The 55,150-nt window shown below is 73.0% G+C and carries 57 protein-coding genes and 1 pseudogene (1 of these 58 cut by a window edge); 30 read left to right on the top strand and 28 right to left on the bottom strand.

The window, feature by feature from the left end:
• The 3 genes in view from IE200_RS17085 to IE200_RS17075 are tightly spaced (at most 48 nt apart) and all read right to left on the bottom strand, a layout consistent with a single transcriptional unit that may run on beyond the window.
• A protein-coding gene (locus tag IE200_RS17085) for a DEAD/DEAH box helicase (protein WP_229856715.1) crosses the window boundary here: on the bottom strand, positions 1–2,200 show its 5' portion. The gene continues 614 nt to the left of window position 1, outside the view; only the first 2,200 of its 2,814 coding nucleotides appear in the window; it begins with the start codon at positions 2,198–2,200; its stop codon lies off the left edge, out of view.
• Positions 2,201–2,203: 3 nt separating this feature from the next.
• Positions 2,204–2,857 (bottom strand): endonuclease/exonuclease/phosphatase family protein, encoded by a 654-nt coding sequence (locus tag IE200_RS17080; RefSeq protein ID WP_191280691.1) that lies wholly within the window; start codon positions 2,855–2,857, stop codon positions 2,204–2,206.
• Positions 2,858–2,905: 48 nt separating this feature from the next.
• Positions 2,906–3,274, bottom strand: a complete 369-nt coding sequence (locus IE200_RS17075; RefSeq protein ID WP_191280690.1) for a hypothetical protein — start codon at positions 3,272–3,274, stop codon at positions 2,906–2,908.
• 381 nt (positions 3,275–3,655) lie between these two features.
• On the opposite strand from IE200_RS17075, the gene IE200_RS17070 reads away from it, so the two are divergent.
• A complete protein-coding gene (locus tag IE200_RS17070; protein WP_191280689.1) occupies positions 3,656–4,879 on the top strand; it encodes an HNH endonuclease signature motif containing protein in 1,224 nt (407 codons plus the stop codon).
• 197 nt (positions 4,880–5,076) lie between these two features.
• On the opposite strand, the gene IE200_RS17065 is transcribed toward IE200_RS17070, so the two are convergent.
• Entirely contained in the window at positions 5,077–5,556 is a 480-nt protein-coding gene (locus IE200_RS17065; protein ID WP_191280688.1) for a hypothetical protein, read from the bottom strand.
• Between the two features lie 250 nt (positions 5,557–5,806).
• Here IE200_RS17065 and IE200_RS17060 point away from each other — a divergent pair, with 250 nt between their 5' ends.
• From IE200_RS17060 to IE200_RS17040, 5 genes and pseudogenes are all read left to right on the top strand, one after another.
• Positions 5,807–6,256 carry an AfsR/SARP family transcriptional regulator gene (locus tag IE200_RS17060; RefSeq protein WP_191280687.1) on the top strand — a complete coding sequence of 150 codons (450 nt, stop codon included), beginning with the start codon at positions 5,807–5,809 and terminating at the stop codon, positions 6,254–6,256.
• 15 nt (positions 6,257–6,271) lie between these two features.
• Positions 6,272–6,514: pseudogene (locus IE200_RS21230) on the top strand (BTAD domain-containing putative transcriptional regulator); the annotation flags it as partial.
• Between the two features lie 91 nt (positions 6,515–6,605).
• Positions 6,606–7,694: an AAA family ATPase gene (locus IE200_RS17050; protein ID WP_229856713.1), complete on the top strand. Its 1,089-nt coding sequence runs from the start codon at positions 6,606–6,608 to the stop codon at positions 7,692–7,694.
• Positions 7,695–7,696: 2 nt separating this feature from the next.
• Positions 7,697–9,055 (top strand): FAD-binding oxidoreductase, encoded by a 1,359-nt coding sequence (locus tag IE200_RS17045; protein WP_191280716.1) that lies wholly within the window; start codon positions 7,697–7,699, stop codon positions 9,053–9,055.
• A gap of 93 nt (positions 9,056–9,148) precedes the next feature.
• A complete protein-coding gene (locus tag IE200_RS17040; protein WP_191280685.1) occupies positions 9,149–10,516 on the top strand; it encodes an FAD-binding oxidoreductase in 1,368 nt (455 codons plus the stop codon).
• A gap of 83 nt (positions 10,517–10,599) precedes the next feature.
• Here IE200_RS17040 and IE200_RS17035 read toward each other — a convergent pair whose 3' ends face one another.
• The 4 genes from IE200_RS17035 to IE200_RS17020 form a co-directional block, all read right to left on the bottom strand.
• On the bottom strand, positions 10,600–10,923 hold the full coding sequence (locus tag IE200_RS17035) for a hypothetical protein (protein WP_191280684.1): 324 nt from the start codon (positions 10,921–10,923) through the stop codon (positions 10,600–10,602).
• 14 nt (positions 10,924–10,937) lie between these two features.
• The gene (locus IE200_RS17030) at positions 10,938–12,251 is read right to left on the bottom strand and encodes a hypothetical protein (RefSeq protein ID WP_191280683.1); all 1,314 of its coding nucleotides are present in this window, start codon (positions 12,249–12,251) and stop codon (positions 10,938–10,940) included.
• A gap of 71 nt (positions 12,252–12,322) precedes the next feature.
• Complete coding sequence (locus IE200_RS17025; RefSeq protein WP_191280682.1) at positions 12,323–12,712, bottom strand: DUF2237 family protein; 390 nt, start codon at positions 12,710–12,712, stop codon at positions 12,323–12,325.
• Between the two features lie 50 nt (positions 12,713–12,762).
• Positions 12,763–13,356: a hypothetical protein gene (locus IE200_RS17020; RefSeq protein ID WP_191280681.1), complete on the bottom strand. Its 594-nt coding sequence runs from the start codon at positions 13,354–13,356 to the stop codon at positions 12,763–12,765.
• Between the two features lie 359 nt (positions 13,357–13,715).
• On the opposite strand from IE200_RS17020, the gene IE200_RS17015 reads away from it, so the two are divergent.
• On the top strand, positions 13,716–14,939 hold the full coding sequence (locus IE200_RS17015; RefSeq protein ID WP_191280680.1) for an HNH endonuclease signature motif containing protein: 1,224 nt from the start codon (positions 13,716–13,718) through the stop codon (positions 14,937–14,939).
• A 75-nt stretch (positions 14,940–15,014) separates the two neighbouring features.
• Here IE200_RS17015 and IE200_RS17010 read toward each other — a convergent pair whose 3' ends face one another.
• The gene (locus IE200_RS17010) at positions 15,015–15,608 is read right to left on the bottom strand and encodes a hypothetical protein (protein WP_191280679.1); all 594 of its coding nucleotides are present in this window, start codon (positions 15,606–15,608) and stop codon (positions 15,015–15,017) included.
• 181 nt (positions 15,609–15,789) lie between these two features.
• Between IE200_RS17010 and IE200_RS17005 the strand changes: the two genes are divergently transcribed.
• The 3 genes from IE200_RS17005 to IE200_RS16995 all read left to right on the top strand — a co-directional run bounded on the left by IE200_RS17005 (position 15,790) and on the right by IE200_RS16995 (position 19,080).
• Positions 15,790–17,049, top strand: a complete 1,260-nt coding sequence (locus IE200_RS17005) for a T3SS (YopN, CesT) and YbjN peptide-binding chaperone 1 (RefSeq protein ID WP_191280678.1) — start codon at positions 15,790–15,792, stop codon at positions 17,047–17,049.
• Positions 17,050–17,095: 46 nt separating this feature from the next.
• Complete coding sequence (locus IE200_RS17000) at positions 17,096–18,745, top strand: nuclease-related domain-containing DEAD/DEAH box helicase (RefSeq protein ID WP_191280677.1); 1,650 nt, start codon at positions 17,096–17,098, stop codon at positions 18,743–18,745.
• 146 nt (positions 18,746–18,891) lie between these two features.
• Complete coding sequence (locus tag IE200_RS16995) at positions 18,892–19,080, top strand: DUF1918 domain-containing protein (RefSeq protein WP_191280676.1); 189 nt, start codon at positions 18,892–18,894, stop codon at positions 19,078–19,080.
• Position 19,081: 1 nt separating this feature from the next.
• On the opposite strand, the gene IE200_RS16990 is transcribed toward IE200_RS16995, so the two are convergent.
• Positions 19,082–19,489, bottom strand: a complete 408-nt coding sequence (locus IE200_RS16990) for a hypothetical protein (RefSeq protein WP_191280675.1) — start codon at positions 19,487–19,489, stop codon at positions 19,082–19,084.
• 119 nt (positions 19,490–19,608) lie between these two features.
• Here IE200_RS16990 and IE200_RS16985 point away from each other — a divergent pair, with 119 nt between their 5' ends.
• Entirely contained in the window at positions 19,609–20,778 is a 1,170-nt protein-coding gene (locus IE200_RS16985; protein WP_191280674.1) for a hypothetical protein, read from the top strand.
• A 52-nt stretch (positions 20,779–20,830) separates the two neighbouring features.
• On the opposite strand, the gene IE200_RS16980 is transcribed toward IE200_RS16985, so the two are convergent.
• The 4 genes from IE200_RS16980 to IE200_RS16965 form a co-directional block, all read right to left on the bottom strand.
• A complete protein-coding gene (locus IE200_RS16980) occupies positions 20,831–21,022 on the bottom strand; it encodes a hypothetical protein (protein ID WP_191280673.1) in 192 nt (63 codons plus the stop codon).
• Positions 21,015–21,818 (bottom strand): phosphatase PAP2 family protein, encoded by an 804-nt coding sequence (locus tag IE200_RS16975; RefSeq protein ID WP_191280672.1) that lies wholly within the window; start codon positions 21,816–21,818, stop codon positions 21,015–21,017. Before IE200_RS16975 ends, IE200_RS16980 begins: the two co-directional genes overlap by 8 nt.
• Entirely contained in the window at positions 21,815–22,720 is a 906-nt protein-coding gene (locus tag IE200_RS16970; protein WP_191280671.1) for a 2-oxo acid dehydrogenase subunit E2, read from the bottom strand. Before IE200_RS16970 ends, IE200_RS16975 begins: the two co-directional genes overlap by 4 nt.
• A 117-nt stretch (positions 22,721–22,837) precedes the next feature.
• Entirely contained in the window at positions 22,838–23,665 is an 828-nt protein-coding gene (locus IE200_RS16965; RefSeq protein ID WP_191280670.1) for an oxidoreductase, read from the bottom strand.
• A 140-nt stretch (positions 23,666–23,805) separates the two neighbouring features.
• Between IE200_RS16965 and IE200_RS16960 the strand changes: the two genes are divergently transcribed.
• The 7 genes from IE200_RS16960 (at position 23,806) to IE200_RS16930 (ending at position 29,423) form a co-directional block, all read left to right on the top strand.
• Complete coding sequence (locus IE200_RS16960) at positions 23,806–24,747, top strand: ABC transporter ATP-binding protein (protein WP_191280669.1); 942 nt, start codon at positions 23,806–23,808, stop codon at positions 24,745–24,747.
• A gap of 10 nt (positions 24,748–24,757) precedes the next feature.
• Entirely contained in the window at positions 24,758–25,933 is a 1,176-nt protein-coding gene (locus tag IE200_RS16955) for an ABC transporter permease (protein ID WP_191280668.1), read from the top strand.
• Positions 25,930–27,093 (top strand): ABC transporter permease, encoded by a 1,164-nt coding sequence (locus IE200_RS16950; protein WP_191280667.1) that lies wholly within the window; start codon positions 25,930–25,932, stop codon positions 27,091–27,093. Before IE200_RS16955 ends, IE200_RS16950 begins: the two co-directional genes overlap by 4 nt.
• 62 nt (positions 27,094–27,155) lie before the next feature.
• A complete protein-coding gene (locus IE200_RS16945; protein ID WP_191280666.1) occupies positions 27,156–27,395 on the top strand; it encodes a hypothetical protein in 240 nt (79 codons plus the stop codon).
• Positions 27,396–27,399: 4 nt separating this feature from the next.
• Positions 27,400–27,672, top strand: coding sequence for a hypothetical protein (locus IE200_RS16940; protein ID WP_229856712.1), 273 nt, complete (start codon positions 27,400–27,402; stop codon positions 27,670–27,672).
• The gene (locus tag IE200_RS16935; protein WP_191280665.1) at positions 27,672–27,893 is read left to right on the top strand and encodes a hypothetical protein; all 222 of its coding nucleotides are present in this window, start codon (positions 27,672–27,674) and stop codon (positions 27,891–27,893) included. Before IE200_RS16940 ends, IE200_RS16935 begins: the two co-directional genes overlap by 1 nt.
• Positions 27,894–27,944: 51 nt before the next feature.
• Positions 27,945–29,423: a cryptochrome/photolyase family protein gene (locus IE200_RS16930; protein WP_191280664.1), complete on the top strand. Its 1,479-nt coding sequence runs from the start codon at positions 27,945–27,947 to the stop codon at positions 29,421–29,423.
• Positions 29,424–29,621: 198 nt separating this feature from the next.
• Here the strand turns inward: IE200_RS16930 and IE200_RS16925 are convergent, their stop codons facing one another.
• Positions 29,622–30,353 (bottom strand): matrixin family metalloprotease, encoded by a 732-nt coding sequence (locus IE200_RS16925; protein ID WP_191280663.1) that lies wholly within the window; start codon positions 30,351–30,353, stop codon positions 29,622–29,624.
• Between the two features lie 114 nt (positions 30,354–30,467).
• Here IE200_RS16925 and IE200_RS16920 point away from each other — a divergent pair, with 114 nt between their 5' ends.
• A complete protein-coding gene (locus IE200_RS16920; RefSeq protein ID WP_191280662.1) occupies positions 30,468–31,220 on the top strand; it encodes an MOSC domain-containing protein in 753 nt (250 codons plus the stop codon).
• Here IE200_RS16920 and IE200_RS16915 read toward each other — a convergent pair.
• The 3 genes from IE200_RS16915 to IE200_RS16905 all read right to left on the bottom strand — a co-directional run bounded on the left by IE200_RS16915 (position 31,210) and on the right by IE200_RS16905 (position 32,224).
• The gene (locus tag IE200_RS16915) at positions 31,210–31,509 is read right to left on the bottom strand and encodes a WXG100 family type VII secretion target (protein WP_191280661.1); all 300 of its coding nucleotides are present in this window, start codon (positions 31,507–31,509) and stop codon (positions 31,210–31,212) included. The genes IE200_RS16920 and IE200_RS16915 overlap by 11 nt on opposite strands.
• Entirely contained in the window at positions 31,506–31,835 is a 330-nt protein-coding gene (locus IE200_RS16910; RefSeq protein ID WP_191280660.1) for a WXG100 family type VII secretion target, read from the bottom strand. Before IE200_RS16910 ends, IE200_RS16915 begins: the two co-directional genes overlap by 4 nt.
• Positions 31,836–31,903: 68 nt before the next feature.
• A complete protein-coding gene (locus tag IE200_RS16905; RefSeq protein WP_191280659.1) occupies positions 31,904–32,224 on the bottom strand; it encodes a WXG100 family type VII secretion target in 321 nt (106 codons plus the stop codon).
• Between the two features lie 138 nt (positions 32,225–32,362).
• Between IE200_RS16905 and IE200_RS16900 the strand changes: the two genes are divergently transcribed.
• Both IE200_RS16900 and IE200_RS16895 read left to right on the top strand, forming a co-directional pair.
• Complete coding sequence (locus IE200_RS16900) at positions 32,363–33,730, top strand: GntP family permease (RefSeq protein WP_229856710.1); 1,368 nt, start codon at positions 32,363–32,365, stop codon at positions 33,728–33,730.
• The gene (locus tag IE200_RS16895) at positions 33,727–34,239 is read left to right on the top strand and encodes a gluconokinase (protein ID WP_191280657.1); all 513 of its coding nucleotides are present in this window, start codon (positions 33,727–33,729) and stop codon (positions 34,237–34,239) included. Before IE200_RS16900 ends, IE200_RS16895 begins: the two co-directional genes overlap by 4 nt.
• 33 nt (positions 34,240–34,272) lie before the next feature.
• Here IE200_RS16895 and IE200_RS16890 read toward each other — a convergent pair whose 3' ends face one another.
• Positions 34,273–35,841 carry a bifunctional NAD(P)/FAD-dependent oxidoreductase/class I SAM-dependent methyltransferase gene (locus IE200_RS16890; RefSeq protein WP_191280656.1) on the bottom strand — a complete coding sequence of 523 codons (1,569 nt, stop codon included), beginning with the start codon at positions 35,839–35,841 and terminating at the stop codon, positions 34,273–34,275.
• A gap of 68 nt (positions 35,842–35,909) precedes the next feature.
• On the opposite strand from IE200_RS16890, the gene IE200_RS16885 reads away from it, so the two are divergent.
• Both IE200_RS16885 and IE200_RS16880 read left to right on the top strand, forming a co-directional pair.
• On the top strand, positions 35,910–36,473 hold the full coding sequence (locus IE200_RS16885) for a helix-turn-helix domain-containing protein (RefSeq protein WP_191280655.1): 564 nt from the start codon (positions 35,910–35,912) through the stop codon (positions 36,471–36,473).
• Between the two features lie 35 nt (positions 36,474–36,508).
• On the top strand, positions 36,509–36,721 hold the full coding sequence (locus IE200_RS16880) for a hypervirulence associated TUDOR domain-containing protein (RefSeq protein WP_191280654.1): 213 nt from the start codon (positions 36,509–36,511) through the stop codon (positions 36,719–36,721).
• A 10-nt stretch (positions 36,722–36,731) separates the two neighbouring features.
• Here IE200_RS16880 and IE200_RS16875 read toward each other — a convergent pair whose 3' ends face one another.
• From IE200_RS16875 to IE200_RS16850, 6 genes are all read right to left on the bottom strand, one after another.
• On the bottom strand, positions 36,732–38,057 hold the full coding sequence (locus tag IE200_RS16875) for a glycoside hydrolase family 26 protein (RefSeq protein ID WP_191280653.1): 1,326 nt from the start codon (positions 38,055–38,057) through the stop codon (positions 36,732–36,734).
• Positions 38,036–38,470, bottom strand: a complete 435-nt coding sequence (locus IE200_RS16870) for an ATP-binding protein (protein ID WP_191280652.1) — start codon at positions 38,468–38,470, stop codon at positions 38,036–38,038. The genes IE200_RS16875 and IE200_RS16870 overlap by 22 nt, the downstream gene beginning before the upstream one ends.
• The gene (locus IE200_RS16865) at positions 38,463–38,798 is read right to left on the bottom strand and encodes an STAS domain-containing protein (RefSeq protein WP_191280651.1); all 336 of its coding nucleotides are present in this window, start codon (positions 38,796–38,798) and stop codon (positions 38,463–38,465) included. Before IE200_RS16865 ends, IE200_RS16870 begins: the two co-directional genes overlap by 8 nt.
• Positions 38,795–40,801 carry a glycosyltransferase gene (locus IE200_RS16860; protein WP_191280650.1) on the bottom strand — a complete coding sequence of 669 codons (2,007 nt, stop codon included), beginning with the start codon at positions 40,799–40,801 and terminating at the stop codon, positions 38,795–38,797. The genes IE200_RS16865 and IE200_RS16860 overlap by 4 nt, the downstream gene beginning before the upstream one ends.
• On the bottom strand, positions 40,798–42,018 hold the full coding sequence (locus IE200_RS16855) for a PP2C family protein-serine/threonine phosphatase (protein WP_191280649.1): 1,221 nt from the start codon (positions 42,016–42,018) through the stop codon (positions 40,798–40,800). Before IE200_RS16855 ends, IE200_RS16860 begins: the two co-directional genes overlap by 4 nt.
• A 119-nt stretch (positions 42,019–42,137) precedes the next feature.
• Positions 42,138–43,316, bottom strand: coding sequence for an endonuclease (locus IE200_RS16850; RefSeq protein WP_191280648.1), 1,179 nt, complete (start codon positions 43,314–43,316; stop codon positions 42,138–42,140).
• Positions 43,317–43,633: 317 nt separating this feature from the next.
• Here IE200_RS16850 and IE200_RS16845 point away from each other — a divergent pair, with 317 nt between their 5' ends.
• The 5 genes from IE200_RS16845 to IE200_RS16825 are packed head-to-tail and all read left to right on the top strand — an operon-like array spanning position 43,634 to position 49,206.
• Positions 43,634–46,993, top strand: a complete 3,360-nt coding sequence (locus tag IE200_RS16845; protein ID WP_191280647.1) for a sensor histidine kinase — start codon at positions 43,634–43,636, stop codon at positions 46,991–46,993.
• Positions 46,990–47,427 carry a roadblock/LC7 domain-containing protein gene (locus IE200_RS16840; RefSeq protein ID WP_191280646.1) on the top strand — a complete coding sequence of 146 codons (438 nt, stop codon included), beginning with the start codon at positions 46,990–46,992 and terminating at the stop codon, positions 47,425–47,427. The genes IE200_RS16845 and IE200_RS16840 overlap by 4 nt, the downstream gene beginning before the upstream one ends.
• Positions 47,428–47,440: 13 nt before the next feature.
• The gene (locus tag IE200_RS16835) at positions 47,441–47,809 is read left to right on the top strand and encodes a DUF742 domain-containing protein (protein ID WP_191280645.1); all 369 of its coding nucleotides are present in this window, start codon (positions 47,441–47,443) and stop codon (positions 47,807–47,809) included.
• On the top strand, positions 47,790–48,386 hold the full coding sequence (locus IE200_RS16830) for a GTP-binding protein (protein ID WP_056906137.1): 597 nt from the start codon (positions 47,790–47,792) through the stop codon (positions 48,384–48,386). Before IE200_RS16835 ends, IE200_RS16830 begins: the two co-directional genes overlap by 20 nt.
• Positions 48,387–48,390: 4 nt before the next feature.
• Positions 48,391–49,206, top strand: coding sequence for an ABC transporter substrate-binding protein (locus IE200_RS16825; RefSeq protein ID WP_191280644.1), 816 nt, complete (start codon positions 48,391–48,393; stop codon positions 49,204–49,206).
• A gap of 130 nt (positions 49,207–49,336) precedes the next feature.
• Here IE200_RS16825 and IE200_RS16820 read toward each other — a convergent pair whose 3' ends face one another.
• Both IE200_RS16820 and IE200_RS16815 read right to left on the bottom strand, forming a co-directional pair.
• Positions 49,337–50,506 carry a calcium:proton antiporter gene (locus tag IE200_RS16820; protein WP_191280643.1) on the bottom strand — a complete coding sequence of 390 codons (1,170 nt, stop codon included), beginning with the start codon at positions 50,504–50,506 and terminating at the stop codon, positions 49,337–49,339.
• A gap of 36 nt (positions 50,507–50,542) precedes the next feature.
• The gene (locus tag IE200_RS16815) at positions 50,543–51,547 is read right to left on the bottom strand and encodes a GTP pyrophosphokinase (RefSeq protein ID WP_191280642.1); all 1,005 of its coding nucleotides are present in this window, start codon (positions 51,545–51,547) and stop codon (positions 50,543–50,545) included.
• Between the two features lie 102 nt (positions 51,548–51,649).
• On the opposite strand from IE200_RS16815, the gene IE200_RS16810 reads away from it, so the two are divergent.
• Positions 51,650–52,210, top strand: a complete 561-nt coding sequence (locus IE200_RS16810; protein WP_191280641.1) for a hypothetical protein — start codon at positions 51,650–51,652, stop codon at positions 52,208–52,210.
• Positions 52,211–52,223: 13 nt separating this feature from the next.
• Here the strand turns inward: IE200_RS16810 and IE200_RS16805 are convergent, their stop codons facing one another.
• On the bottom strand, positions 52,224–53,639 hold the full coding sequence (locus tag IE200_RS16805) for a phosphodiester glycosidase family protein (protein ID WP_191280640.1): 1,416 nt from the start codon (positions 53,637–53,639) through the stop codon (positions 52,224–52,226).
• A gap of 103 nt (positions 53,640–53,742) precedes the next feature.
• On the opposite strand from IE200_RS16805, the gene IE200_RS16800 reads away from it, so the two are divergent.
• Positions 53,743–54,969 carry a site-specific DNA-methyltransferase gene (locus IE200_RS16800; protein ID WP_229856708.1) on the top strand — a complete coding sequence of 409 codons (1,227 nt, stop codon included), beginning with the start codon at positions 53,743–53,745 and terminating at the stop codon, positions 54,967–54,969.
• The last annotated feature ends 181 nt before the right edge of the window (positions 54,970–55,150 follow it).

Below are 55,150 nucleotides of genomic sequence, written 5' to 3'. Positions count from 1 at the left end.
CAACCGCCCACGGCCCAACGAAGGTGGTCGCGCCGCCGACGCCGGCTGTCCCCGCGGCCAGCGCCAGCGGCGTACGCCAGCTCGTCGCCGGCACCGGGCTGTCGGTGGTCATCCCGTCCGAAGCCAGCCGCCACGTCGGCGGGGCAGGCGTCAGCGCCACGACCTCGTCCGGCGGCACGACCACGGGCGAAGTGGCAGGCCTGACGCGCAGCGCTGTCAGGGTGACGTCTTCGTAGGGTTCGCCGACCGCCCACGCCTCGCGGATGGCGTCGCGGTCGGCGGCAGCGACGAGCATGCGGGCGTTGAGCGCGTCGAAGGACGCGACCGGCGGTGGCGCGTACGGGGAGAAGGACGCTTCGATATGGGCGACCCCGTCGACGATGTCGCCGTCGGCGTCCACGCCGTGGAAGCCCTGGTGCTTGCGCACCAGCCGGAACCAGTCGTTGTCGCCCTTGAGGTGAGCCTCCGAGACGCACACGACCGTCCAGTTGGTGGCGACCTTGTCCGGCCAGGTCGGGTCGGTGCGCAGCGCCCGGCCGCGCGTCTGGACGACAGCCGTCAGGGTGGTCGCGGTGGTCAGGTCGATGAGGGTGGAGACGCCGCGGGCGTTCCACCCCTCGCCGAGGAGGCCGCGGGTGCCGACGAGGACCTGGGTCCGGCCGGCCTCGAAGAACGCGGTGACGTGGCCGACCCAGGTGCGCGAGGTCCACCCGGACGTGCACGTCGAGACAGCACCGGCGCCGGCCTCGATGACCAGCTTCGCGGCCAGGTCGAGGTCGCGGTCGGCGACGAAGGCGACGAGATCGCGCAGCGTCGCTTCCGACGCGGCGACGACGGACCCGGTGACCAGCATCGGGTGGAGGAGGGCGGTGTCAGGGTCGGCCAGCAGGGCATCCAGCGCCGCGAGCGCCGAGCCGGCCTCGGCGTCGAGGACCCCGGCGAGGGTGACCGGCACGGTCGCGGACGCGCGCTCGTGGTCGCACAGCACCAGCGCCCGGGTCCGCTCGCCGATGGCGGCGTGCTCGGCAGCGATGATTTGCGCGGCCGCCCCGGGCTTGGCGTATGACCGGGCCAGCACGCGCTCGACGGTGGAGCGCCCACGGCGTACGCCGCGGCGGGTCCACTGGTAGCCCACGGACGGCAGCGCGGCCTTTACCACCGCGAGCACCTCGGCGTCGGCCGGGTTGTCGGACTCGGCGACGTGGTGGAGCAGCCAGTCCCCGAGGAGCCGGACCCAGTCCTCGGCCGACGGCGCGTGCCGGTGCTCCTCGCGCAGCCGGGCGCCGACGGGCAGGGCGAGCAGGCCCGCGTGGTGCATGCGCAGGGCGGAGTCGCAGAGGTCGGGCTCCCGCTCGGCGAGCGCAGCCCAGGTTGTCGTGGCAGGGACCGGCTCGACGAACCGGGCGGTGAGCCACTCGTAGAACCCGACCGACCCGAAGCCCGGGGTGGTGAGCAGGGTGGTGAGCTCGGTGAAGCGCAGCGCCTCGCTGGTGAGCCAGTCCTCCTCGGTCGGGGTGGGGGTGGTCAGCCAGACGAGCTCGTCGAACGGCGCGAGGTGCCCCTCCTTGACCACCGCCGGCACCGAGACGCGGTAGCGGATGGACCCGAAGAGCTGGTCGACGAGGGCGCGCTGCTCGCCGGCGAGGCTCTCGGGCGGGGTGGCGGTGAGCGCCAGGACGTGGGCGCGGTCGACTGCTTCGAGCAGCTCGGCGAGCAGGCGCCCCCACACCTCGAGCAGGTGGTGGCACTCGTCGAGGACGAGCACCAGGCGAGGCTCTGCGCGGATCCGGTCGAAGAGGGCGACGCCGTTGGGGTGGAGCCGGTCGACGACCGTGGTCGTGGAGTCGTCGTCGTCCGCGGCCTCGGAGTCGAAAACGGCCAGGGACTGGTAGGTCAGGCAGGTCAGCGGGCTGGCGAGGGACTTGTCGTCACTAGCGTCGAGCCCCAACGTCTGGGCCTCGGCGATCCACTGCGACTGGATGGCGGTGTTGGGGGCGAGCACGACGGCCCGCGTGTCGGGGTGTGCCCGGAGCTCGGCGGCGACGGCCTCCAGGCCGACGCGCGTCTTGCCCGCTCCGGGCGGCAGGACGACCCAGGCCCGCGGGTGTTCCGCGTCGTCCCAGGCGCCGGCGAGTGCCGCGAGCGCCTCCCGCTGGTGGATGCGCAGCGGGGGCACGGTGAGCGTGTGCGGGTCGGGCACCGCTCATGCCTCCTGAGCGTCGACGACGTACGCGTCATGGTCGGACAGGCGCCTGCCGTCGCTCTCCGCGACGATCCGCCGCGCGGTCGCGGACCAACCGGCAGGTACGGCGACGTGGTCGATGCTGAGCAGGCCGTCGATGGCGTGCGGCAGCTCGGTCGTCGGCACGACCAGACCGAGCTCGTCGAGGGCAGCCGTGACCGAGGCTCGGCCGGCCTTCGAGCCCGCGTACTCCTTGCCGAGCAGCGCGTGGTTCCAGTCGCCGCCCCACACCACGGACGGAGCGGCGCGCAGCCGCAGGGTCAGCTCGTCCACCGCGTTCTGCGTCCTGCCGGCGTGACGCTCGCCAACCCACACCGGACCCGATCGGGCGGCTCGCCACGGCAGCACCGAGCTGACGTATGTCGTCGCACCGACCTGCGCCGCCACGCTCGCCCGGTGCGGGTCAGGACTCGAGGCCATCGGCACGCGGCTGGCGACCGCTGCCCAGCGCCGGCGCGCTGCCATCGTTGCGGCTGAGAGGTGCATCGCGAAGCCGGGCAGGCTCGTCCGCTCGTCGACCTCCGTCAGCAGCCAGACGTCGCAGTCAGCCTCGAGGAGCACGTTCCGGTGGTCGTCCGACCACCGGCCGGCGAGGTTCCAGGTCCCGATGCGCACGGCCGCATCCTGCCGGACGGATCAGCCGGCTCGACCACGTGTGTGCCGTCAATCCCGCTCCCAGGGCGCCTCGTCGCCCATCTTCGCGTAGTACTTCGCGAGGTGGCTCTTGACGCGATCGACGTCCTTCGACGGCAGGTCCACGCCACCGCGCCCGCCGACCATGACGTTGCCCGCGGCCATCACCCCGCGCGGCACCGCGCGCAGCCGGCCGTCGACGACGTCGGCGATCAACAGCTTGTAGGCGGTGAAGTTGTCCTTCTTGTCCGCGTCGTACCAGACGTGGGCTTCGCGGTACTTCTCGTTGGGTTCGTCCTCGGCGCCGGCCCACTCGCGCACCCGCTTCTCGGCGGCGTCGCCGTCCCAGTCGTGGTCGCGGTCGGCGAGGGGCAGGTCCTGGAAGCTCGTCACAGCCATGGCTCCACGGTCCCCCTGTCCGCGCCGGTGGACCACCCCCACAGAGGCGGGAGCGAGTGGGGTGTGGGTCTCGTGATGGGACTTCGTCCCTCCTCGACCGGCGGAGTGGCCAGCGTCAGTCCACAGCCCCGAAATTGTGATGGTCCGATCGGCCGAACAGGTGTACGATAAGTGCAGCACGCCGATCCGGAAAGGGTCTCGTCTGAGGCGACGGGGATCTGGGGGTCGGGACAGTCATCCATAGAACCCGTCCTGGTGCTGGCGGGGTGCCGTCGACAAGGCGAGCTCTCGGGTGGCGACCGTGGCGAATGGGCCGGCACGTCTCACCGCATCACCCCGGAACAGGGTGGGTGTCCGTGACGCGTGCCGAGGAGGTGGCCCATGCATCCGATCATCGAGTGTGCCGCTGACATCTCCGCGGCGTTGAAGGCTGCTCGCGGCGTGGAGCCGGCGTTCATGGGCATCGCGGAGAAGGAGTCCGCGCTGGTCGCGCTGGCCGAGGCCCGCTCGCAGCTGGATGCGCTGACGGCTCGGGTGCTGGCTGCCTCGGACGACGTGGGCGAGGCGCATGGGCTGCGTGACGTGGCGGCGTGGCTGGCGGTGCAGACGCGTACGACGCGGCGCGAGGCACGCCGTGACCTGGCGTTGGGCCGGGCGTTGGAGGCGCACCCGGGCGTGGCGTCGGCGTTGTCCTCCGGGGCGTTGCGGACCGAGCAGGCGCGAGCGGTGGTCGAGGCGGTCGACGCGCTCCCGGTACGTGTCGAGGCCGAGACGCGGTGGCGGGCGGAGAACACGTTGCTGGCGCTCGCGCGCGAGCACGATGCGCGTGAGCTGAAGCAGATCGGGAAACGCATCCTGGACCTGGTCGCCCCCGAGGTCGGGGAGTGCCACGAGGCGGCGGTGCTGGCGGGTGAGGAGGCACGCGCCGACGCGGGCGTGGAGCTGGTCCTGGTCGACGACGGCGCGGGCCGGTGCCATGGTCGGTTCGTCGTGCCCTCGCACGTGGGGAAGATCCTCACGCGCCACCTGCTGGCGCTGGCGAACCCGGCGCGTCACACCGAGGCCGAGCTCAGGGGCGAGGCCGGCGGCTGGAAGCCGTTGCGGCGCAGGTTGGGTGAGGCGCTGGTGGAGTACGTCGAGCGCTACCCCGAGGACCACACCCCGCAGACCGCGGGCGTCAACGCCACCGTGGTGGTGACCATGACGCTGGAGCAGCTGCTCGCGGACAACGTCACGGCTCTGCTGGACGACGGCACGCGCATGTCCGCGGGCCAGGCGCGTCGGCTGGCGTGCGAGGCAGGGATCATCCCCGTGGTCCTCGGCACCGAGTCCCAGGTCCTCGACCTGGGACGGACGCGGCGGTTGTTCACCAAGGCCCAGCGCATCGCGCTCGGTCTGCGCGACGGCGGCTGCACCGCCACGGGCTGCGAGACCTCGGCGTCCGGCTGTCATGCCCACCACGACGACCCCTGGTCACGTGGCGGGCTGACCGACCTGGCCAACGGGCGACTGCTCTGCCCACGACATCACCGCCTGGCCCACGACTCCCGCTACGCGAAGACCACCCACGCCGACAACAAGGTCACCTTCGCCAGACGGACGTAGGCCGACCGGATCGCGACCCGGGCGTCAGGCGCCCAACGCCTCGAGCCCGTGGTAGACGGCGAACGCCGGCCTCGCGCTCCCTTCGCTCAAACTTCCGCTCCGACGTCCACGTCGATCCGCTCTCGCGCCAGGTCGGGGGGAACGGCCCGGGGCAGGGCCCTTCGTCCCACGGGGAGGGGCCATGTCGCCGGGAGCACTCAGGAGTCGTACGCCTCCACGGTGGCGCGCCCCTGGGTGGCCAGGATCAGCAAGATCCAGCCGTCGGTGCCGCGCAGCCTGCGGGTGGTGGCATCAGTCACGACGTAGCGGCCGACGAACCGGTGCGTCACCACGTAGGTGGCGTCGGTGAACTCTCCGCACACCTCGCCGACCGCGTCGAGCCGCAGGAAGCGCTTCTCGGAGGTCACGTCGAGGGTGCCGGCGGCGGGCTCGCACGAGCCGGGTGCCGGCAACGACCCGTCGTCGGCGGCCAGCGTGGCGACGTACGTGCCGTCGAACGGCTTGCCGGTCACCGAGCCGGCGAGGTGGGCGGTGCCCGCGGCGTCGACCGCGTGCGTGCCGAGGTCGGCGCCCCGCAGGTCGACCAGCGGTTTGGTTGCGGCGACGGCGGGGGAGGCCGCCGCGGTCACTGCGAGAGCGGCGACGGTCAGGGTGAGGCTCTGGGCGATGCGGTTCATCGGTGTGCTCCTGGGTGTTGGGTCGAGGACCCGACCGTGCCCCGGGTGGCTTGACGGCGACTTGGGGGTGGCTTGATGGGGTCTCGATACGCCCGCTCGTCCCTCGCGGGCTACTCGACCAGCGAGCAGTGCCCTCCTCGACCAGCGAGCGGTGCCCCCCTCGACCAGCAGCGGGCGCGTGCCCGAAATCGGGGCAGCGCTCGGCCTCGGGACGTCCTACTCTCGACGAAGGCCCTACGCGAGGAATGGGGTGGACGGACAGCCGGATCTCGAGCTCCACGTGCTCGGCGAGCTCACGGCCACGCGGGACGGCGTGGCCGTGGATCTCGGCGGGCGCCGTCAGCGTGCCGTGCTGGCGGCGCTGGCGATGCAGCGTGGGCAGGTGGTGCCGGCCGACCACCTCGTCGAGTGCGTCTGGGGCGACCACCCGCCGGCCAACGCGACCGGCGCGCTGCAGGCGTACGTCAGTCACCTGCGTCGACGGCTCGAGCCTGACGCGGCCGCCCGCCAGCGCGCGGGTGTGATCGCCCGGGCGGGGCCGGGCTACGTGCTCCGGCTCCCGGGGGATGCGGTCGACGCGTGGGCCTTCGAGGCGGCGGTCGAGGCGGCCGCGGGCCAGGCGCCGGGGGACGCGGTCTGCACGCTGGAGGCCGCGCTGCGATCGTGGCGCGGTCCGGCGTACGCCGACTATGCCGGGTAGGCGTGGGCCGAGGTCGAGGTCGCCCGGCTCACCGAGCTGCGCGGGCTCGCCCGCGAGCGGCTGCTCGCGACGCGGCTCGAGCTCGGCGAGGCCCCGCTCGTCATCGGCGACCTCGAGGCGCTGGTCAAGGAGGACCCGCTGCGCGAGGAGCGCTGGCGGCTCCTGACCCTTGCGCTCTACCGGGCGCACCGCCAGGCCGCCGCCCTCGAAGCGCTGAGAAGAGCGCGGGCGGTGCTCGCCGAGGAGCTGGGCGTGGACCCCGGGTCCGGCGCTGCGCGCGCTGGAGGCGGAGGTGCTCGCCCAGTCACCGGACCTCGACGGTCCCAGGCCGGCACTGAGCACCGCTCCGGTGGCGCTCGTCCCGAGGCCCCGTACGCCCGACGGGCTCGTCGACCGGGACCGCGAGTTGGCGCTCCTCCGCACCCGGCTCGACGAGCTCGCCGACGGCACGTCCGGCTGCCTGCTCGTCGAGGGCCCTGCCGGTATCGGCAAGACCCGCCTGCTCGACGAGGTCCGCACGCTCGCCGTCGCCGCCGGCGTGTGGGTGCGGTCGGCGCGCAGCAGCGCGCTCGAGCAGGACTTCGCGTGGGGCGTGGTGCGTCAGCTGTTCGGCACGGGCGCCGAGGACGCGTTGGGCCACGACGAGCGCTTCGCCGTGCTGCGCGGGCTCTGCGAGCTGACGACACAGCTCGCCGAGGAGGCGCCGTTCGTGCTCTGCGTCGACGACGTCCAGCGGTGCGACGAGGCGTCGCTGCAGTTCCTCGCCTACCTGGTCAGGCGGCTCGAGGGTCTCCCGGTGCTGGTGGTCCTGGCAATGCGCACCGGCGAGCCGAACCGGGCCGACGACCTCGCCGAGCTGGTCGCCGACGAGACGCTGACCGTCGTACGCCCCGCGCCGCTCACCGAGGAGGGCACCGCCGCGTTGGTGGCCGACCGGCTCGGTCCGGGCGCGGACACGTTCGTGGCCACCTGCCACCGGATGACCTCCGGCAACCCGCTGCTTCTGCGCCAGCTGCTGCGCGCCCTCGCCGACCAGGGCATCCCGCCGGACGCGGCGCACGTCGACACCGTCCGCGCGGTCGGCTCGCGGGCGATCGCCTCGCTCGTCACGCTGCGCCTGCGCCGGATGCCCGCCGGCGTGACGACGGTCGCCCGCGCTGTCGCGATGCTCGGGCCGACGGCCGACCTGTTGAGCGTCGCCGACCTCGCGCAGCTCCCCGAGGAGGACGTCGCGGCGGCCCTCGACCTCCTGGCCCGCAGCGAGATCCTCCTCGACGGCCACCCGCTCGACTTCGTGAACCCTTTGGTGCGCGACGCCATCCACGCCGACGTCCCCACGGGCGAGCGCGCCCTGCTCGTCGAGCGGCTGAACCGGCGGCTCAAGTCATCCTCAAGTCGCACCGACCATGCTGGATCGCCCACAGGAGTGAGGCGGTGACGATGCACCACGCGGAGGCGTTGCGCGGGCTGGCCGGCGGTGCCGTGCACCTGCCCGGCGACCCCCTCTACGACGAGGCGCGGATGCCGTGGAACCTCCAGGTCGACGAGCGCCCGGCGGCAGTCGCCTATCCGGCCGACCCGCAGGAGGTCGCGCTGGTCGTCAAGGCCGCCGCTGCGGCGGGGCTCCGGGTCGCGCCGCAGGGCACGGGCCACGGCGCCCCGCCGCTCGCGGGCCGGCTCGGCGACGCCGTCCTGCTGCGCACCTCGGCGATGACCGGCCTGCGCGTCGACGCCGCCACCCGTACGGCCCGGGCCGACGCTGGCGTCCTGTGGGGTGACGTGGTCTCCCGCGCCGGCAAGGTCGGCCTCGCCGGGATGCACATGTCCAGCCCGGGGGTGGGCGTGGTCGGCTCGTCGCTCGGCGGGGGAGTGAGCTGGTACGCCCGGCAGCACGGCCTGCAGTGCAGCGCCATCACGGCGGTCGAGCTGGTGCTCGCAGACGGCACGTTCGTACGCGCCACCGAGGCCCACGACACCGACCTGCTCTGGGCGGCGCGCGGGGGCAGCGGCGGCTTCGGGGTGGTCACGTCACTGGAGTTCGACCTGCTGCCGGTGCGCACGGCGTACGCCGGGATGCTCGCGTGGGACTGGACCCACGCCCGGCGCGTGCTCACCGCCTGGGGCGAGTGGACCGCGGACGCGCCCGAGTCGGTGACGAGCGTGGCCCGGATCTTCCAGGTGCCCGAGAGCGAGTGGCTGCCGGCGCAGCTCAGCGGTCGCAAGCTGGTGATGATCGACGCGGTCGCGCTCGGCGACGCCGATGCGGGGGCGCGCTCCATCGCGGCGCTGCGCGCGCTGAAGCCCGAGATCGACACCTTCACGCAGATGTCCGCACCCGACATCGCCCACCTGCAGCTCGACCCGCAGGAGCCCACCGCGGTCTACGCCAACAGCGTGCTGGTCAACGGCCTGCCGGCGGACGCGGTCGACGCCCTGGTCGACGCCGCCGGTCCCGGGTCGGGCAGCGACCTGCTCTTCGTCGAGCTGCGCCAGCTCGGCGGCGCACTGGCGCGGCCCTCGCGCCGCGCCGGCGCGATGGACCACCTCGACGGCTCCTTCCTCGTGCTCGGCGTCGGCCTCGACGTGGGCACCGGCTGGAGCGCCGTACGCGCCGACGCCCTGCGGATCCTCGACTCGCTCGCGCCCTGGACCTCCAGCGCGGCGTACCTCTCGATGGCCTACGAGGCCGCCGCGCGGCGCGGCTGGTCGGCGGAGTCGTACGACCGCTTGCTGCGGATCCGTCGTGCGGCGGACCCGCAGGGAGTGTTCGTGGGGCCTCAAGCACCCCAGAACGACTGATTCCGCCGGTCGGGCTCAAGTCGGGTCCAAGTGCACCGCAAGTGCACCGGTGCACCTTCGAGTGGTCAACGACGACACCACACGGAGGAAAGCATGACCATCGCACAGACCAGCCCCGCAGCCGTACCGTTCGCGGAGCTGGACGCGCTCACCATCGGCACCCTCGCAGTGCCCGGCGAGAAGAAGTACGACGCCCTCGTCTCGCCGTGGAACCTCGCCGTCCCGGTGCGGCCCGCGGCCGTCCTCGCGGCACACGACGCCCAGGACGTCGTCGAAGCCGTGCAGTTCGCGGCCCGCCACGGCCTCCGCGTCACCCCGCAGGCCACCGGCCACGGCCCGATGGCCGACCTGACCACCGAGCTGCTGGTCACCACCCAGGAGCTCGACGAGGTCGTCATCCACCCCGAGGAGGGCTGGGCCCGCGCCGGAGCCGGGGTGAAGTGGCTGAAGGTCGTCGAGGCCGCCGCGCCGTACGGTCTGGCGCCGCTCTCGGGTTCGATCACCGACGTCGGCATCGTCGGCTACACCACCGGCGGCGGGCTCGGGCCGATGGCCCGCACCTACGGCCTCGCCATCGACCGGGTGCGCGCCATCGAGGTCGTCACCGGCGACGGCGTGCTCCGGCGGGCCACGCCGACCGAGCACCCGGACCTGTTCTTCGCCCTGCGCGGTGCGAAGGGGATGCTCGGGATCGTCACGGCGATCGAGTTCGACCTGGTGCAGCAGCCGCGGTTCTACGGCGGCTCGCTGTGGTTCGACGGCGCGGACGCGCCGGGTGTCATCGACGCCTGGCGGGACTGGTCGGCGGAGCTGCCCGAGGCCGGCACCACGTCCTTCGCGCTCCTCCAGCTGCCCGAGATGGAGGGGGTGCCGCCGATGCTCGCCGGCCGGCTGACGCTGTCGGTGCGCTACGTGTGGACCGGGTCCGCCGAGGAGGGCGAGCGCTGGTTCGCCGCGATGCGGGCGGCCGCGCCCGTGATCCTCGACCACGTGGCCGACAAGCCCTACACGGCGATCGACTCGGTGCACACCGACCCGCTCGACCCGACCCCGGCCTTCGAGGCCGGCCACGTGCTGGCCGACTTCCCGGCCGAGGCGGCCGACGCGCTGCTCGCGTTGACGGGACCGGGGCTCGCGTCACCGCAGATCCTGGTGGAGGTGCGCCAGCTCGGCGGCGCGTACGCCCGGGCAGGCGAGCACCCGAGCGCCTTCGCCTCACGCGACGCGGCGTACTCGCTGCTGATCGTGGGCATCGCCGAGATCCCGGGCGTGGAGGACCACGCCGCCGCGATCCTCGACGCGATGGCGCCCTGGGTGGGTGGTCACCGGCTGCCGAACTTCACCTTCACGCCCGAGGAGTACGTCGACGCGTACGACGAGGTGACGCTCGCACGGCTGCGGCGCACCCGGCGGACGTACGACCCGGACGGCGTGCTGATGATCGGCGGTGTCCTGGCCTGAGCCCTGCGACCCGCGGCCCTCCTGGTTGGTGGGGGCCGCGGGTCGTGGCGTAGCGGCTTGCCATCTGGGTGCACCACGCCAGCTCAGCGTTCGGCGAAAGACGCCTCTGCTCCTACGAGCGCGAGCAGGGGTCTATTCGCCGGTGCTTCAGGATCCCCGTCGAGCTCGATGGGAGTACCGGGCTCGGCTGCGCGGGCCGTTGCAGTGTCGATGGGCCACGGCACCCATACGAGTTGAAGGTCAGGATGCCGCTCGACGAACGTGTCGTACGCCTTTCGGCAGATGCCCGCGAACGCCGGGTCAGAGCGGTCCAGACCCAGGCCAGCGAGCGACCAGGCGAACATGTAGAGGGGCAGCACGCCGTCGAAGTCGTACTCCTCCTGCACCTCGTCGAGGAGGCGGTCCACGAGCGAGCGGTCAGTCATAGGAGTGGGTTCCCTTCGAGGGGGATCTTCACCTTGGTGCCGTTCTGCGAGACGACGACGTACGGACCGCTGGTCAACGCGTCGGGCCGCGTGTCGCCGTAGCCGTCCATGATCCTGATCTGGCGATCGTAGTGGTCCGGATCCTTGAAGCGGACGCCGTCGCCACGCGCACTGCTCGATGATGGCCAGCCACGCAGGAGTCGGCCCAAGTCCTCAGCGGGCATGCCTCGCAGGTCGTGCGGGTCGAAGATCCTGGGGTCTGCGATCGTTTCCGCGATCCTTGCCAGCCGCGCTCTTTGGTTCGTACGCCAGCCCAGCGGGTGCACCATCTCCCCGCGCTCATCCCGCACCGGGGCCTGGACGAAGCGATCGAACCCCTCCCGAGCCCGCGCGAGCTGGTCCTCCGCTGCCCGCAGCCGAGCTGCCCCAGTCGCGACGACCGCGCGCAGCGAGGTGAGCAGGGCGTGGAATCGCGGGGCCTGGGCACGGATGCGCGCGAGCGCCGCGGCCGCCTTCACGCCACCGCCGAGTCCACCGGTGATGCCGGCGACGATCGCGGTGATGGCGACCTCCTCGACGACCATCTGGCCGATCTCGGTGAGCAGGGCGCGCGTGCGGGTGCGCGTGCCCTCGACGCCTCCGGCGTAGTCCTCGCACGCGTCGGCGAGCGCGAGCAGCTGGTCGGCGGTGTCCTCGACCAGCGAACGGAGATCGGCGATCGCCGCGAGCGCGAGCGGGATCTCGGGGGAGACCTGGTGCTCGAGCAGGCGCGTGACGACGTCGAGGTGGGCGGTGAGGTCGGCCACCGACCCGCTCGTACGCCGCCACGCCGAGGCTGCGTCACGGAGCAGGCCGACGTCGGCGCCGGGCCACACGAAGCCCTCGACCTGGTCGAGGATCCACGCGTGGATCTCGCCGAGCCCGGTGGCGACCGAGCCGCCCAGACTGGACGGCGGGGGTGCGGGGGATACGCGGACGAACGAGTCCTCGTCGAGCCTGCGACCTGTGTAGGCGTTGGTCCTGCCCGCGGCGGCCGCCTCGGCGCGGTCATGGTTGCGACCGCTGGCGTCGACGAGCCGTCCGAGCCCGACCAGGGCGTGGGTCAGGTCGGCCAGCGTGGCCACCGCTTCGCGTGCGGCAGGGTCGTACGCCGCGGCGAAGTCGCTGCTGGTGGCGTCGTCGCCCGCCATCCCGGCGTACGCCGCGAGCTTGCCGGCGAGCGACTCAGTGAGCAGCGCCGCCACGTGGTTGGCCGTCCGGCAGGCGTCGGCCGCCTCGGCGTAGCCGCCGCACTCGACACTGATCCGCACCCGTCCACCTTCACGAACCGGACCGCGGTGGCGACACCCCCGCGACCGGATCTGTGGACAACCGGGTCAGCTCAGCGCAGCCCGCTCAGGTCCGGTGGCACGTCGACCGAGTGCGCCCGCAGCACCTCGAGCGGCACGACGTCGAGCGCACGCTCCGACGTCGCCGACAGCACGACCGGCGCGGCCACCCCCGCCTCGTACGCCTGCAGCCAGCGGACGGCGACCACGCACCACCGGTCGCCCGGGACGAGACCCGGGAAGTGCCACTCCGGGCGCGGGGTGGAGAGGTCGTTGCCCACCGAGCGCTGGTGGGCGAGGAACTCCTCGGTCATCACCGCGCACACGGCGTGCAGGCCGACGTCCTGCGGGCCGACGGTGCAGGTGCCGTCGCGGTGGAACCCGGTGACGGGATCCGTGCCGCAGGGGTCGAGCTCGCCGCCGAGGACGTTGCGTTCGGTCATGGGGTGATCATCGCGCGTGTGTCCGAGGAAGAGGTCGGCGTGGGCGGCCCTCAGCGGCGAGACGGGTCGGCTGCGCCGTCGAGCGGCCCCATCGCCGAGTCGCGGATCAGTCGGGCGACGAGCTTTTGTCCCGACGAGATGGCGTCGCTGAGCCGCTCGTGCGCGACGTCGTGCCTCTCGGCCTCCAGCGCCCACTTGGCCGCCGCCATGCCCTGGAGGAGCGAGTCGTTGATCTCGACGGCCTGCCGGTGGAGGACGTCGCGCTTGGCCTGCTCGACGCGGGCCTGCTCGGCACGTCGCAGCCGGTCGGAGGCGTCGCCGAGGAGCAGCCCGACGAGCAGGATCGGCACCATCCGCGTCGACCAGCCGAGCACGGTGAGGTCCACGTCGGCCACCAGCACCCACAGCGCGAGCAGCACGAGCGCGGCCGCCGAGGCAAGCATCCCGGCAACGCGGCCCCAGGCGAGGGCGGCGAGGCTGACCGGCACGACGTAGAACACCGTGATGGCTACCGAGGAGTCGTTGCCCAGGGCGAACCGGACCACAGTGATCGACACGAACAGCGCGAGTACCCCGGCCAGCGCCAGTCCCCTCCGTCGGCTGAACCAGGGCACGTACGCCGCGGGGGTCGAGGTCAGGGCCATCGGGACAGTCTGGCTTCCTCGGTCACAGGAGGACAGGGCCATTCGTCCCGCTGTCGGCCCCAAGGTCCGGAGCCCGCGGGCGATCATGGCGGCTCGACCACAGTCGACACAGGGGTTGCGAGGGCGTTCGAACAGGTGTACGATAAGTTCTCATCAAGCACGCCGGTCCGGAACGGATCCCGTCTGAGGCGACGGGGATCCCGGGATCGGGGCAGTCACCCATAGAACCCGTCCTGGTGCTGGCGGGGCGCCGTTGGTCCGGCTCTCGGGTGGCGACCTGGCAATGGGTCCGGCACGTCTCACCGCACCACCCCGGGAACGGGGTGGGTGTCCGTGACGCGCGCCGAGGAGGTGGCCCAGTGCATCCGATCATCGACTGTCTGTGCGACATCGCGTCCGCGCTCAAGGTTGCCCACGGGGTGGAGCCGGCGTTCATGCGCACCGCGGAGAAGGAGTCCGCGCTGGTCGCGTTGGCCGAGGCGCGCTCGCAGCTGGACGCGTTGGCGGCCCGGGTGCTCGCCGCGTCCGATGACGTGGGCGAGGCGTACGGTCTGCGTGACGCGGCGGCGTGGCTGGCGGTCGAGACGCGTACGACCCGGCACGAGGCGCGCCGCGACCTCGCGTTGGGGCGCGCGATGGAGACGCACCCGGCGGTGGCCTCGGCGTTGTCCGCCGGCGCGCTGCGGACCGAGCAGGCGCGGGTCGTGGCTGAGGCGGTGGACGCGCTGCCGGTCCACGTCGAGGAGGAGACGCGGTGGCGGGCCGAGGGCACGCTGCTGGAGCTCGCCCGCGAGCACGACGCCCGCGACCTGAGGCAGATCGGCAAGCGGATCCTCGACGTGGTCGCGCCCGAGGTGGGGGAGTCCCACGAGGCGAGTGTGCTGGCGGCCGAGGAGGCGCGTGCCGACGCGACCGTGGAGCTGGTGCTGGTCGACGACGGCGAGGGTCGCTGCCAGGGCCGGTTCGTGGCGCCCTCGCATGTTGGTGCGATGTTCAAGCGGCACCTGCTCGCGCTGGCCAACCCCGCACGCCACACCGAGGCCGACCTGCGCGACGAGACGGGCGACTTCAAGCCGCTGCGCCGCCGGTTGGGGGAGGCGTTCGTGGAGTACGTCGAGCGCTACCCGACCGACGCCACCCCGCAGACCGCCGGCGTCAACGCGACCGTGGTGGTGACCATGACGCTCGAGCAGCTCCTCGCGGAGTCCGGGACCGCGCTGCTCGACGACGGCTCGCGCATGACGGCGGGGCAGGCGCGCCGGCTCGCGTGCGAGGCGGGGATCGTCCCGGTGGTGCTGGGCTCGAAGTCGCAGCCGCTCGACCAGGGTCGCGCGGCGCGGCTGTTCACCAAGGCGCAGCGCATCGCCCTCGGCCTGCGCGACGGTGGCTGCACCGCACGCGGGTGCGAGACCACGGCCTCGGGGTGCCATGCCCACCACGACGACCCGTGGTCACGCGGCGGCCTCACCGACCTCGCCAACGGCCGACTGCTGTGCCCCCGACACCACCGCCTCGCGCACGACTCCCGCTACGCCAGGACGATCCACGCCGACAACAAGGTCACCTTCGCCAGGCGGACGTAGGCCGACCCGATGGATCGGTGACGTGGGGTGGTCCCGGGGCTCCCGAGCGCCCCGGTGCATCCACGGTGGATGTGCTCAGCGGGACTCGAACCAGGGGTGGTGCAGGTCGTAGAACTGCGCGCCCGCCATGGCGTAGTCGAGGTCCGCGCGCACCTCCGGCGGCGGCTCGACCTGCTCGCCCTGGCGTGCTGCGTCCTCGCTGGTGAACGCGACGGTCTCGGTGAAGGTGCCGTCCGGCTCGATGGCGAGGGTGCCGCCGATGATCTCGGGCCGCATCCGGTGCAGCGAGTCGGTGTCGGTCGTCATCATCGTCCTGAGCCGGTCGGGGTCGTCGGCCCTGCCCCGGATGACCTGGACGAAGCCCGCCTGGTCGGACCCGCCGTCCATCAGGAGGGTGACGTCGTCGCAGTCGTGGAACTCGACGGGTCCGTCGAAGAGCTCCATCATGCGGGCGGCCCAGGCGTCCTGCTCGGGCCGGCCGGAGTTGGCCATCGCGGCGTCCCGCGACTCGAATCGGACGACGCCCACGAACGTGTCGTCGTCGGTGAACCCGTAGGTCCCTCCGAGCCAACCCGGTGCTCCCGGGCCGAGCTCGTTGCGCCACGTGTCCAGGTGCTCGTGGAGCTCCTGCTGGCGCGTGCACGTGCCTTGGATGATCTGGATGAACACGCTGCTCCTCCTCGGTGTCGACACCCACCTCTCGGGATTGGGGGGTGGGAGGGCAGTCCTCGAATCTACGCCCGTGCGGCGCCGGTCGACAGGGGCAGCGCGACGGTCGCCGGAGCTGTCTGGACCGCCTCGGGCGGGCGACACGGACCGATTGTCGGTGGTGGTCCCTAGGGTCGTCGTCGTGGGGATCGCGGGGGCGGTCCGGTCAGGGGTCGAGGGCATGGACGACGGCATGGATGACGAGCTCGAGCGTCGGTGGGACGACGCGGTCGAGACGGCGTGGCGCGGGTTCCGGCAGCGGCTGGCCGACAGGCTCGCCGAGCTGGAGCGCGGGGGCCTCGTCATGATCGACACGGGTCCCCACGAGGACGCGGCGTGGTGCCAGGTCCTGGTGGCGGACGGCCGTCTCGAGGTGGACGCGATGCGAGGCGCCGAGACGGGGCTCTCGGTGGAGCTCGGTGCCCGCGAGGTCGACCGCGCGGCCGTGATGGTGGTCGAGGCGCTGCGGGAGACGTACGGCGTGGTGCACCCGGCCTTCCTCGACGTCGACGGCCTCGAGACCGACGGCACTCGGTCCGACGGCACTCGGTCCGACGGGGCCGTACGCCCGCTGCCGTCCGCGCCGCCGGCGCCGCAGGGCGAGAAGCGCGACCTCGACCGGCCGGTCGCGCCGTCCTCGGTCGAGGACGTGCGCGCGGTCATCGACCTCGCCGTCGCCGACCTCTACGACGAGGCGCCGGAGTGGGACGAGGACGGCGACCTCCCGCTGCCCACCGACGACCGGCTCGTCTGGGTGACGGTCCACAAGGACGCCCCGCGCGTGCTGCTGTCCTGCCTGCTGGTCGACGACGTCGCCGACGAGCAGGCCGCTCTGGTGGAGGTCAACCGGCTCAACCGCACCGAGTTCGGCCTCACGTTCTCCCTCACCGAGCAGCGGATCAGCGTCACCCGCGAGCTCGGCCTCGGGGCAGCCGTGCCCGCGGCCGTGCGCGGCGAGGTCAACCGCCTGCTCTCGCAGGTCGACGGCTGGGCGCGCGACCTCGGCGAGCGCCTACGCACCGCGCCCGAGCCCCCGCCCGAGCGGCAGGGCAGCCGCTTCGAGACGGCGTACGCCGTGATGGCCGAGCTCGAGCGCGACGAGCGCGGCTCGGTCGGGCCGGCGACGATGGTCCGGATCTTCGGCAACGACACCGGCCTGCTGCTCAAGGCGATCCGCATCACCGAGCGGCGTCGCCGCGACGCGCGGACGCGGGCCCGGGAGGCCCGCGACCAGAAGCAGCGGACCCGCGAGAAGGTCGCCCGCGCACGACACGACTACCTCCGCGACCTCACCGCCCGGATGCGCGCCGGGCTGCGGCTGATGGTCGACGCGCCGGTGCGCAAGGTGCAGGTCGACCAGCTCGCGCTGTTCGACGAGGACGAGGCGGGGACCGGCCGGTGACGGCGTTCGGCGGACGCGCGACCGCGCGCGGTGGTGGGGTGGTCACATGCCGCGCCTGATCCCGGAGAGCCCGACCTTCGCCACGACGTCCGAGCAGGCCGTGTGGGAGCGGCTGCGCGACGGCCTCGGCGACGACGACGTCCTCATCGCCAACCTGCGGCTCACCGACGAGCTCAAGGACCACGAGGTCGACCTCGTCGTGCTGATGCCCGACGTCGGGGTCGTGGCGCTGGAGGTCAAGGGCGGCAGCGTGTGGTGGGACGACGGGTGGCGCATCATGCGCCGGGGCCGCGAGGCGATCATCCACCCGGTCGACCAGGCCCGTGACGGCAAGTACGCCCTGCGGTCCTACGTCGAGCGCGACGAGCGGTGGGGCAGCCGTACGCGGGTCGCGTGGGCGCACGCCGTCGTCACGCCCTACTCCGAGTTCGGGTCCGACTTCTCGCTGCCCGACCTGCCGCGCTGGGCGCTGCACGACAAGGACGACCAGGACCACCTCGTCGGCCGGCTCCGGCAGAACGCCCAGCGGATGACCCACGGCCAGCGGGTCGCGACCTTCGACGACGTCGACGAGATCGCCGAGATCCTCACCGGTCGCCTGCCCACGACGTACGACCTCCGGGCGGAGGCCGACGAGCGCGCCGACGTCGCCGACCGGCTCACCCTCGAGCAGGCCACGATCCTGCGCGTCACCCGGCTGCTCCACCGCGTCGAGGTGCGTGGCGGCGCCGGCAGCGGCAAGACCGTCCTCGCGCTCCAGCAGGCCAAGGAGCTCACCCGCGGCAGCCAGGAGCGCAAGTCCCAGCGTGTCGCGCTGCTCTGCTACTCCATCGGCCTGGCTGAGCACCTCCGCCGCGAGGTCGCGACGTGGCCCCGCAACCACCGGCCCGCGTTCGTCGGCACCTTTCACGCCTTCGGCCAGCAGTGGGGCGCGTCCGACGGTGACCGTACGGACAGCGACTTCTGGGAGGAGCGGCTGCCGGCCGAGATGGCCGAGCTGGCGGGCGCGCTGCCCGACGGGCACAGGTACGACGCGGTCATCGTCGACGAGGCGCAGGACTTCGCCGACTCGTGGTGGACGCCGGTGCTGCGCGCCTTGCGCGACGAGGGGGAGGGCGGGCTCTACGTCTACTCCGACGAGAACCAGCGGATCTTCGCGCGCTTCGGCCGTCCGCCGGTCGCGCTCGTCCCGCTCGTCCTCGACCACAACCTCCGCAACACCCGCCAGATCCACGAGTCGTTCGGTCCGCTCGCGCCGAGCCGGATGTACTCCCGCGGCGGCGACGGGCCGGCCGTACGGTTCGTCGACGCAGGCGGCGAGGACCCGCTCGGCGTCGCCGACGACGAGGTGGACCGCCTCCTCGACGCCGGCTGGGACCCGCAGCACGTCGCGCTGCTCACGACCGGGCACCGGCACCCCATCCAGGTCGAGCGCACCGACTTCCACGACCAGGACGGCTACTGGCGCACCTACTGGGACGACGAGGTCTTCTACGGCCACGTGCTCGGGTGCAAGGGCCTCGAGCGCCGGGCCGTCGTGCTCTGCCTCAACGAGGACGGGTCGCGCGACCGGGCGCGGGAGAGGCTCTACGTCGGGATGTCCCGCGCGACCGACGAGCTGGTCGTGGTCGGTGACCCTGCGACCGTACGCCGGGTGGCGGGCGACGACGTGGCGCGCAGGCTCGGCATCGGGTGAGCGGTCCCGTGACCGGTCGCCGCCTGCCGAGCACCCGACCCTTGCCCGCCGCACCCGCCGGGCGCACAGTGGGCACCCGACCCTTGCCCGCCGCACCCGCCGGGCGCACAGTGGGAGGGACGACGGTGCTGAGCAGGAGGTGCGTCATGCGAGCGGAGGTGGGCGACAGCCTGGTCGCCGAGAGCAACAAGGTGGACACGCGCCCGAGGCAGGGCGAGATCCTCGAGGTGCGGGGCGAGGACGGCGCGCCGCCGTACCTGGTGCGGTGGAGCGACGGGCACGAGGGGCTGGTCTTCCCGGGCGGCGACGCGCACGTGGTGCCGAGGGGCTACTGACCTAGCGGATGCCGACGACGTCGGCCGGGATCGGGCGCACTGCACCACGGGTGGCGAGGTGGACCACCTCGCACGGGACCCCGGCGCGGCGGGCTGCGGCGTACAGGCTCCGTGCCCAGGCGCGGTCGTTGTCGGTGATGACGCCCTTGCCGGGCCGAGACCGCAGGAACGCGACGCGGAGGCCCGGCGCGACGTCGCGTTCGAGCCCGAGGAGGATCTCCGTGAGACCGTCGACGTGCGCCGCGTCGGGCGGGTCCTCGGCCTCCGAGATCTCGGTCAGGTGGGGCAGAGGGCGGTCGTCGACGACGAGCATCATCCAGACGCTGTGGCCGCCGAAGCTCCACGGCCCCATGAGCTCGCGCCACGCGTGCTCCACCTGCGTCTGGGTGGTCAGGACTGGTTCGAACATGGCCCTGACCCTGCCCGCGCCGGCGTCGCCTGGCGAACGGCTCTCCACAGGCAGGCAGTTGTCCACAGGTCCCGCCCGGCTGCTTGTGGCGGCGGTCCGTACGGTCCTTGGGTGGAGGCATGTCTCGGAACCCCACTGCCGGCTTTCGCCGCCTGCCCCGTGTCGCCGACCGGATGACCGCAGCCCACCACGACCTCGTCGCCCAGTCCCTCGCCGCCGAGCGCTCCGGGGATGCCGCCCGCGCGCTCGAGCTGCACGCCTCGGTGCCGGCGCTCGACCTGCGCAGCCGGCACCACGTGCTCCTGGCCCAGCTCGCCGCGCTCGGCGACGAGCTCCCCGGCTGGGTGTGGGCGCGCTGGGCCGCCTACCAGGTCCAGCGCTGCGAGGACCTCGCCACCGAGACGGGGACGGTGCAGCGACTCGCTCTCGCCTTCGCCCTGGACAACTTCCACGACGACCGGCTCGCCGACTGCCACGCCGACGGGGGTGACCCGATGAGGGTGGCGGCCCGGGTGGCGGGGGAGTCCTGGCTGTTCCAGCAGCTCCTCGTCCACGAGATGGGCGGGCTCGAGCGCTTCGTGGACGAGCTCGCCACGGGCCGCCTCGCCGAGCACGCGGAGCTGGCACGGTCCTGGACAGGTGCACGGCTCAGCGGCTACCAGGTCGGGGCGAGCCTGCCCGATGGTCGCCTGCGCGTGCACGACCCGGCCGCCGACGCGTGGACCGAGGTGCTCGACCTCGGCGCCCGGACCCTCGCCGACGAGGCCGGCTGGGTGCTGGGCCGGCTCGTGCCGAGCGGTGTCGACGACCTCCTGATGTTCGACACCGCGCCGGTCGCCGTTCCCGAGCGGGTGGCCCGGGACGTGGCCGCGGCGCCGGAGCCGTGGCAACGGATCAAGGACGCCCTCGACGCGGGCGAGCTCGTGGAGCGTCGCTTCCTGCGCGCCGACCTCGAGCTGACCACCGACGTGCTCAGCATCGACCTGCTCAGGATCGGTACGCCGCCCGCCGACCTCGAGCGCGTGACCGCCCAGCTCAGGTCGGGTCGCGACGAGATCCCACGCGCCGCCTTCCGTGTCCTGCGTCGAGCGGTCGACGGCGACGTCCTGCAGTCCGACGCCGCGCACGTCGCCGCGGCGATCCTGCAGCCGGGCGCACGGAAGGACGCCCGGCGGATGCTCGTCCGGGACGGCTCGTACGGCGCGTGGGCGCGGTGGGCGGAGCTGGTGCACCCACCCGCGCGCGGGCTGCTCCTCGACCTCGCGGAGGCGAGCCGGGCGGCCGGGTGAGCATGCCGGTGCCGACGAGGCAGACGTACGGGGCGCTCAGGCGCTCAGGCGCTCAGGCGCCGAGCGCGTCGAGCCCGTCGTAGACCGCGAACGCCGGCCAGACGATCCCCTCGAGGATCGCCAGCACGTGCTGCCAGAAGCCGTCGGCCTGCATCCAGAAGTAGACCCAGGCCCCGAACATGCCGATGCCGTAGATGGCGTTGCCGGCCTGCCCGGAGCCGCCCGCGCTCCTGCGGTCAGCCATGACCGTCTCCCTCCGCTCGATGCTCACTCCCGACGCCGACGTTAGGCGTGGCGACGGGGGCGTCCCAGAGTCGTTCGGCCCGTGCCGCGGGCGAACGTGCCTCGATCCACCCCGCCACCACGACACCGACCACGCCGAGCAGGACGCCCGCCGGCAGGTCGAGCACCCAGTGGTTGGCGGTGGCGAGCACGACCCAGCACATCGCGACGGGGTGCAGGACGCACCACGCGCGCACCCACGGCGAGCGGGTGAGCCGCCAGAGGACCACCGAGACGACGACGAGGTAGCCGACGTGGAAGCTGGGCATCGCGGCGAGCTCGTTGGCGATGCCGACCGGCCGCGCAGCGTCAGCGACCAGGCTGGCGTCGACGGTGTCGGTGAACCCGAGGCCTGCCAGGCGGGGTGGGGCGAGCGGGTAGAGCGCGTAGACCGGCAGCCCGAGGATGCCGCCCGCGACGAGGGCGTTGCGCAGGCGCGCGTAGTCGCGCGGGAAGCGGGCGAACAGCACCACGAGCGCACCGGCCAGGACCGGTAGGTAGCCCCAGACGTAGAACCACGACGCCACGGGCTCCAGCCAGTCCGCCGAGGCCAGGCCGCGCTGCGCGGCTCGCTCCCAGTCGAGGTGCAGCGCCTGCTGGAGCCGGTCGAGGTCGTGCGCGTGGTCGACCGCGCGGTCCAGGTCGTCCAGCGTGAGCCGCCGGACCGCGACGTCGGCGAGCACCGCGACCCCCACCACGCCGAGTTCGACCAGCGCGCCGATCGCCCCCGGGCCGCGGCTCAGGAGCAGGGAGGTCATCGCGGCGGCCAGACCGGGACGAGCTGCTCGACGGTCAGCGACGGGTCCCCCAGCAGCTCCGGCTCGGCGACGAGCCGCCGGATCACCTCGGCGGTGCGCGCGAAGTAGAACCCGTCGGCCGCCCGCTCGTCGAGCGTGTAGACCACGTCGAGGCACTGGCGCGCCACGACCGCGCCGGAGGAGTCCACCACGGGCTGCGGCGCCACCCGCCCGATGGAGACGAAGGCGCTCGCGGTCCCCGTCTCGTAGAGGTGGTGGAACGGCGGGTCGATGCCGATCGAGCCGGCGTGCACGACGTAGACGCTGGTGTAGAGCGGGATCGCCTCGACCAGCGCGCGCGGCACGAGGTCGTGGTAGTCGAGCCAGCGCAGCCCGGCGGCGACACCGGACAGCACCGGCCGGGGGGCGGAGGCGAAGAGGTCGACCAGGCGGTCGTCGGCGCCGCGCTCGACGGCGGCCCGCTCACGCCGTACGAGGTCGGCCACGCGGCCTCGTACGTCGTCGACCGACTCCGTGCCGGTCAGCACCACCCGGGCCTCGGACTCCTCCGCCTCGTCGGTGAGGCCCTGCTTGACCACGAAGGAGATCGAGATGTCGCGGTGCTCGAAGGTGCGGCGCCCGGCGACGAACCGGTTGGTCTGCGGCCGGAGCCTCATCGTGCGCGCGATCGCGGTGAGGAAGACGTGGAACAGCGTCACCTGCTCGCTGCGGGGCCGACCGGTGTTGGTCTCCTCGAGCCAGGCGAGCAGGCCGTCGACCTCGATGCGCTGCTGGAAGTAGACGATCGACTCGGCGCGGGTGCGCATCAGGTGCGGGATGACGCGGCGCAGGGGCGGCAGGTCGCGGACGTACGTCCCGTCCGAGCGACGCGGCACCGGCACGAGGCGACGGGAGCGCGGCATCTGGCCCTCCTCTGCGAAGCCCGGCCGACGGGCCGGTGTCCTGCTCCCATCAGACCCCGGACGCGCGACGGGCGCCACGTCCGAGGGACCCGAGCCGAAGGACCTTGGTCCCGCGCCTCAGCGCGTCCCGTACGTCCGGCTCACGACCTCGTCGAAGACCCGGTCCGGCAGCAGGTCGCGCGACGTCGTGATCGTCCGCGCGCCCCGACCGACGGGGTAGCGGGCGGCCGGCCGCTTCGCGAGCGCCGCCTTGACGATCTTGTCGGCCACCTCCTCGGGCGTCGAGGCGCGCGACGGCTCGTCGAAGCGCTCCATCACCGCGTGCGCCTGGCGGGCGTACGACGCGTAGGCGCCGTCGCCGGAGCGCTCGAGCAGCGAGTCGCGGGCGATCTCGTTCCACTCGGTGCGGATCGGTCCGGGCTCGACGAGCACGACCTTGATCCCGAAGGGCCGCAGCTCCATGCGCAGGCTGTCGCTGAAGCCCTCCACGGCGAACTTGGTCGCGTGGTACCACGCGCCGAACGGCTCGTAGAACTTCCCGCCGATCGAGGAGATGTTGATGATCCGGCCGCTGGTGCGCGCCCGCATGTGGGGGGTGACGAGCTGGACCAGTCGGGCCAGACCGAAGACGTTGACCTCGAACTGACGTCGCGCCTCGTCGATCGGCACGTCCTCGACCGCACCGTAGGACCCGTAGCCGGCGTTGTTGACCAGGACGTCGACGCGCCCCTGCTCTGCGATGATCCGCTCGATCCCGGCGACCATCGACGCGTCGTCGGTGACGTCCATCGCAAACGTGTGCACGCCTTCGGCCGCGAGCCGGGACATCCGGTCGACGCGTCGGGCCACGGCGTACACCGTGAAGCCCTTCGCGAGCAGGGCGCGGGCGGTGGCCTCGCCGATGCCGGAGGATCCACCGGTGACGAGGGCGACAGGTTGGGTCATGGGTGCGAGCGTAGCCAGCGGTGTCCCGGGGACTCAGGCTGAGCCGATCGGTGACGGACGGACCTCGGCACCCGTGACGTTCGTCCCTGACACATGCCTCGCGGGCCCCCTAGCGTGAGGGCGACGCGGAAGGGACACAGATGACCGACGACGTGCTGGTGGTGGACTCGCTGGTCCGCCGGTTCGGCGACCTGACGGCGGTGGACGGGGTGTCGTTCCGCATCGCGCCGGGGGAGACGTACGGACTGCTGGGGCCCAACGGGGCGGGGAAGACGACGACGATCTCCATGGTCGCGGGCCTCATCGCCGCGGACGAAGGGACGGTCACGGTGGCCGGCCAGCCGATGACGCCGCGCACGACCGGGCCCAAGCGCCACCTCGGCCTGGTGCCGCAGGAGCTCGCGATCTATCCCGACCTGACCGGCCGGGAGAACCTCGCCCTCTTCGGCCGGCTCCAGGGCCTGCGCGGGGCCGCGCTGCGGGGCCGGGTCGAGGAGGTGCTGTCGCTCATCGGGCTGGCCGACCGCGCCAAGGACCGCAGCAAGGAGTACAGCGGCGGGATGAAGCGTCGCCTCAACATCGGCATCGGCCTGCTCAACCGACCCACCCTGCTGATCCTCGACGAGCCCACGGTGGGCGTCGACCCGCAGTCGCGCCACGCGATCCTCGAGTCGGTCGAGGCGCTGTCGGGCGAGGGGATGGCGGTGCTCTACACGACGCACTACATGGAGGAGGCCGAGCGGCTCTGCGACCGCATCGGCATCATCGACTCCGGCCGGCTGCAGGCCGAGGGGACCCGCGACGAGCTGGTGCGGCTGATCGGTGGCGTCGACACGATCCGGCTCGGCGGCACCGGCGACCTCGCGGGCGCGGCGGACGAGCTGCGCCGGATCCCCGGCGTCGAGCGGGTGGAGACCGAGCGCCGCTCGGCCGTCCTCACCGTCAAGGACGCGCCCGCGCTGGTCGCGCAGGTGGTGGGGACGGCGGCCGCGCACGGCGTGACGCTCGCCGACGTGGAGATATCGCGGCCCGACCTCGAGTCGGTGTTCCTGCACCTGACCGGCAAGGGCCTGAGGGACTAGGGGAGGACCCGTGCGCCAGCTCCTCGTCCTCACCGGCTCCGACCTGTTGCAGCGGGCCCGGGACACGTCGTTGTTCATCTTCGCGCTGGTCGTCCCGCTGGCGCTGATGTCGGTCTTCAACCTCGTCTTCGGCAGCATCGAGCAGCTCGAGCTCGAGCCGGTCACGGTCGCCGTCAGCGCGCCGGCGGACGACGACATGGCCGGCGTGCTCGTCGAGGTCGTGCGCGGGCTGAAGGGCCAGGCAGGGCTTGACGTCACCGTCGACGAGGTCGACGCCGGCACCGCCCGGGACCGGATCGACGACGGTGATGCAGCGCTCGCGCTGCTCGTGCCCGACGGTTTCGGGCAGGCCGCCCGGATGGGGGAGCCCACGAGCGTCGAGGCGTTGCGCGGGGACGAGGCCGGCATCGAGGCCGACGTCGTGCTGTCCGTGGTCGACGGAGTGCTCGAGCAGATCGGGGCCGGAGCCGTGACCGCGCGTGCCGGACTGGCCGAGGGGGTGCCGCCCCAGGAGCTCGCCGACCTCGTTGGTGCCGCGACCTCGGGCGGGCCTGCGTACACGCTCGAGCAGGGGCGGGCCTCCGACGAGCAGCTCGACTACGGGTCGTCACTGGTGGCCGGACAGGCGGGCCTCTTCCTCCTCTTCACCGTCGGCTTCGGCGTCAGCGGGCTGCTGCTGGAGCGCGAGAACGGGACGCTGGCGCGGCTGCGGTCGATGCCGATCCCGGGGTGGGTGGTCGTGGCGTCCAAGGCGCTGGTCAGCTTCGTGCTCGGGGTGGTGGCGACCGCGGTGCTGCTCACCGTGGGCGGCTGGCTCTTCGGTGCCGAGTTCGGCTCGCTGCCCGCCGTGGCAGTGCTGGTGATGTGCGCATCGGCGGCCGCGACGTCGGTGATGTTCCTGATCGTGCGGGTCGCCCGGACCAGTGAGCAGGCCGGCATCGCGACGTCGATCGTCGCCCTCGTGCTCGGCATCGGCGGTGGGGCGTTCTTCCCCGTCAGCGCCACCGGCTCCCTCTCCGCGCTGCTGGACCTCAACCCGGTGTCGGCGCTGCTACGGGGGCTCGGCACGACCTCCGGCGGTGGCGGGCTGGGGGACATCGGGGTCCCGGTGCTGGTCATGCTCGGCTTCGCCGTGGTGATGGCGTCGGTGTCCCGGTTGGTGCCGGACCGAGGGGTGCTGGCATGAGGAACGCGCTGACCATCGCCGGCGTCGAGCTGCGGCTCTTCCTGCGCGACCGGTCCAACCTGTTCTTCGTCTTCGTCTTCCCGCTGCTGCTGGTCCTGATGATCGGCCTCCAGTTCGGGGAGGGTGCCACGACGGGCCGGGTCGCGGTGAGCGGTGGCGACAGCGCGCTGGCCACCGGGATCGTGCGGGAGCTGGAGACCGACGACGTCCGGGTCAGCCGGCCCGCCTGGGACGACGCCCTCGAGCTGCTGGCCCGTGGTCGGCTCGACGTCGCGGTCCGCGTCGATGACGCCGCCGCCACCGCCCACGACGACGGCGGACCCGTACGGCTGGAGATGGTGCGCGGCTCCGCCGCCAACGCCCAGGTCGTCGAGCAGGACGTCCGCTCGGCCGTCGACGTGCTGCGGGCGCGGCGCGGGCAGGAGAGGGCGCTGGAGGCGTACGGGGTGGTGGCCGACCGCGTCGACGACGCCCTCTCGCAGGCGGCCCGGGCGACCAGCGTGCCGGTGCTGGAGGTGAGGTACGTCGACGAGCTGAGCAAGGAGTTCGAGGGGCTCGGCCAGTTCGACCTCGGCGCCTCGGGGCAGCTGCTGCTGTTCGTCTTCCTGGCCTGCCTGACCGGCTCGGCGACGCTCATCCAGGCCCGGCGCCTCGGAGTGGTCGCCCGGGTCCTCGCCGGACCGGTGTCGGCCGGCCAGCTCGTCGCCGGCGAGATGGTGGGCCGGTGGGCGATCGGCGTCTTCCAGGGCGGCTACATCATGCTGGCCTCGAGCGTGCTCTTCGGCGTCGGCTGGGGGTCGCTGTGGCTCTCCCTGCTGGTGCTGGTGATCTTCAGCCTGGTGGCGGCGGGCACCGCGATCCTCCTCGGCACGCTCCTCGGGACCGAGGGTGCGGCGAGCGGCGCCGGGGTGGGACTGGGGTTGGTGCTCGCCGCGCTCGGCGGGTGCATGGTGCCGCTGGAGATCTTCCCCGACACGATGCGCGCGATCTCGCGGATCACCCCGCACGCCTGGGCGTACGAGGCGTTCGCCGACATCCAGCGCCGCGACGGCGACTTCCTCGACGTGCTGCCGCAGCTCGGGGTGCTGGCGGCGATGGCGCTGGCCCTCGCGGCGCTCGGCGGGTGGGCGCTGCGGCGCAGCCTGGCACGGGCGATGTGAGGGCACGTGCACACACCCGGAAGGACGTTGTCCCCCCGTGCGTGCTGGCTAGCGTGGAACGCATGACTGACGAGGCGAAGCAGGCAGCGATCGAGGCCGCACAGCGAGTGGTGGACGAGGTGTCGTCCTGGCAGTACAGCGCCGAGGACAGCACGATCGCCCAGCAGCTCGACGAGGGCCTGGCCAAGGCGCAGGTGTCGCTCAGCGACGACGAGCGCACCCGCATCCTGGCCGAGATCGACGGCCTGAAGGACGAGAAGTCGTCGGCGCCGCAGGTCAGGTCCGCCGCACCGGTGGAGTGACCCGATGGACGTGCGAGGCGTGCTGACCGAGGGCTTCGGTCGCATCACCGAGCTCTACGCCGACGCGGTCGACGGGCTCGACGAGGAGACCCTGCACCACCGGCCGGGCGGCACCGGCAACCCGATCGGGTGGCTGCCAGCGGTGGGACCCGCCCGTCACCGCCGGCGTACGCCTGGTCAGCATCCAGGGCGACTGCCTCCAGCACCTCGGGCAGGCGGCGTACGTACGGGGCCTCGGGTCGCGCATCTGAGCCGCGAGGTTCATACTGATGGGTGATGACCACTCCGAGCGGCCGACGGCCCAAGCACCTCTCCAGCAGTCCCTTCAAGCCCGCGGCCGAGCCCGTGGTCGAGGTCTTCGAGGTCGGTGACCGGGTCACCCACGACCTCTACGGCCTCGGGCAGGTGAGTCACGTCGACAGCCACGCGGTGACCGTGGACTTCGGCGCCAAGCTCGTCCGCATCGCGCACCCGTTCCCCAAGCTGCACCACCTCTGAGCCGCCTCGCAGGTCGCCGGCCGAGTTCGCCGGCCTGCCTAGGCTGGCCGCATGACAACGCGCTGGCTGTTCGGCGACCAGCTCGGCCCGCACTTCGCCGACGACCACCGCGGACCGCTGCTGATGGTCGAGTCGACCGGGGTGTTCCGCCGTCGGCGGTTCCACCGCGCGAAGGCGCACCTCGTGCTCAGCGCGATGCGGCACCGCGCCGCCGGGCTCGGCGACCGGCTGACCTACGTGCAGGCGCCGACGTACGCCGAGGCGCTGCGCGAGCACGGCGGGGCTGATGTCGAGGTCGTGCACCCCACGTCGTACGCCGCCCTGGGTCTGGTCGAGCGGCTCGGCTGCACGGTGCTGCCGCCGCGCGGCTTCGCGACCCCGCGCGAGGACTTCGAGCGGTGGGCGGAGGGGCGGCGCGGCAAGCGGCTGCTGATGGAGGACTTCTACCGGCGGGCGCGGCAGGCGCACGGCGTGCTGCTCGACGGCGGGGAGCCCGCCGGCGGGCAGTGGAACTTCGACCACGAGAACCGCCAGCCCCCGCCCAGGGGTGCCGAGACCCTCGGGGTCACCGAGCCGTGGTGGCCGACGGAGGACGACGTCGACGCGCAGGTGCGCGAGGACCTCGATCGGTGGGAGCGCGACGGCGAGGTGTCGTTCATCGGCCGGGACGGTCCGCGGCTCTTCCCCGCGACCCGGCGCGAGGCACTGGCCGCGCTCGACCACTTCGTCGAGCACCGGCTCCCCGACTTCGGCGCCCACGAGGACGCGATCCTCGAGGGCGATCCCTGGATGGCGCACAGCATGATCAGCGCCCCGATGAACCTCGGTCTGCTCGACCCGCTCGAGGTCGTCGAGCGCGCGGAGGAGGTCTACCGCAGCGGTGCCGCCCCCATCGCGAGCGTCGAGGGCTTCGTCCGCCAGGTGATCGGGTGGCGCGACTACGTGTGGCACGTCTACTGGCACATGGGCGAGGGCTACCGCCGGGAGAACTCGCTGGCTGCGCGCCAGCGGGTCCCGCAGTGGTTCGCCGAGCTGGACGCCGCGGCGACCGACGCGCGCTGCCTGTCGCACACGCTCGACCAGGTCGCCCAGCACGGCTGGGTGCACCACATCCCGCGCCTGATGGTCCTGGGGTCGTACGCCCTGCAGCGCGGCTGGGCGCCGACGCAGGTCACCGACTGGTTCCACCGGGCGTTCGTCGACGGCTACGACTGGGTGATGGTGCCCAACATCGTCGGCATGTCGCAGCACGCCGACGGCGGCCGGATGATGACGAAGCCCTACACCTCCGGCGGGGCCTACATCGACAAGATGAGCGACCACTGCGGCTCGTGCCGCTTCGACCCCAAGGTGCGCGTCGGCGACGACGCGTGCCCGTTCACCGCCGGCTACTGGTGGTTCCTCGACCGCCACCGCGACACCTTCGAGGGCAACCATCGGATGTCCCGCGCGGTGAAGGGGCTCGATCGGCTCAAGGACCTCGAGGCCCTCGTCGAGCAGGAGGACGCGCGCGGCAACCGGGCGCCCTGAGCGCGGTGCACCATGAAGGCAGTTCGCGGCTCGCGGCGGCCGACCGAGCGTGCCACCGGGAGCCTGACGCTCGAACTGCCTTCACAGTGCGCGCAGGCAGCTCGGCGTTCGTGCCAGCCGCCAGCGAGCGTGGCCGACGCGGGCGGCGGTTCGAACTGCCTATGTCGGTCATGCGTACGGGTTCGTCCCTCGCCTGGTTCAACCGCAGGGGAGCGAGCCGAGCCGGGCGAGGCCCTCGCGGTCGCCGGGCCCGAGCTCGACCTGCCCGGTGTTGTCGGCGTACATCAGCTCCATCGGCTCGCTGACGTGGCCGAGGCCGACGACGTGCGCGACCTCGTGGAGCACGATCGCCTCCATCACCCGCGGCTGCTCGGCGACGGCGGTGGGGGTGAACGCCTCGACGTCGAGCACGACGCTGCCGCTGACGAGCTCCAGCCGCCCGGACCCGTCGCGCTGGGCGACCGCGCCGCCGACACCAGCGACCTGGCCGGCGAGGTCGGGGTACTCGGCCTGGTCGCCCCAGCCGATGACCACCGGGTCGGGGCGGCCGAAGAGCCTGACGCCCCCGGGGAACGGCCGCTCGTCGGTGTCACCCTCGTCGGTGAAGGCCAGACCGGTCGCCGCGCTGGCCCGGCGGATCGCCTCGGTCACGAGCGCGCGCCCGCCGGGTGGCTCGCCCGCGGGGTTCACCCGGTAGCGGATCTCCTGGCACGGGTCCCAGCCGACCGGGTCGTCGCTGTCCGGCTGGGTCATCGCCCAGCTGTACGCCCCGCCCGCCCGTACGACCGCGGGCGCGGGCAGCGGTCGCTCCGCGCCCAGGCCGATCGCACCGCGGACGGGATCGAGCTGCTCCGCGGGGTGCCACGCGACGACCGCCGCGAGCATCGCGGCGGTGGCGACGAGAGCCAAGCGGGTCGAGGAGCGGGACACCACGCCAGTGTGGCGGGTGGGTGGGGGAGTGAGCGCAAATTTTCACTCACGCATCGAAGCGACAGGTGCTCCGGACCACGGGCCGCGCGTGGAAGCGCGTGGAAGCATGGGGTCATGCCTGCCGCCCTCGCCGCACGCCGGGCCGGGTACGCCCCGGTGAAGGGGATGCGGCACCTCGCGCTCGACCACGTGGTCCTCGACGAGCAAGGTGCGGTGGGTGACCGCGCCTGGTGCCTGGTCGACGTCGAAGGAGCGCGCGTGCTGCGGACCGTGCAGCACCCGTCGCTGATCAGCGTCGTCGCGCGCACACGCGGCGACGAGCTCGAGCTGACGCTGCCGACCGGCGAGACCGTCGGCGCCCCCGCCCGGGAGAGCGGCCGGAGCATCACGTGTGACTACTGGGGCAGGTCGGTCGGACTCGCGCTGACGGACGGCCCGCACGCCGAGCTGCTGTCCGGCTTCCTCGGCAGGCCCGTACGCCTCGCTGCCGCCCCGCGCGGCGGCGTCGTGTTCGCGGACCCGCTCACGATCGTCGGCACGGCATCGCTGCGCGCGCTCGGGGCGGAGGCAGGTGAGGAGCTGGAGACCGCCGCGCGGTTCCGGGCCACCCTCGTCGTCGAGACCGACGAACCCCACGTCGAGGACACGTGGCTCGGGCAGGAGGTGGTCGTCGGCGACGCGATGCTCCGGGTCGGCGGCCCGGTCCCCAGGTGCGCCGTCATCGACCACCATCCGCTGTCGGGAGTGAAGGACCTCCGGTTGCTCCGCGCGCTGGTGCGCCGGCGGCCCACGAACCGGGCGGGCGAGCCGGTGTTCGGGGTCTACGCCACGTGCGTGCGACCCGGCCGGGTGGACGTCACGCGCTGACCCGGCGCCAGAGCGCGACGTTGGCCTCGGCGGCGGCCGAGTAGTGGCTGTCAGCGGTGGCGACGATCGCGCGCATGGTGGCCAGCGCCGTCACCATCTCGGCGCACTCGTCGCGCCACGGGTCGTGGGCCGCCTGCTGTGCCGCGCTCGCCGACCCCACCCAGTCGTGCTGCACCTGCGCCTGCAGGTCGTCGATGTAGCCGGCGAGCGAGAGGACCTCGCGTTGGCAGGTGCCGAGGTCGGCGACCGCGGCCCGCAGCTCGGCGAGGTCGACGTCGAAGGCGGTCATCCCAGACGCCCCTCGAGGTGGGCCGCGACGGTGCGCGAGCGCTGCGAGACCTCGTCGTCCGCCGCCACGAGGTCGCTGCGGGCCGCCGCCAGCCCGGTCACGGCCGCGCCGAGGTCGTCGACGACGGAGGCGGCGGCCGAGCTCCAGGTCTCCCACTGGGAGCCGAACGCGGTGGCGGCCTCTCCGTGCCACGCCGCGAGCACCCGCTCCACCGTGGCCTCCGCCGCTCGTCGCCGGTCGTCGAGCTCGGCCAGGCGGTCGCCGATCGCGGCGGTGGCGGCCGCGTGGGCGTGTGGGTCGAGGCGGACGGTTCCCGAGGTCGTCATGCGTCGATGGTGGCCGCTCGGGAGCCCGCGCGACACCCACCAGCCTGATCTGTGGAGAACTCCGCGGGTCACCAGCCACGGTGGTCGGGCTGGCGCGGGACGACGACCTCCGCGCGGACCTCGACGAGCTCCTCGCGGGCGAGGTCGAGCGCTCCGAGGAGGGCCGACAGCGAGTCGATGACGTCGTTGGCGGCGCTGTCCCAGTCCTGCCACCCCGACTGCTGGTGCAGGGCGGCGCCGCCCTGCCACGAGGCGAGGAGCGCGTCGACGCTGCGCTCCGCGACCCGTCGCCGGGCATCGACGTCGGCGAGCCGGTTGGCCAGGCGTGCGGCCGCCGTGGCGCCGCGGCGGTCGTACGGGTCGTGGCGCAGGTGGCCCGAGAGGATCATGGCTCGACCTTCACCCGAGGACCGGGCTCGCCGACAGACCCTTGACGGGATCTGTGGAGAACCGCGAGGTGACCTTCCGCCGCCGCAGGGGCCTAGGGTGGGTGTCCAACCCGTCTCGGAGGTAACACCGTGGATCCCATGACCCCCGTCCACGGCGCCGGCACGCTCCTGGTGATCGCGGCCCTCGCCGTCGCCGTGCTGCTGGTGCTGATCATCGCGCTGCGGATGCATGCCTTCGTGGCGCTCGTGCTCGTCAGCATGGCCACCGCGATCGTGGCCGGCGTCCCCGTCGCGGACGTGCCGGCGGTCGCGGTCGGAGCGTTCGGCTCGACGCTCGGGCAGGTCGCCCTGCTGGTCGGGCTGGGCGTGATGATCGGGCGGATCCTGGAGGTGACCGGCGGCGCCCAGGTCCTGGCCGACACGCTGATCAGCCGCTTCGGCGAGAAGCGCGCCCCGCTCGCGCTCGGCATCGCCGCCCTGCTGTTCGGGCTGCCGATCTTCTTCGACGCCGGCCTCGTCGTGTTCCTGCCGATCATCTTCTCGGTCGCCAAGCGCTTCGGCGGCTCGGTGCTGATGTACGCGCTGCCCACCGCCGGTGCCTTCGCGTCCATGCACGCGATCGTCCCGCCGCACCCCGGGCCGGTCACCGCCGCCACCGAGATCGGTGCGAGCATCGGCCTGACGCTGGTCATCGGCGTCGTCGCGGCGGTCGTCGCCTGGGTCGTCGGTGTGTACGCCGTGACGATCGGCTGGCTCGGCAAGATCCACGTCCCCGTCGACGACACGGTCCTCACCGGTGGTCGCGGCGTCGACGAGGGCGACCGTCCGGCCTTCGCGCACGTCCTGGCGATCCTGCTGCTGCCGCTGGTCCTGATCAGCCTCAACACCGTCCTGACGACCCTGCGGGCCAACGAGACCATCGCCGCCGAGGGCGGGCTCGTCGACGCGCTCGTGTTCGTCGGCCAGACTCCCGTCGCGCTGCTCATCGCGCTGCTGGTCGCGACCTACACCCTGGCGGTGCGCCACCACTCGCGCGCCGAGGTCGAGGACCTCCTCAACGACGCCCTCGGCCCGATCTGCGCGATCATCCTCATCACGGGCGCGGGTGGCATGTTCGGCGGCGTGCTGCGCTACAGCGGCATCGGCGCCGCGCTGTCGGACTCGCTCGCCGACCTGGGCCTGCCGCTGATCGTGTCGGCCTTCGTCATCGCCACCATCCTGCGCGTCGCGCAGGGCTCCGCGACGGTCGCGCTCACCACGACCGCCGGGCTGCTGTCGGCCGCCGTGGTCGACGCCGACCCGTCGTCGGTCCAGCTCGTCGCCCTCGTGCTGGCGATCGCCGCCGGCGCGACGGTGCTGTCCCACGTCAACGACTCGGGGTTCTGGCTGGTGAGCAGGTTCTTCGGGATGGACGTGAAGACCACGCTGAGGACGTGGACGGTGATGGAGACGACCCTCGGCGTGAGCATCTTCGTGCTGGCGCTCGGGCTCTGGGCCGTCGGATGACCGCTCCCCGGCCGCTCCACCTGGTGTTCATGGGCGTCTCCGGATCGGGGAAGTCGACCGTGGCCCGTGCGGTGCAGCAGCGGCTGGGCTGGGAGATGGCCGAGGGCGACGACTTCCACCCGCCCGAGAACGTCGCGAAGATGAGCCAGGGCACCCCGCTCACCGACGCCGACCGGTGGGGGTGGCTGGAGTCCCTGGCCGACTGGACCGCGGAGCGCGACGCCCGCGACGAGCCGACGGTCCTCGCGTGCAGCGCGCTGCGACGGGCCTACCGCGACGTGCTGCGCCGCGGTGGCGAGGGCACGTTCTTCGTCCACTGCACCGGTGACAAGCACATGCTCCTGGAGCGGATGAACGCCCGCGACCACTTCATGCCGCCGAGCCTGCTGGAGTCTCAGCTCGACACGCTGGAGCCGCTGGCGCCGGACGAGGCCGGGATGGACGTCGACCCCGCCCTGCCCGTGGACCGGCTCGCGGCGATGGTGCTGGCCCGGCTCGGGCTCGGCTGACCGCGCACCCCGCGGCCAGCGTCACGGCCGGCCTCACGTACGGCGTCGCGCCCGCAGCACCGTGTCGGCGACGGCCACCTCCTCGCCGGACCCCGGGTGGGCCTGCACGCGCGGGCGCGACTCGCACACCTCGACGACGAAGTCCTCCGGCAGGGCCGGCACCAGGTCCTCGGCGGTGTGCATGAACGCGTGGTGGCCGTGCCGCAGCCCGCTGTGCACGTCCTCCGGCGCATGACCGACGACCAGCAGGGTGCCCCCCGGCGCGACCGCGGAGGCGAGCCGGCGTACGACGTCGGGCATCCCACCGCCGGGCAGGTGGAAGAAGTGGGACGTGACGAGGTCCCAGGTCTCCCCGGCGGGGTCGAAGGAGCGTACGTCGAGGCGCCGGGTCTCGACGCGCTCGCCCACCCCGGCCTCCGCGGCGTGCTCGGCGACCCGCGCGAGGGCGGCGTCCGCGAAGTCGACGGCCGTGACCCGCCAGCCCTGCGAGGCCAGCCAGATCGCGTCGCCGCCCTCGCCGCACCCGACGTCCAGCGCACGACCGGGGGACAGCGACGGTGCCTCGGCCGCGAGCTGGACGTTGACCCGCCCGCTCCACACGCGCTCGCCGGAGTAGCGTTCCTCCCACGCCGGCCGCTCGAAGAAGCCGTCGTGCAGGTCCCGCACCGCGCGGGTGGCGTCGGCCGAAGCCAGCTCGGCGTTGATCCACGCGCCGACGCGGGTGCCGTGGGCGGCCGAGGCCACCAGGATCATCGAGACGTCGGTCGCGTTGCCGGCCGCGAAGACCCCGGGCACCGAGGTCGCGCCCGTCGGCTCGACGTCGAGCACCGAGCCGAGGACCAGGCCGTGCATCTCGAACGGCTTCGGCTCGATGCCCAGCGGGCCGAGGAAGTCGGCGCGGACGTGGGGCTGCGAGGCCACCACGACGGCGTCGCGCTCGAGGACCGAGCCGTCGGCGAGCCGCAGGCCGACGAGGGTCCCACCGTCGGCGACGACCTCCCGCGGGGTGCCGTGGGCGAAGCGGACGCCGATCGCGCCGAGCCGCTCCGTCTCCTCCTCGGGGAGGGCGACGCCGTCGTGCACGACCACCACGACGTCGTCCGACAGCTGGCGGAACAGCAGCGCCTGGTGCGCGGCCAGCGGCGAGGTCGCGAGGACGGCGATCCGCTGGTCGCGCACCTCCCAGCCGTGGCAGTAGGGGCAGTGCAGCACGTCGGTGCCCCAGCGCTCGGCGAGCCCGGGGACGTCGGGCAGGTCGTCGACGACGCCGCCGGTGACCAGGACGCGCCGGGCACCGAAGCGCCGGCCGCCCGCGGTCGTGACGAGGAAGTCGTCGACCGCGCCGGACAGGCCGACGACCCGGTCGGCCACCACCTCGACGCCGTACTGCGCCACCTCGCGGCGACCGGCCTCGAGCAGCTCGCGCGGGGCGATGCCCTCGCGGCCGAGGTAGTTGTGGGCGTGGGCGGCAGGTGCGTTGCGCGGCTCGCCGGCGTCGATCACCAGCACCGAGCGCCGCGACCGGCCCAGCGCCATCGCCCCGCTCAGGCCGGCGGCACCGCCGCCGACCACCACCACGTCGAAGGTCCTCATCTCGTCCATGTCGTCGATGGTGCAGGTCCCTTCGCAGTATTGACAAACATCCTTGCCAGAATGGCAAACTCTTCCGCATGGACGACGACGACGTGCTGCGCGGGGTCGGCCCGCGGCTGCGCCAGCTCCGGCTCGAGCGCGAGGCCACGCTGACCGACCTCGCCGAGGAGACCGGCATCTCGGTCAGCACGCTGTCCCGGCTGGAGTCCGGGCAGCGCCGGCCCACCCTGGAGCTGCTGCTGCCGCTCGCCCGGGCCCACCGGGTGGCTCTCGACGAGCTCGTCGACGCCCCCGAGACCGGGGACCCGCGCATCCGCTCCAAGCCGGTCGTGCGCCACGGGCGGACGTTCCTCCCCCTCACCCGCCGACCCGGCGGCCTGCAGGCGTTCAAGATGGTGATGCCGGTCGACGGTGCGCAGCCGTCGCTGAAGACGCACGAGGGCTACGAGTGGCTCTACGTCCTCAGCGGCCGGGTCCGCCTCGTCGTCGGCGCGCGCGACCTGACCCTCGAGCCGGGGGAGGTGGCCGAGTTCGACACCCGTACGCCGCACTGGGTCGGCAACCCCGGGCCCACGCCGGCCGAGGTGCTGGCGATCTTCGGGCCGCAGGGCGAGCGGATGCACGTCCGCTCCCAGGGGTGAGCCACGGCGCGGCGGACGCGTGCCACCGTGACCCCATGACGATCCGTACGGGCACGAGCGTGAAGTGGAAGTGGGGCTCCTCCTGGGCCGAGGGCACCGTCAGCGAGGTGCACCACGAGGAGGTCTCACGCACCACCAAGGGCGAGAAGGTGACCCGCAAGGGCAGCGACGACGACCCGGCCTACGTCATCGAGCAGGAGGACGGCACCACCGTGCTCAAGCTGCAGAGCGAGGTCGAGCGCGCCTGACCCCGCGGGGTCACCGCTGCGTGCGCCGCCGGGCGAGACGGAGCGCCAGCCAGCCGAGGGCGAGGACCGCCAGCCCGACGGGCACCCAGGCGGGGAGCGCCTCGGTGGGTCCGCCGTCGTCCGGTGAGGAGTCGCCCGCAGGGGCGTCCTTCGCCGCCTCGTGGGACGGACGCACCACCTCGGTCACCGGCCCGAGCCGTACGTCGGACGAGGCCAGGTCCCGGCGCAGCGCCCGGGCCATGGCCGGGGTGTGGGTCGCCCTCCAGTCCGCGACCTCGTCGTCGATCTCGGCCTCGGGCCGGGTGAGCTCGAGCCAGCTGATCGCGCCGATGGCCGGGCGGGACGTCGTGCTGGCGAGGACCTGGCGCCACCAGGCCTGCTTGAGGGCCCGCTCGGGGCGACCGCGGTCGTTCGCGGTGTTGTAGAGCGCCGACGTCTCCACGAGCATCGGCCGGGCCCTGCTCGCCCAGCGGTCGTGGAACGACCGACGCTGCCGGCGCACCCCGTAGCCGAACCGGTCGTCGAGCCGCGCCTCGAGCTCGCCGGGGGCGGGCGCCGCGTTGTTGCCGAAGTCCTGGCGGTCGCCGTAGTGGTAGAGCGACAGCCCCACCCAGTCGACGTAGGCCTCGCCGGGGAAGTAGGGCGCGTACGGGTCGTCGCCGTCGTCCACGCTGCCGTCGCCGTCGGTGTCGAGGACCCGGGCGATCCGCCGGCCGGCCGCGTCGACCGCTCCGTAGGACCGTCCGAACGGGTAGCCCGCGCCGTAGGCGGGCGACCAGACCATCTCGGCGTGGTCCCCGGCTGCATCGTGCACCGCGTCGGCCACCGTGCGGAAGGCTGCGACGTAGCGGTCGGGCTGCTGGCCCCAGATGGTCCACGACCCGTTCATCTCGGGCGCGAAGCGGACCAGGAAGTGGCTGTCGAGGCGCTCGTGCAGGTCGGCGAGGTCGTCGGCGAGCACGCCGGCGTCCTGCCGGCCGAGCTCGGTGAGCGCCACCTGCGGCTCGAGCGTCAGCAGGGGTACGGCGCCCTGGGTCGCCGCCGCCTCGGCGAACTGCGCGAGGTAGCGGCGGTCGTCCTCGCCGAGCGGGTAGCGCACCCGCTGGGCGTAGAGCGACGGCGTCTCCCCGAGCCGGTCGGCGTAGTCGGCGGGGAGGTCCCGCTCCCAGTCCAGCCCGGGACCGAACCACGGCTGGCCCGGGGCGGGCGCCGGCGCGGCGTCGCCCCCGTGGTGCGCGGTCGCCGTCGCGCCGGTCCCGGACAGCGCCGGCGTGGCCGCGGCGAGGCTCAGGGCGAGCGTGAGGGCGGCACCGATCAGCCGGCGGCCCGACGGCACACGAGCCTCCAGTGGTTGCACCCGTCGACGCGGTCGTAGGTGAGCTCGTCGACGGCGGCGACGGCCAGCGCGAGACCGCGTCCGGAGGTGGCGTCCTCGTCGGGCATGGTCACCGCGCCGAGGTCGAGCGCGGCCGGGAGGCCGTTGTCGGACAGCCGGGCCTCGAGGAGCTCGCGGGTCAGCCGCAGCTCGACGGTGAGCAGCCGGCCACGGACGTCGGCGTCGAGCGCGAAGGCGTGCTCGACGACGTTGGCCACGATCTCCACCAGGGCCATCTCGAACCGAGTGCGGTCCGTGACCGACACGCCGTCGTGGTCGGCCAGCCACGACTCGAGCCGGTCCTGGACGAGGTCGAGGCTCTCGGGCTCGACGGGCGCCTCGATCCGCTCGACGGCGACGGGTGACTCAGGCATCGAACGCGCTCTCGACGTCGTCGCGCGGGCGCAGCACCGTGTCGAGGTTGGTCAGCCGGAACACCGTCATGACCGACTCGGTGGGCCGCGCGATGCGCAGGTCGCCGCCCGACTGCCGGGCGGTCTTGAGGCCGGCGACCAGGGCGCCGAGGGCGGAGGAGTCGAGGAACGTCGTCTCCGCGAGGTCCACCACGATCCGCGTGCTGCCGCCCTCGACGAGGCCGGTGAGCGTCTCGCGCAGCTGCCTGGCCGCGACCATGTTGAGGCGGCCGCGCGGGACCACCACCCCGATCCCGTCGGCGGTGGTGGTCACGTCGAACTCGATCATGCTGCTCCTTCTTGGTGGACGGACTGGCGGTGCTGCGGTTCGGCGGCAGGCTCGGGTGTGGGCTCGGGCTCGAAGCCCCGGTAGCGCACGGCCTTGATGATCACGGAGAAGACCAGCAGGTCGAACAGGACCCACACCATGTTGAGCACGGTGCCCAGCCCGCTCGCGTGACCCAGCGCCAGGCGTACGCCGCCGATCACCAGCGCGAGCACCAGCAGGCCCATCGCCACCAGCTGCGGGCGGACCAGGTCCCAGCGCGGACCGGTGTGCTCGCGCTTCTCCTTGGGGGTGACGGCGAAGTCCAGCGAACGTCCCAGGAAGACGTTGCCGAAGGCCGAGGTGAACGAGCGGATCCACACCGGGAACAGGGCGAGGGAGTACTGCTGGCCGCGCCACGTCGGCCTCCCGTCGGCGACGACGAAGAACAGCAGCTGGTTGACCACGAGGAACGGCACCAGGCGGACGAAGAAGTCGGTGCTCAGCGCCTGCACCGGGAGCACCCCGAGGGTGAGGTAGGCGATCGGCGCCGCGATGTAGACGACCGCGGCGAACCCCGAGAGGTAGCTCCACATCGTCGCGAAGTACATCAGGCGCTGGGCGAGCGAGAGCCCCTTCTGCACGAGCGGGTTCTCGCGGAAGAAGACCTGCACCGTGCCCTGGGCCCAGCGCAGCCGCTGGGTGAGCATGGTCTGCAGGTCCTCCGGCGCGAGGCCGCCGGTGAGGATCTCGTCGTGGTAGGCGGTGCGCCACCCGAGCGCGTGCAGGCGCATGCAGGTCGCCATGTCCTCGGTGACCGAGATGGTGGCCATCGGCATGATCGGCTGGGCCTCGCCGCCGCGGTCGACGTCGATGGAGCGCACGAGGGCCTCCACCGTCTCCACCGCGCCGAGCGGTGACCACTCACGGTCGGCGAGCTGGTCCAGGGCGGTCTCGTCGATGGTCGCCAGGCTCTGGCCGGGGTCGCCGGCGAGCTGGTCGAGGCCGGCGATGACGGCGAGGTCGGCGTTGAGGGCGCGCAGGTCGGCGCCGACGAGCTCACGCCGCGTCCTGGCGACGCGCTGCTGGAAGCGGTAGGTCACGTCGAACAGGGGCTCGCCACGCTTGAGGTCGCGGCGGGCGCGCTCGATGTCGTGGGCGATGTCGTCGAGGGCCGCCAGCACCTCGACCTGGTCGGCCGGCACGTCCTTGCGGGCCTTGGCGATCACCGACCGCGCCGCGCGCAGGGCCCGCCGTACGGCGACCTGCACCTCCCCGGCGTAGCGCGAGATGCCGAGCTGCATGAGCGCCTCGCGGCGGATCACGGCGTTGGAGCCGCAGAAGAAGGCGGCGTTCCAGCCGTCCTTGCCCTCCTGGATCGGCCCGTAGAACAGCGGCGCCTGGCTGCCGAGCGGGTCGTCCTCGGGGACGTTGACGAACCACTGCGGCGTCTGCACGAGGGCCATTTGCTCGTCGCGGAAGTAGCCGAGGGTGCGGTCGAGGATGTCGGGGTCGGGGACCATGTCGGCGTCGAGGATGAGCAGGAACTCGCCCTCGGTGGCGAGCAGGGCGTTGTTCAGGTTCCCCGCCTTGGCGTGGCGCGGCATGCCGGCCCAGTCCGCGGATCGGGTGATCCACCCGATGCCCTCGGCCTCGGCGCGGGCGCGGAGCTCGGCGCGGTTGCCGTCGTCGAGGATCCACGTGCGGTGGGGGTAGGTGATCCGCTCGGCGGCGCGGGCGGTCTCGAGGACCAGCCCGATCGGCTCGTTGTAGGTCGCGATGAACACGTCGACGCTCAGGCCGGGCTCTGGCTCCGGGGGCTCGCCGCGTCCCTTGAGCCGCCACACGGTCATCCCGAACAGCAGCGAGTCGACGAGGCTGTAGGTCTCGGCGAGGACCAGCGGGACCGCGATCCACCAGGCGTCCCAGTTGACGGAGAAGAACCAGCGCCAGGCGACGTAGTTGACGCCGAGGATCGCGGTGACGAGCGCGACGACCCGTACGACGAGTCGCCGGGCCGGGCTCACCGCTCGTCCTCGCGACTGCGGTGCACCACCACGGCGGTGACGTCGTCGAAGCTGACCCGCGCGGTCGCGAAGTCGCGCAGGGCGAGGAGGAGCTTGGCCGGCTCCTCGTGCTCGGCGACCAGGCGCGCGATGTCGTACCACCAGCGCGACTGGTCCTCGAGCAGGTCGAGCAGCCCGTCGCTGAACACGAGCATCCGGTCCCCGGGCGCGAGGTGGGTGCGGCGCTCGGTCCACGAGTCGTCCGGGAGGATGCCGATCGGTCGGTCCTCGCTGACCAGTCGCTCGACCGCGCCGTCGGCCCGGACGATGACGCACAGGCCCGCGCCGGCGTCGACGAACCGCATCGACCCGTCCCGGACGTCGATGGCGCACTGGAAGAGGGTCACGAACGACTCGCCGCGGTCGAGGTCGTCCTGGAGCGTGCGCGCGACGCGGCTGGTCGTGGCGCCGAGGTCGGCGCCCGACACGACCGCCGGGTGGGTGCTGCGCACGGCGGCCCGCACGCCGGCGCCGATGAGCGCGGCGCCGGTGCCCTTGCCCATCACGTCGCCGAGCCCGAGGTGGATGACGCCGTCGGTCAGTGCGAAGTCGAAGAGGTCGCCGCCGACGGTCAGGGCCGGCAGGCAGATGCCGTCGACGTGCCAGCCGTCCACATCGATGGGGCTCGCGGGCAGCATGGCCGCCTGCACGCGCCCGGCGCGCAGCATCTCGCTCGAGGAGACCAGCTCGTGCTGGGCCCAGGCGGCGAGGTCCTCCAGCGTTTGCAGCTCGTCGTCGCTGAGGGTGCGCGGCGCGTGGTCGTAGATGCAGAACACGCCCACCACGTTGCCCAGGAGGTCGGTCAGCGGGACGCCGGCGTAGAACCGGATCCCGTCGTCGACGACGGCGGGCAGGTCGGCGAAGAGCGGGTCCTGCGAGGCGTCGGGCACGACGATGGTGCGGCCGACGCTGGTCGTGCGCGAGCAGAACGTGTCCTCGCGCGACATCAGCGGGATCTCGAAGCCCCGCGCGCTGGGGAACCACGCGAGACCGCCGTCGAGCACGGTGATGGACGACCAGGCGGCCCCGTACAGGGTGCTGCCGAGTCGGGTGATGCGGTCGAAGCGCTCGTCGCGGCGCTGCTGGTGCGGCACGCTGAGCCCCAGTGCCTCGACGGCGCGCTGCCGGCGACGCTCGACCGACTCCCCGTCGGTGGGCGGGGTCAGCTGCTCGCCCATGGTGCGACATCCTCCGAGACCGGTGTGACCGCGGCACGGTCACGTGACTGCCCCGGAATCTACCGGGTCCCCCGTAGCGACGGACGCGAACGGGGGACCCGGAACAAGGTGTCGCCAGATCAGTTCCAGATGGCGGCGGCCCACTCGGGGTGGTCGACGAACGGGTTGCGGTTGCCCTGCCACTGTGCGTGGATGCGGTCGTTGCGTCGCATCTCGAAGGCGTCGACCGGGTCGGCGGCGTTCCAGGCGAGCAGCGTCTCGAGGTCGCCGAGCCGGGAGGTCGACGTGCCGACCGTCGAGCTCATCTCGAGGTCGGTGAAGCCGTCGTCGCCCTCGTAGCGGATCGCCATGTAGAACAGCATCCGCGCCACGTCGCCCTTGACGGCGTCGCGGGGCTCGAAGGAGTCGCCGTCGGTCCAGCAGTCGGTGCAGCCCGAGACGGCGGCCCCGCCGTTGTCGAAGTCCTTGTTGCCGCGGATCGAGTTGACCGTGACGTCCTCGGGGCGGATGTGGTGCAGGTCGGTGCCGGGGCCGGCGCTGGTGGTGAAGCCACCGCGCGACTGCGCCCACACGTGCTCGCGGTTCCAGTCCCCGGCGTCGCCGCCGTTGAGGCTCTTGGAGATGGAGCGCCCGGTGTAGAGCTCGATGACGTTGGCGCTGTTGCGCGGGTCCTGGTCGGTGTCCTTGAGCGCGGTCCACACCGTGGAGTACGACAGCGTGGTGTGGTTGTCGATGATGTCGTGCAGCGACGTCCGCAGCGCGGTGCCGGTGTTGCCGACGGCCGGCGCGTAGTAGGTGGAGTCCCACGGGCTGGTGCCACCGGTCGGCGGGGGCTCGGTGGTGCCGCCCCCCGACAGCGCGAACGCCGACGTGCTGGTCATGCCGGGGTGGGAGAAGTACGCCGAGAGCGTGCCGGTCACGTCGATCTGCTTGCCCATCAGCGACGGGTTGCTCTGCAGCCCCCACTGGGAGCGGAAGGCCGAGGGGATCTGCACGTAGAGCATCGAGGAGGTGCTGGTCTGCGACGCGGAGTCGGCGATCGCCAGCGCGTAGTCGTTGGGGAAGCCGGAGCGGACGACCGTGTTGGTGGCGGTCGGCTGCCCGACGACGTAGCCCCGGACGGTCTGCGTCGCGCCGGTCTGCTGGCCGATGGCCTGGCTGACGGTGAGCGGCGTGGCGGCCGCGGCCGGCGTCGAGACGGCCGGCACGAGGACGAGGGACAGCGCCAGGGTGAGGGAGGAGGCGAGGGAGGCGAGGGCAGCCCCGAGGGTCCGACCCTTCCCGAGATGTGGGGTCATGGCGCCGAAGCCTGCCGTACGGCCGCCCGCCGCGGAAGGGGCCGCGCGATGAACCCTCGGCGACGCCGCGGGGTCACGACACCCAGTCGTCCCACCCGTCACTCACAACGCTTCGGTCACGGGTCTCGGTGTGGTCGGTGGTGCCGGTGGGACACTGCGCTCGCTCCACGGGGTGCGTCCCGGCCCCTTACACCCCCACCACCCCAGTTCTGCGAAAACGCCACGGAATGTCGCAAGACTCCTTAGGTTGAGTCTGCTCCGGTTCCCCCCACCGGTTCGTTTCGACGTCGTAGTCGCTCACCAAACGCGAGGCACACATGACTCAGGATGCAGCCCGGCCCCGCAAGGGCGCGGGTCTCTCGGTCGCCGGTTGGCCGCTGGGCCGCAAGATGGCCCTGGCGCTGGCGATCCCGCTGCTGCTCGCGGCGGTCCTCGGTGGCCTGCGCGTGGCCGGCGACTACGGCGACTCCCGGCAGGCGTCCCGCAGCGCCCAGCAGGTCACCATCATCCAGCCCGCGGTCGACTACCTCACCGCCTCCGAGGCCGCGATGGTGGCCGCGCAGACCGACAGCGCCGCCAGCCAGGGTGACCTGATCGACGCGATCAGCGACATCACCACCAACGCCGAGGCGCTCGTCCAGGCCCGCGACAGTGCCGACCTCGACGACCTGCAGACCGCCCACGTCAACGCGCTGCTCGACCTGAGCCAGGCGATGCGCGGCGAGGGCGCCGAGACCCTCGGCCCGGCCACCTGGATCGCGCTGGTACGTCAGCTGGAGTCGAGCGTCTCGCAGCTCATCACGAGCGTGAACGCCGCCCAGGAGACGCCCGAGCCCCGACTCGAGCAGCTCTCCCAGGTCATGAGCGGCCGCCTGTCCCTCGCCCTCCAGCAGGGCCTGCTCGCCACCACCCTGTCGCAGTCGAGCTCACAGGAGCTCTTCTCGGAGATCGGCGTGGAGGCGGCGGCCATCGACCGTCTCGCCGGATCCGTCGAGGGCGCCGAGGAGCAGACGGCGCTGCTGCGTACGCAGAACACCCGTCACGCCGGGCAGATCCGCGACGACTCCGCGACGAACCTCGACGGCCGCGACGCCTACGTCCCCTACGACGAGATCACCGAGACGCTCGTCAGCGGTGTCACCGAGACCCTCGACGAGGCTGCCTCCGACGCCCAGCGCAACGCCCTCGTCGGCGCGGTCCTGACGCTCCTCGCGCTCGGCGCGGCCATCGCGCTCGCCTTCTTCGTCGCCCGCAGCCTGCTCGGCCCCATCGGCAAGGTGCGCGAGGGCGCGCTCGCCGTGGCTCGCCACCGGCTGCCCGACGCCGTCGCGCGGATCCGCGCGGGCCAGGAGCCCGAGCCGATCAAGCCGATCGACGTCACCACCAACGAGGAGATCGGTCAGGTCGCGCGTGCGGTCGACGACCTCCACCGCCAGGCCATCCACCTCGCCTCGGGCGAGGCCCAGCTCCGCCAGACCGTCAACGCGATGTTCGTGACGCTCTCACGTCGCTCGACCTCGCTGGTCAACCAGCAGCTCGCCCAGATCGAGCGGCTCGAGCACGACGAGGAGGACCCCAAGCGCCTCGAGTCGCTGTTCCGCCTCGACCACCTCGCCTCGCGCATGCGCCGTACGGCCGACTCGCTGCTGATCCTGGCCGACGCGCCGAACCGTGCCGCCGGCCAGTTCAGCCTGACGGTCGGCGAGGCGCTGCAGGCCGCGACGTCGGGCGTGCAGGACTACCAGCGCGTGCAGATCCTGTCGAACCTCAACACCCGCGTCGGTGACGAGGCCGCCCCGGACGTGGTCCACCTGCTCACCGAGCTCGTCGACAACGCCCTGTCGTTCTCGCCGCCGACCGAGCCCGTGCGCCTCGCGGCGAAGCAGGGTCCCGAGGGCGTCACGATCACCATCACCGACTCCGGTCTCGGGGTGCCGCCGGCCGAGCTCGAGCAGCTCAACCGCGACCTCCAGCACGGCGCCGAGGCCACGCCCGACACCGCACGCCGGATGGGCCTGTTCGTGGTGTCGCGCCTCGCCGAGCGTCACGACATCGACGCCCACCTGTCGCGCAACCCCGGTGGCGGCATGACGGCCACGGTCACCCTGCCGCTGAGCGTGCTTCCCGACCTGGTGCAGACCGCTGCCGCCCCGGCCGCCACGGCCGCGAGCGCGCCCGCCTCGACCAGCTCGACCAGCTCGAGCGAGGTCCTCGAGACCGCCGCGGTCGCCGCTCCGGTCCTCTCCAAGCGCGAGGCCCGCAACCGCGCCCGTGCGGAGAAGGCCGAGGCCAAGGCCGCCGAGCGTGCGGCAGCCGCCGAGGCGAAGGCGGCGAAGAAGGACGCGAACAAGGACGCGAACAAGGACGCCGGGTCCGAGGCCGCTGCCGCCACGGGGGCCGAGGTCGAGGCCGCGCCGGTGACCACTGCCGACCGTGCTCCCGAGGGCGGTGCGGACGAGCCGGTGGCTCCGGCAGCCGCGACCGCCAGCGGGTCCGAGCCGACCCCGGACCGGCCGCCGCTGGGCAGCCTGCTGCCGCGCCGCGACCCCGGCGCCAACATGCCCCGTACGGGCGCCGACGCGTTCCTGCCGCCGGAGACCTCCACGACGAGCGGCCCGCTCTTCGGCAAGCGCGCCGAGCCCTCCGAGACGCCCGCCGCCTCGGCCGCCGCATCCACCGCCGGCGAGGGTGCCGGCGCCGGGCGCGCCGAGAAGGTCGCACGCGTGGTGCCGATCACCGCCCTCGCCGCGCGACAGCGCGCCCAGGCCGAGCAGGAGGCCCGCGTCGCCCAGTCCGCCCCGGCGGTCGACGAGAACCGCGCCGACGCCACCTCCGACGAGCCCGCCGGCGTGCCGGAGGCTCCTGTCGAGGCGCCCGTGGCGCAGACGGCTTCCGAGCTGACCCCCGAGCCGGCCCCGGAGCCGGTCCGCGCCCACGACCCGCTCTCGGACCCGCTGCCGGCGGACGCGTTCGACGAGCCGGAGCCGGAGCCGGAGCCCGAGCCCGAGCCCGAGCCGGTGGCCGCTGCCGAGCCGGAGCCCGAGCCTGCGCCGGCACCGTCCGCTGAGCCCGACGTCGAGGTCGACGCCAGCGACCCGCTCGGCCTGGGTTCGCCGGTCCGGGCGAGCGCGCCCGAGCCCGTCGCCGAGCCGGTCACGGAGCCGGTCACGGAGAAGCTCCCGGAGCCGGTCGTCGAGACGGTGCCCGAGCCCGCCCCCGCTGCCGCCGCCTGGCAGCAACCGGCGTACGAGCCTCCCGCCGCCCATGCCAACGGGGCCAACGGGGCCAACGGGGCCAACGGGACCAACGGCAACGGTCTCCCGCACCGTGCCGAGCCGGCCCGGTCCGGCGGGGAGTCCCCGATCTTCAAGTCGATGCGGTCGGGCTGGCTCACCGGCGACCCGAGCGAGTTCCACGAGACCGAGGTCGACCGCGGATGGGAGATCGCCGAGCACGTCGCCGAGGAGGCGCCGGTCGTCGAGTCGACCCCGGTCGGTCTCCCGCGTCGCGCCCCCGGTGAGCGCCTCGTCCCCGGTAGCGTGACCCCGCCCACGGCAGCCAAGACGCGCGACCCCGAAGCGATCCGCCGCCGCCTCCAGGCACACACCGCGGGGGTCTCCCGCGGTCGACGAGCAGCCCAAAGTTCCTCTCAGCACACGGAAGCAGGCCCCGCATGACTCACGACTCCGCCACCGCCGCCGCCCCCAGCACCGCTGGTGACGACCGTGACCTCGACTGGGTGATGTCGCGATTCGTCGACGACGTCCCCGACGCCGCGCACGCCATCCTGGTGTCCGCCGACGGCCTGCTGATGGCCTCGAGCACCAGCATCCCGGGTGAGCGCGCCGAGCAGGTCGCGGCCGTCTCCTCCGGCCTCGCCAGCCTCGCCGTCGGCGCCGCCCGCCTCTTCGAGGGTGGCTCGGTGATGCAGACCATCGTCGAGATGGAGATGGGCTTCCTGATGCTGATGAGCGTGGGTGACGGCTCCAACCTCACCGTGCTCACCACCGAGGAGGCCGACATCGGCCAGGTGGGCTACGAGATGGCTCTGCTGGTGGACCGCGTGGGACGTACCGTCGAGGCCCAGGCCCGCGTCGGTACGGGCGGCTGACCGGCTCCGCGCCATGACGCCGCCACACGAGCCGGAGGACGAGGCGTACCGCCCTCGCCTCATCCGGTCCTACACCCTCACCGCCGGGCGGACGGCCGCCAAGGTGGAGCTGGCCATGGAGGCGACGCTCCGCCTCCAGGCCGGTGCGGAGGCACCGGTGCTCTCGCCGTCCGCCGCGCAGGTCCTCGAGGTCTGCGACCGGCGCTCCGTGGCCGAGGTGTCGGCCCTGACCAAGATGCCGATCGGCGTCACCCGGGTGCTGCTGGGTGACCTCATCGAGCAGGGCCTGGTCCGCATCCAGGCCACCATCAACGACAGCACGTCGACAGATGAGCGTCTCGAGCTCATCGAAAGGACCCTCCGTGGACTTCGAAACTACTAAGGCACAGCGTGCGGCTGCGTCGACGAAGATCGTCATTGCCGGCGGCTTCGGCGTCGGCAAGTCGACGCTGGTCGGCGCCGTCTCGGAGATCGACCCGCTGCGCACCGAGGCACTCGTCACCAACGAGTCCGAGGGCGTCGACGATCTCGCTGCCGTGCCCACCAAGGCCACCACGACCGTGGCCATGGACTTCGGTCGACTGACCCTGGCCGAGGACCTCGTCCTCTACCTGTTCGGCACGCCGGGCCAGCGCCGCTTCTGGTTCATGTGGGACGACCTGTGCCGCGGCGCCATCGGCGCCATCGTGCTGGTCGACGTGGCCCGGCTCGACGAGTCGTTCTCGCCACTGGACTACTTCGAGTCCAAGGGCATCCCGTTCATCGTGGCCGTCAACGAGTTCGACGGCGTCCCGCGCTACCCGGCCGAGGAGATCGCCGCGGCGCTGGCCCTGCCGGCCGACGTGCCGATCATCAGCCTCGACGCCCGCGACCGCGAGCAGGCCAAGGGCGCGCTCGTGAAGATCACCGAATACGCCCTCATGCGACTTCGCGAGTCGCTCACCGTGAATGCGAACTGACCCCATGACCCGCGCCACCCGCCGTACGAACCCTGCCCGCCTCGCGGCGGCCGCCCTGTCCTCAGTGGCCCTCCTGGCCACGCTGAGCTCCTGCGGCGGCAGCGCCGCCGGGGAGGAGGCCGACGCGCTGACCGAGGTGTCCCTCGTGTTCAGCGGCGCGCTGACAGTGTGCACCGACATGCCGTACGCACCGTTCGAGTACGAGGAGGGCGGCAAGCCCACCGGCTTCGACATCGACCTCGTGCGCAAGGTCGCCGACAGCCTCGACGCCGAGCTCGACGTGGTCGACGTGTCGTTCGACGACATCACCTCGGGCACCTCGCTCAACAACGACGTGTGCGACGTGGCGATCTCCGCGATGACGATCACCGGCGAGCGGGCGCGCGTCCTGGACTTCTCCAGCCCCTACTTCGACGCCAAGCAGGCGCTCATCACCCCCAAGGGCTCCGGCCTCGACGAGATCCGCGAGCTCGCCGGCCGGCGGGTCGGGGTGCAGAAGGACACCACGGGCGAGACCTACCTCTCCGACTTCGCCCCCGACGACACCCAGGTCGTCACGTTCGACGACGCGGCCGGCCTCCAGGCCGCGCTCGAGGCGGGCGAGCTCGACGCCGCGATGCTCGACAACACCGTGTCGGGCCAGTTCGTCGCCGACAACCCGCGCCTCAAGCTCTCCCGGGAGTTCGACACCGGCGAGCAGTACGGCATGGCGGTGAAGAAGGACGGCAACATCCCGCTCCTGCGCAGCATCAACAGCACCCTGGCCGAGCTGCGCGAGGACGGCAGCTACGACGAGATCTACGCGACGTACTTCGGCTGAGCGCTCGCCGCCCCGCCGTACGCCGCTCCGCTCCCGCGTCGGGATCACCGGTCAACCGGTGGTTCCGACGCGAGCGTGGAGTCCGTGAGCCGCATCCCGGCACACGGACTCCACGATGATCGTCGACGACCTACGGCGCGATCGTCAGGAACAGGAACGACGCGAGCAGCACGAGGTGCACCCCGCCCTGGAGCGTCTTGGCCCGGCCGGGGACGACGGTCAGGATCGCCACCGCGGCGGTCAGCACCAGCAGCACCGTCTGGAGCTGGTTGAGCCCGAGCTCGAGCGGGCCGTCGAGCCAGATGCTGGCGACCGCGATGGCCGGGATGGTGAGCCCGATCGAGGCCATGGCCGAGCCGAGGGCGAGGTTCAGGCTGACCTGGACGCGGTTGCGCACGGCCGCGCGGACCGCGGCGATGGTCTCCGGCGCGAGGACCAGCAGGGCGATGACGACGCCGACCACGGCGTACGGGAACCCGAGCGCGGACACGCCGGACTCGATCGCCGGCGACTCGATCTTGGCGAGCCCGACGACGGAGACCAGGGAGACCACGAGCAGGGCCAGGCTGGTCAGGGCGGCCTTCGCGGTCGGCGGGTCGGCGTGCCCGTCCTCGTCCTCGTCGACCGGCTCGTGCTCGAAGGAGCCGGACTCCCCGGCCGCTGACGGGTGCTCGGCGGGCGCGCCCGGACCCGCGACGACCGGTACGTACTGCTGCGGCGCGACCGGCAGGAAGAAGTCGCGGTGCCGGATGGTCTGGGTGAAGACGAACATCCCGTAGAGCGCCAGCGAGGCGACGGCCGCGAAGACGAGCTGGGCGCCGGTGAACTCGGGGCCGGGCTCGGACGTGGTGACCGACGGCACGACCAGGCACAGCACGGCGAGGGCGATGACGGTCGCCAGCGCGGCGCCGGTGCCCTCGGGGTTGAAGACCGCGAGGTGGTGCTTGAGCGCGCCGACCAGCAGCGAGAGGCCGACGATGCCGTTGACGGTGATCATCACCGCCGCGAACACCGTGTCGCGGGCCAGCCCGGCGTTGCTGCCGTCGGAGGTGACCATCAAGGTGACGATCAGGCCGACCTCGATGACGGTCACCGCCACGGCCAGCACCAGCGAGCCGTACGGCTCCCCGACCCGGTGCGCCACGACCTCGGCGTGGTGCACCGCGGCCAGCACCGCACCGACGAGCACGAGGGCGAGCAGGCCCAGCACGAGGGCGTTCTCGGGGTGCAGCGGCCAGGCGACGGCGAGCGCGACCGCGGCCAGCGGCGGGGTGACGGTGGTCCAGGAGGGCCGTGGCATGCCGCAACCCTAGGGGGGCGGGTCCAGCGGACTTTCTCAGCCCTCGGGCGTGGTCCGCAGCTTCTCCAGCCGGGCGCGCAGCAGCGGCACCCGGTGGCTGTTGCCCTCGAGCGTGACGTACTGCTCGCCGAAGACCGCGAGCAGCGCGTCGTCGAGGCGGCGTACGGCCCCGGCGGGGTAGCGGTAGCCCATCCGGCGGATCACCGCGTCGGCGTCGACCGAGGTCAGCAGGTCGGCCAGGTCGTCGATGCTGTCGATCCCGAGCTCGGCGAGCAGTCCGGCGATCCAGTCGTAGTGGTCGGTGTGCGACCAGCCGGCGTCGCTGTAGTGCCCGGCGAGGAAGGTCGCGAGCTCCTGGCCGACGATGTGGTCGGCGTCGGCCTCGGTGGTGCTGCCCGGCGCCGCCGCCTGGATCCGCTCGCGGATCGTGGCGAACTCGCGGTCGGCCAGCTCGATGAGGCCGGCCGCGAGGGTGAAGCGGCGGTCGAGGTCGGCCGCGGCGTCCTCGGGGACGTTGCCCTTGTAGCGGATGTCGTGCTCGAACTCGGCCCACGCGTGCTGCAGCACCGTACGGACCTGGATGCTGGCCCGCTCGCCGGCCAGGTCGGCGTGCTCCTCGTCGCCGTCGTCGATGCGTACGAGCAGGTGGCGGCTGGCATAGCCGAAGCGACCCGACCGGGCGGTCTCCTCGCCGAGGTCGCGGTCGTCGAGGATCGTGAGCTCCTCGTCGAGCAGCTCGGCCACGGCGGCGACGTCGCTGTGGACGTAGGTGATCACGCGGACGCCGATCTGGTCGGTGACCTGCTCGAGGGGGTCGGCGTAGATCGGCTCCCCGCCCTCGACGCGGTTGGCCTTGGCGGAGAACGACGCCACGCTCTTCGTGCGCCCCGTCACGCTGAGGTAGTCGATGCCGGCGTCGTCGAGCAGCGTGCGCACGAGGGTGACCCACCCCGCGGTCGCGGCGACGAGCTGCGGCTGCCGCGCGGCATAGGCACGTACGGCCTCGCGCACCGGCTCGGCGTGGGTCTCGGGGCCGCTCATGGCGCCAGCCTGCCAAAGAGCGGGCCCGGCGTCGACGCGACGTCCCGGTGCGCGCGCGCCGGGACGCAGGATCCGCAGCGCCGCGGTTACCGTCCAAGCACCATGCTGACCTCCTCGATCGCACGCGGGCTGTCCCTGACCACGCGCCTGACCGGGCTCGTCCTGCTCGGCGCCCTGTCGGCCTGCGCGTCCGGTGGCGACGACAGCGCGACGGATCCTGCCGGCACGACCGGCGAGACGACCGGCGAGACGCCCGGCGAGACGCCGACCGAGTCGTCGTCGCCGACCGAGGGCGCCCCGGAGGCGCTGCGCGCCGTAGGGTCCGCCGGGGTCACCGAGGTGCTGCTGCTCCAGGCGACCGAGGGCGGCGGGTCCCCGTCGACGCTGGCCTTCGCGCTCGACACCGAGCAGGCCGTCGACGACTTCGTCGTGGACCTGCGGGCCGGGCTGCCCGCGCAGGTCTCCGCCGCCGTGGCTGACCTCCGGTCGCCGGGCGCCACCCCCTACGGCTCGGTGGTGTCCACCGGGTGCGAGCCCCCGCGCAGCGTGGCCGTGGACGCCGGCGAGGCGGGGTTCGAGGTCGTGCCCGCGCTCCCCAGGAACACCGTGGAGTGCCTCGCCCCGGTGACGTACGTCGTGGTGTTCGACGTGCCCGACGCCTGAGCGGCGCCCTCGCTCAGGAGGTCGGCGTCGGCGTGGGCGTCGGCGTGGGCGTCGGGGTGGGCGTCGGCGTCGGGGTGGGCGGCAGGATCGGGACCACCGGCGGCAGCTCGGCGTGGTAGACCACACCGAACGCGTTGGGCACGAGCCGCTCGCCGCCGTCGGAGGGCTCGTTGACGACGCCGAAGGCACCGGTGCCGGTGCGGGTGTACATCGTGGAGGAGCCGCCACCGTCGAGGTTGATGGCGTTCTCCGCGCCGAGGGCGGTCATCAGGTCGGCGAGCTCGACCATCGTGTAGCCGCGGCTCGCCGAGGAGCGTCCGTCGACGACGAGGATCAGCAGCTTGCGGCCGTCGGCGTCGATCCCGACCGCCGTGCGCGGGTGGGCGATCGTGTTGTTGACCACCGAGCGCACGCCGTTGACGAGCAGCGGCCGGTCGCCGCTGACCGCGACGGTGGGCTTGCCGCCGGAGAAGCGGGTCGACAGCGTGATCTTCTTGCCCTTCCTCAGGTTCTTGAGCTTGCCGGCAGCCTGCCCGGTGCCGATGAGGACCTTGTCCTTCTTGCGGATCTTCATGCCGCTGGACAGCTTCGGGCGGTTCGACACGACGCGGTTCTTGCGCAGGACCACCTCGCGGGCCCGCTTCTTGCCGCCGGTCACCTGGTAGCCGGGGGTGCGGTTGAAGGCGTGGGTGAAGACCCCGATCTCACCGGCCGGGATGCGGGGGTGGTTGATGCCGCTGACCGGCCACTTCCTGCGCTGGCGGATCGTGTTCTGCACGGTGATGGGGCTGACGTGCGGTCCGGCCGCGTCGAACCACAGCGTCGAGTTCACGCCGGGGATCCAGCCGTCGCGCGAGCCGGTGAGGATGCCGGCCTCGCGGTCGACCGACACGCCGAGGGGAGAGTTGGTCCGGCCGATGTCGAAGAAGTCGCCGTTGACGGCCGTCAGCACGTCGTTCCACCCGCCGAGCTGGCTGACGGTCTTGCGGCTGGTGACGAAGCTCGGCGAGAGCTCCTCGAACGAGATGTTCGCGGCGTCGAGGCTGACGGTGACCAGGTTCATCCGGACCTGCCCGACGGGCTGGCGCCCGTCGACCTGGTCCCACTCGCGCAGCACGACGCCCGGCGCGATCTCGTAGCTCACGTCGTTCTTGACCTGCGCCGCGCGCCCGCGGAAGCTGACCGGCGGGCCGACGACCGTGCCGGGCCGCCCGTCGGAGGTCTGGTTGCGCCCGCGATAGCCGCTGTCGGTGCCGGAGGTGAGGCCCCGGCCCTGCGCGGCGCCGTCGTCGGCGACCGACGGCGCGACGCCGACGTTGAGGGCGACACCGGCCACGAGCACGCCGGCGGTGGCGATCGTCAGGCACCGGTGGCGGAGTGCCCGCACGGGACGGGCGGCGGTCAGGAGGCGGCGCGTGGAGGAAGGCACGCGCTCCAGAGTAAAGGACGTCGTGGGACGGGTGGGAAAATTGGGACCTGCGCGTCCGGCGTACGCGACGGGCGGGCGGTCCGGACGGCCTAGGCTGCCGGACGTGCCCGCCGCGTCGTCGTACCCGTCCCTGGGGCGGGTGTGCAACACGCTCCACGTCGGCGACAACCTCGACGTGCTGCCCCGGCTCGCGCCCGGCTCGGTCGACGTCGTCTACACCGACCCGCCCTACAACACCGGCAACGACTTCGCCTACGCCGACCGGTTCCGCGACGACACCCACCCCGACCCGTACGCCGGCAGGCACGCCGCGTGGAGGGCGATGATGCGCCCGCGACTCGAGGCGGTGCGCACCGTGCTGGCGCCGCACGGGGCGGTGTTCGTCAGCATCGACGACAACGAGGTCGCCCACCTGCGGCTGCTGATGGACGAGGTGTTCGGCGAGGCCAACTTCCTGGCCCAGGTCGTGGTCAACCTCAATCCCAAGGGTCGCCAGCTCGGGCGCGGCTTCGCGACCAGCCACGAGTACGTCCTGGCGTACGCACGGCACCTGCCCGACTGCGTCGTCGACGGGAGCACCACCGAGTCGGTCGACGAGGCCGACTTCCCGCTGAGCACCGCGGACGGGCGACGTTTCCGCTACCTCCCGCTGCGCAACACCAACAAGAAGTTCAACCCGCTCACCACGCCCACCCTGCACTACCCGTTGTACGGGGACCCGGCGACCGGGCGGGTCTCGACGACGCAGTTCGCCGGGAGCCTGGCGCTCACGCCGGTGTTCGGGGACGGCCGTCCCGCGGTGTGGCGGTGGTCGCGTCCGCGCGTGGACGAGCGGTCCGACGACCTCGAGTGCCGGGTGATCCGCGGCCGCGGCGGTGAGCGCGCCGACATCTTCCAGCGTGACTGGCTGCACCGCGAGGGCGGGCGCCGCAAGAAGCTGCGGACCATCTGGCTCGCCGAGGAGATCGGGTCGACCGACACCGCGGTCGCCGAGCTCAAGGCGCTCGTGGGCCATGTCTTCGAGTCGCCCAAGCCGACCGGGCTCGTGCGCCGCATCCTCTCGACGCTGCCCGACGACGTGGTGGTGCTCGACCCGTTCGCCGGCAGCGGGACCACCGGTCATGCGGTCGCGCTGGCCAACGCCGCCGACGGCGGCACCCGCCGGTGCGTGAGCATCAACTCCGCCGAGCCGACCCGGGAGGGCTCGAACGCGCGGCTCGCCGGCCTGGCGACCGTCGCCGACATCACCCGCGCCCGGCTCGCGGCCGTGGCCGAGCGGGTCGGCGGCGGCCTCGAGGTGGTCCGGTCGGAACCACCGGTTCACCGGTGATGCGTGAGCTTCTCACCGGTTGCAACGGGTGAGAAGTTCATGAACCACCGGGTAACCGGCTCTCCTGACTGATGTGTGGGTCATGCTCGGCTTGGGAGGGCTGGTCTGTAGGGGCCGCGGCTGAGCATCGCGAGCGCGATGAGGGGTTGGGGTGAGTGGAAGCCGAACGCGATGCGGGTGA

The sequence above is a fragment of the Nocardioides flavus (ex Wang et al. 2016) genome, assembly GCF_014653115.1.
GTDB lineage: Bacteria > Actinomycetota > Actinomycetes > Propionibacteriales > Nocardioidaceae > Nocardioides > Nocardioides flavus.
This window is presented reverse-complemented; position numbering and strand designations above follow the sequence as displayed.

Bases quoted from the DNA above. Each gene is read 5' to 3' on its own strand.
- IE200_RS16945 (WP_191280666.1), top strand. From the start codon at position 27,156: ATGACTGACGAGGCGAAGCAGGCAGCGATCGAGGCCGCACAGCGAGTG.
- IE200_RS16820 (WP_191280643.1), bottom strand. From the start codon at position 50,506: ATGCCACGGCCCTCCTGGACCACCGTCACCCCGCCGCTGGCCGCGGTC.
- IE200_RS16930 (WP_191280664.1), top strand. From the start codon at position 27,945: ATGACAACGCGCTGGCTGTTCGGCGACCAGCTCGGCCCGCACTTCGCC.
- IE200_RS17070 (WP_191280689.1), top strand. From the start codon at position 3,656: ATGCATCCGATCATCGAGTGTGCCGCTGACATCTCCGCGGCGTTGAAG.
- IE200_RS16900 (WP_229856710.1), top strand. From the start codon at position 32,363: ATGACCCCCGTCCACGGCGCCGGCACGCTCCTGGTGATCGCGGCCCTC.
- IE200_RS16995 (WP_191280676.1), top strand. From the start codon at position 18,892: ATGCGAGCGGAGGTGGGCGACAGCCTGGTCGCCGAGAGCAACAAGGTG.
- IE200_RS16835 (WP_191280645.1), top strand. From the start codon at position 47,441: ATGACGCCGCCACACGAGCCGGAGGACGAGGCGTACCGCCCTCGCCTC.
- IE200_RS16870 (WP_191280652.1), bottom strand. From the start codon at position 38,470: ATGCCTGAGTCACCCGTCGCCGTCGAGCGGATCGAGGCGCCCGTCGAG.
- IE200_RS16840 (WP_191280646.1), top strand. From the start codon at position 46,990: ATGACTCACGACTCCGCCACCGCCGCCGCCCCCAGCACCGCTGGTGAC.
- IE200_RS16825 (WP_191280644.1), top strand. From the start codon at position 48,391: ATGACCCGCGCCACCCGCCGTACGAACCCTGCCCGCCTCGCGGCGGCC.
- IE200_RS16910 (WP_191280660.1), bottom strand. From the start codon at position 31,835: ATGACGACCTCGGGAACCGTCCGCCTCGACCCACACGCCCACGCGGCC.
- IE200_RS16855 (WP_191280649.1), bottom strand. From the start codon at position 42,018: ATGGGCGAGCAGCTGACCCCGCCCACCGACGGGGAGTCGGTCGAGCGT.
- IE200_RS16985 (WP_191280674.1), top strand. From the start codon at position 19,609: ATGTCTCGGAACCCCACTGCCGGCTTTCGCCGCCTGCCCCGTGTCGCC.
- IE200_RS16880 (WP_191280654.1), top strand. From the start codon at position 36,509: ATGACGATCCGTACGGGCACGAGCGTGAAGTGGAAGTGGGGCTCCTCC.
- IE200_RS16940 (WP_229856712.1), top strand. From the start codon at position 27,400: ATGGACGTGCGAGGCGTGCTGACCGAGGGCTTCGGTCGCATCACCGAG.
- IE200_RS16980 (WP_191280673.1), bottom strand. From the start codon at position 21,022: ATGGCTGACCGCAGGAGCGCGGGCGGCTCCGGGCAGGCCGGCAACGCC.
- IE200_RS17075 (WP_191280690.1), bottom strand. From the start codon at position 3,274: ATGGCTGTGACGAGCTTCCAGGACCTGCCCCTCGCCGACCGCGACCAC.
- IE200_RS16960 (WP_191280669.1), top strand. From the start codon at position 23,806: ATGACCGACGACGTGCTGGTGGTGGACTCGCTGGTCCGCCGGTTCGGC.
- IE200_RS17045 (WP_191280716.1), top strand. From the start codon at position 7,697: ATGCACCACGCGGAGGCGTTGCGCGGGCTGGCCGGCGGTGCCGTGCAC.
- IE200_RS16895 (WP_191280657.1), top strand. From the start codon at position 33,727: ATGACCGCTCCCCGGCCGCTCCACCTGGTGTTCATGGGCGTCTCCGGA.
- IE200_RS16905 (WP_191280659.1), bottom strand. From the start codon at position 32,224: ATGATCCTCTCGGGCCACCTGCGCCACGACCCGTACGACCGCCGCGGC.
- IE200_RS17040 (WP_191280685.1), top strand. From the start codon at position 9,149: ATGACCATCGCACAGACCAGCCCCGCAGCCGTACCGTTCGCGGAGCTG.
- IE200_RS17020 (WP_191280681.1), bottom strand. From the start codon at position 13,356: ATGGCCCTGACCTCGACCCCCGCGGCGTACGTGCCCTGGTTCAGCCGA.
- IE200_RS16965 (WP_191280670.1), bottom strand. From the start codon at position 23,665: ATGACCCAACCTGTCGCCCTCGTCACCGGTGGATCCTCCGGCATCGGC.
- IE200_RS16810 (WP_191280641.1), top strand. From the start codon at position 51,650: ATGCTGACCTCCTCGATCGCACGCGGGCTGTCCCTGACCACGCGCCTG.
- IE200_RS16970 (WP_191280671.1), bottom strand. From the start codon at position 22,720: ATGCCGCGCTCCCGTCGCCTCGTGCCGGTGCCGCGTCGCTCGGACGGG.
- IE200_RS16920 (WP_191280662.1), top strand. From the start codon at position 30,468: ATGCCTGCCGCCCTCGCCGCACGCCGGGCCGGGTACGCCCCGGTGAAG.
- IE200_RS17025 (WP_191280682.1), bottom strand. From the start codon at position 12,712: ATGACCGAACGCAACGTCCTCGGCGGCGAGCTCGACCCCTGCGGCACG.
- IE200_RS16950 (WP_191280667.1), top strand. From the start codon at position 25,930: ATGAGGAACGCGCTGACCATCGCCGGCGTCGAGCTGCGGCTCTTCCTG.
- IE200_RS16815 (WP_191280642.1), bottom strand. From the start codon at position 51,547: ATGAGCGGCCCCGAGACCCACGCCGAGCCGGTGCGCGAGGCCGTACGT.
- IE200_RS16845 (WP_191280647.1), top strand. From the start codon at position 43,634: ATGACTCAGGATGCAGCCCGGCCCCGCAAGGGCGCGGGTCTCTCGGTC.
- IE200_RS16850 (WP_191280648.1), bottom strand. From the start codon at position 43,316: ATGACCCCACATCTCGGGAAGGGTCGGACCCTCGGGGCTGCCCTCGCC.
- IE200_RS16990 (WP_191280675.1), bottom strand. From the start codon at position 19,489: ATGTTCGAACCAGTCCTGACCACCCAGACGCAGGTGGAGCACGCGTGG.
- IE200_RS16885 (WP_191280655.1), top strand. From the start codon at position 35,910: ATGGACGACGACGACGTGCTGCGCGGGGTCGGCCCGCGGCTGCGCCAG.
- IE200_RS16975 (WP_191280672.1), bottom strand. From the start codon at position 21,818: ATGACCTCCCTGCTCCTGAGCCGCGGCCCGGGGGCGATCGGCGCGCTG.
- IE200_RS17000 (WP_191280677.1), top strand. From the start codon at position 17,096: ATGCCGCGCCTGATCCCGGAGAGCCCGACCTTCGCCACGACGTCCGAG.
- IE200_RS16935 (WP_191280665.1), top strand. From the start codon at position 27,672: ATGACCACTCCGAGCGGCCGACGGCCCAAGCACCTCTCCAGCAGTCCC.
- IE200_RS16865 (WP_191280651.1), bottom strand. From the start codon at position 38,798: ATGATCGAGTTCGACGTGACCACCACCGCCGACGGGATCGGGGTGGTG.
- IE200_RS16890 (WP_191280656.1), bottom strand. From the start codon at position 35,841: ATGGACGAGATGAGGACCTTCGACGTGGTGGTGGTCGGCGGCGGTGCC.
- IE200_RS17065 (WP_191280688.1), bottom strand. From the start codon at position 5,556: ATGAACCGCATCGCCCAGAGCCTCACCCTGACCGTCGCCGCTCTCGCA.
- IE200_RS16915 (WP_191280661.1), bottom strand. From the start codon at position 31,509: ATGACCGCCTTCGACGTCGACCTCGCCGAGCTGCGGGCCGCGGTCGCC.